The sequence below is a fragment of the uncultured Bradyrhizobium sp. genome (assembly GCF_947648125.1).
Taxonomy (GTDB): Bacteria; Pseudomonadota; Alphaproteobacteria; order Rhizobiales; family Xanthobacteraceae; genus Bradyrhizobium.
The window spans coordinates 1-55,635 of the sequence record NZ_CANSMR010000027.1 but is presented as its reverse complement, the minus strand read 5'-3'; the positions used below and the strand labels follow the sequence as shown (position 1 = coordinate 55,635).

Sequence of the window (55,635 nt, the reverse complement as noted above, 5' to 3'; positions counted from 1 at the left end):
CTCGCCGCTTCTCGGCGTGGCGGCCGGCGTATTGGTCGCGATGGCGGTTGCCGCGGTCCAGGCCGTGTTGAGCGTGACATTACGCGCAAATCAATTGGTGGTGGGGATCGGGTTCAACATCCTGGCGCTGGGAACAACCACGTTTCTCTACCGTGAGATCTTCGGGCCGCTGTCGCGCGATCCGATTCCCGGCTTCGCGCAGCTCAATCTGCCTTGGCTCGCTCAGATCCCGGTGATCGGGCCGGCGTTGGCGAACCAGACCGGCCTTGCCTATGTCAGCATCCTAATGGTCGTCGTGACGTGGCTGATCCTGAAGTACACGTCGTTCGGACTGGCGGTGCGGGCGGTCGGCGAGGACCCGCGCGCCGCGGACAAGGCCGGCATCAGCGTGGCCAGGACGCGCTATCTCGGCGTGCTCTACGCCGGCATCCTGGCCGGCCTCGGCGGCGCGTTCATGTCGGTCGCGGACAGCAATACGTTCACCGAGAACATGACCAAGGGAGCAGGCTACCTCGCGATCACGGCCGTGATCTTCGGCGGCTGGAACCCCTGGTACACGCTGGCGGCGTGCCTGCTGTTCGGCTTTGCGACCGCGCTGCAATTCCTGGTGCCGGCGCTGCAGCTCGATGTGCCGGTCGCGCTGCTGTTGCTGCTGCCATATCTGCTGGCGCTGGTCGCCATCGCGGGCTTCGTCGGAAAGAGCAGGCAGCCCTCGGCCCTGACGATTCCGTTCGAACGCGGCGGCTGATCGCAACAGACTTCAAGAAAACATAGGCAAGGGAGGAAAGTCCGATGACGAGTTCCACTTTAGCAAAGGCCGCGGAATCTACCGCGCCCAGCACCGCCAATCCTCTTGGGTCTGCTCCCGGCTACAAATGGCTGGTCGACGACACCAACGTCAACATGGCGATGGCGCCGCCGCCGCCCAGGGCGGTCACGATCGACGCGCAGCCCCAAACGGTGACGGTCGATCTGCATCGCACCGCTCTCATCGTCGTCGACATGCAGAACGACTTCTGCGCGAAGGGGGGATGGGTCGACCATCTCGGCCTCGACCACACGCCGGATCGGGCGCCGATCGAGCCGCTGCAGAAACTTCTCCCGGTGTTGCGGAAGGCGGGCGTGCACGTCATCTGGCTGAACTGGGGCAATCGGCCCGATCTGAAGAACATGGCGCCGAACCAGCTCCATCTCTACAAGCCGAAGGGCGTCGGCATCGGCCTTGGCGAGCCGTTGCCGGGCAGTGGCGCGCGCGTGCTGCAGAAGGACAGCTGGGCCGCGGCCGTTGTCGATGAATTGAAGCAGGAGCCCGAGGACATTCACGTCGACAAATACCGGATCAGCGGCTTCTGGGACACGCCGCTGGACAGCATTCTGCGCAATCTCGGAACCAAGACGATCCTGTTTGCCGGCGTCAACACCGATCAATGCGTGCTGCATTCGCTCACCGACGCGAACTTCCTGGGCTACGGTTGCCTTCTGGTCGAAGACTGCTGCGCAACGACCTCGCCGGGCTACTGCGTTGAAGCAACCCTGTTCAACGTCAAGAAATGCTTCGGCTTTGTGACGCATTCGTCAAACGTCATCGAGGCGATTTCAGGGGCACACCCAACGGCGTGAGCACGATGCTTGCGACGTCGGTCGCATATAGATCGCACACGTTAGCCTTGTGAAGCGGCTTTCGATTCGTGAGCACTTGATCCCACGCGCGGCTCGGTCCCGGCCAGCAGCCGCTGGATGTTGGCACGATGGCGCGCGATCACATAAAGGCCGCCTGCAATGACCAGCAGCCGATAGGGCATCGGCTGCTCCATGGTGCAGACCAGTGCGATCGCAGTGAGCGCCGCCAGCATCGAACCAAGCGACACCATCCGTGAAACAGCCAGCACAACGCCAAAGGCTGCGGCAGCGCCTAAGCCGACCGGCCAGGACAGCGCCAGCAACACGCCGAGCCCTGCTGCGGCGGATTTGCCGCCGGTAAAATTCAGCCAGATCGAGCGGCTGTGCCCCAACAATACGGCAAGTCCGGCCAGGCAGACCGCCCAAGGCAGCAAGGTTTGCAGATCGATCGCTGTCGGTGGCGTGACCGACGGTAATGTCCCGAGCCAGGGATAAAACCAGCGGGCAAACGCGATCGCCGCCGCGCCCTTCAGCACGTCGACCAAGAGGACCGCCAACGCGGGCCACTTGCCCAGGGTTCGCAAGACGTTTGTCGCCCCGGTGGACCTGGAGCCGTGCTCCCGGATGTCGATACCCCTCAGCAGTTTCCCGGCCAGATAGCCCGCAGGTATCGAGCCGAAAAGATAAGCGGTCGCCAATCCAGCCGTACTCGCGATCCAAAAAACCACAGGCTTCTCCCCGATGCGCCAGTTTCAGCCAAGCGTCATCTGAAGTCTAGCTCTGTGCGACGGCCGATATCGTGGATACCAGGGGCGACTCCCTTACCCGCTCCATTCCGCTTTGGAATAGGCTGGCGGCGCGATAGATATTGCGATCGACATGCCGATCGATCGGCCATGCTGCGGCGACGGAGACAGGACACGGAATGACGACGCAATCAATCGAGATTCGCCGCCTCCTGCCTGCGGACGCTGCGCTTTATCGCGACGTCCGTCTCGAGGCGCTGCGCTTGAGCCCCGAAGCGTTCGGCAGCGCGTATGAGACGGAGAGTGTTCATCCGGTCGGCTGGTTCGCCGAGAGGCTCGCGCACGGGGCGGTGATACTTGGTGCGTTTCGGGGCGGTGAACTCGCCGGCATTGTCGGCTTCGTTCGCGAAGTCGGGCCGAAACGGCAGCATAAGGGCATGCTGGTCGGGATGTATGTGCGGCAGGCGGCGCGGGGCGCCGGAGTCGGCCGTCTCCTGATCGAAGCCGCGCTCGCGCTCGCCGCACAATCGGTCGAGCTGGTGCAGCTCGTCGTGGTGAAGGGCAACGAGCCTGCCTGCCGGCTCTACCGGCGCGCGGGGTTTGTCGAGTACGGGCTGGAGAAGCACGCCCTGAAGATCGACGGCCGCTACTACGACGACATCCTGATGGCAAAGGACCTGGTCGGGCGCGCCTGACGTCGCACAGGGTCGAGCGTCACAATTCCGGCGGCCCGTTGCGATAGCCGCACGTCCACGCTTAACGTCACGCATTCGTTTGCTGTCATCGCCCCGGGGACGCTGCCATGCCGAAGATCGATCTGACAACAGTGCCGGAACGCAAGGGGAGCGGCTATCCGGCCGAATTCGCCGCACCGTGCGCGGAACGAATCCGGCGTCGTCTCGGCGACGCCGGCGGGCTCGCCGATTTCGGCGTCAATCTGATGCGGCTGCCGCCGGGCAACTGGTCGAGCCAGCGCCATTGGCATTCGGACGAGGACGAGTTCGTCTATGTGCTTGCGGGCGAGGTGGTGCTGATTGAGGACGGCGGCGAGACGGTGCTGCGTGCCGGCGATTGCGCGGCCTTCCCGAAAAATTCCGGCAACGGGCACCACATGATCAACCGGTCGCAGATGACGGCGACCTATCTCGAGGTCGGCTCGCGCTCGCGTGCCGACGTCATCACCTGTTCCGACATCGACATGATGAGCCCGAGCTCCGACGGCCGCTTCCTGCACAAGGACGGCCGGCCGTACGAATAGCTCCTGGTCCGCAGGCTAGCGAAAAATCCGGCGTTGCGGATTGGCCGGCGAAGGACCAATCTTCCGGAGAGGGAGCTTTGGTCGCGTGCCATGACGGAATGGTATTTCATCTGGATTGACGGTCCGCGCGGACCCGAGCCGCAGAAATGGTCGTCGGACGCGCTGTGGGGCCAGCTTGCGCGCCAGGACATCATCGTCCGCTTTCCCTTGAGCGATCGCGAAGCCGGGTTGTCGCTCGACCAGCTGGCGCGGTTGCACCCGGTGCCGCAGTGAGCTGCGCGCGGCGGCCTCACACCACCAGCCGTCCTTCGCGCTCCGCGACCGTGATCTGGGCTTCCGTTCCCGAGTTGAAGTCGAGCCGGTCAGCCTCGATGCCGTCGCTGAAGATGACGCCGTTCTCGGGCATCAGCGAACGGACGCTGAGGCGCTCGGCGCGTTCGAGGCTGCCGCAGACGAGCGTGACCTGCGAGGTGCGGCTAGGAAACGGCTCGCGCACCGCAAAGCGCAGCGCGCCGGCGTCCCAGGCCTGCGGCAGGTAAGGCGGGCTGCCGGCGCCACCGCCGAAGCTGCCTGCGATCGCGAGCGAACCGGTGACGATGCTCTTGAACCAGGCGGTCGAGCCGAGACCGGTCGCGACAATCAGGCCGCTCGAGGACTGACGCTCCTTCTGGTCGGCGAGAGCGATCTCGTAGACGGCTGATGTATGCGTGCGCGCGCCGATGAAGAGGTCGTTGACGGCGTACAGCATCTGGCCGTCCGTGAGCGCGGCCTTGGCCATCGTCACCGCCTTGTGGCCGCGTCTGTCGCCTGCGACCTCGCGCAGCAGGGCAGGGAGATCGCGCGACACGAACGGCAGCAGGATGCCGTCATAGCGCCTGGCATCCGGATTGAGTCCGATCAGCGGATGACCGTCGAGATATTTCATCGTGTTGGCGACGAGGCCGTCCTGGCCGAGCGCCACCACGATGTCGGAGGGGCCGAAGATGAAGTTCGGCAGAAAGGCCCGGTCGATGATCTGGTAGCGGCCCCATTGCTCCAGCGCCTGCACGGTGACATGGCGCTCGGCATGGTAGACATCGTGCTCGCGCTGGTAGTCGGAGAAGTCGGCGCCGAGATGCTCGACATAGAAGCGTGCCTGCGCCGCTGTCAGGTATTTTGCGATCAGCTCCTCGAGCCGCGTCTTGCGGGTGACGAGGACGATCTTGCGGTCATTGTCGGCGGGCACGGGGAGCCTCCACCACGGGCTTGTCCAGCAGCGTGTTGAGCAGATCGGGCGAGACGTTGAGCTGGCCGATCTTCTCGGCCTTCTCGGCGATGCCGCTGAAGGCCTGCGCGATCAGCTGTCCCGGCTGCATGCCGGCTGCGGCCAGCGCCTGGATCACGCGGGTGTCGACGCCCTCGAAGATCTTCATCAGCGCGCCGACCCGATAGGCCTCGACATCCGCCAGCGTGCGGGTGTTCTCGGCGTTGAGGCCGACGAAATCCTTGCGCTTGCTCTCCAGAGTGATGTCGGCGACCATGCCGGCCTCGCGCAGCTCGGCCTGCTTGGCCGCAACGCTCGCTTCGGCGTCCATCTGGGTCTCCCGGATCGAGCGCTTCTTCTGTTCGACCGCGATCTCGGTGTCGAGCTCACTCTCGCGGATAGCGCGTTCCTGCTCCACGGCGAAGTTGCGCCGCGCGAAGATCGCCTCGTCCGCGCTCTTGAGGATCGCCTCGCGCGCCTCGGCCTCCAGCGCCTTGGCGGTGTCCGGCGTTGGCTTCACGCCGCGGATCGAGACGCCGAGGATTTCGAGCCCGAGGGCGGCGATATCGGCGCGGGTGCGCAGTCCGCCTTCGATCAGGCCGGCAATGCGATCGGCCGCCTGCAGCGCGTCCTTCAGGGTCAGTTCCTTCACCGCCTGCTGCGCCAGCACCTCGACGGTCGCGAGAATCCGCTGCGGCAGCTGCTCCGGGTCGTCGGACTCGTAGGTCTTGCCGTCGGCCTTGAGGGTGAAGTTGAGCATCGCGGCGGCCTTCTGCGGCTCGCTGATCCGGTAGGTGACATGGCCCTGAATGGTCAGCGCCTGGAAGTCGCGTGCGATCTGCTGGAAGATGAAGGCGGCGTCGCGGCTGCCGATCGGCACCGCGACCAACGAGGTGACCGGGCCATAATAGAAGCCGGACAGGCCGGCGCCCTGTTGGGTCACCGCGCCGCGGCGGTACTTCATGAGATAGGTGGTCGGCTGGGCCTTGATGAAGCGGAGACCGAACATGGCGTGCACTCCTGAGTAAGTGTGTCTAGGCAACTAAGTTAGTTGTACTGTACAACTAAGTATGCTATTGTCAAGGCCAGCAGCGAAAAGGTTCACGCCGCATGGCAGAGGGGCAGGACAGCATGGCGGGCACGCCGGAACTCGACTTTCCGAGGCCGCTGACGACGGTCGACGTCGTCATTTTCGCCATACGGTCAGACGCGCTTCAGGTTCTGCTGGTTCAACGCCCAAAAGCGGAAACCGAACCGTTTCCAGGGTCTTGGGCCTTGCCCGGCGGCTTCGTCGATATCGCCGGCGATCGCGACCTCGAAGCCTGCGCGGCGCGCAAGCTGAAGGACAAGACCGGCGTGGTCAGTCCGTATTTGGAGCAGCTCGGCAGCTGGGGCAGCGCGTCAAGGGATCCGCGTGGTTGGTCTGCGACGCATGCCTACTTCGCATTGCTGCCGGAGCACGCCGCGAGCGGCGCGCTGGCCGCGGACGCGCAATGGTTCGCGGTCGAGGGAGAGAAGGTGAGGCCGAAGCTTGCCTTCGACCACGCCGAGATCCTGCAGGCGGCGGTGCAGCGTTTGCGCAGCAAGGTCGAGTACACCTCGCTGCCCGCCTATCTGATGCCGCTGGAATTCACGCTGCCGGAATTGCAGCGGACCTACGAGATCGTGCTCGACCGCCCGCTGGAGAAGAGCGCCTTCCGCACCCGCATGCTCGCCGCTGACTTGATCGAACCGGTCGCGAAGATGCGCAAGGGGCCGAACCGGCCGGCGCAGCTCTACCGGTTGAAGAAGGCCAGAGCGCCGGTGTTCTTTGCGCGGACGTTCAATCCGCCGGGCTGACCGTTAAACCGAAAGATCGAAGCCGGGTGTCGCGACGTCGGTCAGGAACGAGGCCAGGAACATCTTGCCGAACACGTGCTTGGCCGCCGGCGTGTCGATCCTGAGCCGGCCGGCGCTTGTGGCTGCTGCGAGCTCGGCAAGCGTCGGCGCCGCGATGCGCATGTCGGGTGCGGCGCGCGGCGCTGTCGCGGATGCGCTGAACAGCACGCCGGCGTAGTAAAGGCGGGTAAGGGCGCGAACCAATCGGAGCCGGTCGCGCAGCGCCTCGTCGAGCGGGCGGCCGAGCCAGGCGCGATGCAAAATCTCCTCCAGCTCCGGCGTTCGCGCGAAGCTGTCGCCGACAACAGCGAGATCGACCAGCGGATCGGTGCGATAGGCGGATTCCCAGTCGATCAGCCAGAGCCTGTTGCCGTCGAACAGGATGTTGGCGGGAAGCGAGTCGTTGTGGCTCGAGACCGAGTTCGCCTCATCCCAGATATAGGCCGCGCGGATGCGCTCGAGATGGTCGTTGCACCGGTCTAGCACGCCGGGCGCAAACAGGCCGGTGCGGCAGACATGGGCCCAGAGGCGCGCGACGATGTCGGGATAGCGCACGAAAGCCGGAAAGGTCGGCGTCGCCTGCAACCGCGCCAGCAATTCGCCGAGCGCCTTTGTCAACGCCGGCAGGCCGCCGGGATAGCGATCGAGCGGCTGCCGTTGCACAAAATCCATCACCGCGACGCGCGACGCTTCGTCGACATAATAGAGTCGTGGCGCGATGCCGGCCTCGGCCGCGATGCGCAGCGAAACGTACTGATGCGGATTGCGCAGCGGGGTGGGCACGCCTTCGATCCGTAGCAAATAATTCTTGCCGCCTGCATCGATCCGAAACAATCGCGCCGACGTGGCGCCGCCTGAGATCGGCGTCACGGCGTCGGCCGTTGTCCTGCCGATCACCTCACGCAACGCAGCATGCGCTGCGTCACGCTCTGCCGGCTGAAGTGTATCGAGGTCGCTCATGCACAAAAAGTTAGCATGACGGCCATGCGTGCCGAAATCGCATTGATGTTGGGTTCCCTATCTTCAATTGCTGGTCGCGCGCGACGAAGCATGAAACAATGCCGCAAAAATCACGTCGGGAGAAAACTTGATGTCGTTCGAGCGGGGGTTGCATTGCGCCGTTGCGTGCAGGACCGTCAAGCGCAGATCGTGGATCGCGTTGCCATTATTCTGCCTGATCAGCACGTTCGGAGTGATGCACAACGCCGTCGCGAACGAATCCCTGGAGATTGTGGATGCGCGTGTACCGGCGGCCGACAAAGCGGGCGGGGACCTTCCCTTGACGATGACGATCAAGAACGAGGCCGACAGCGCCGATGCGCTGCTCCGTGTGCGCTGCCCGGTCGCGAATTTTTCCGAGCGCCACATCGTCGATCGCGGCGAAGGCGCCCCCGCCATGCGCTCGATATCCAATATACCAGTCCCGGCCAAGACAACGCTCGAACTGAAGCGCGACGGTTATCACGTCATGCTGCTGCAGTTGCGTCAGGCGGTCGCGCCGGGCGAGACCTTCAAGTGCGCGGTCGTTTTTCAGAAAGCAGGCACCATCGAGACGGAGGTACAGGTCCAGAAGTGACCCAAGACAAGTGAAGACAAGTGAAGACAAGTGAAGACAAGTGAAGACAAGTGAAGACAAGTGACTAGGAAGGCGGCGGGCGGCACAGCCGATCGCCGGGACTCAAGGCTTCTCGCGCGATCGCCCGTATGTGACGGGCGGCTCGATCAATGAAGAATGCTAGATCCGGAGGAAATGAACTCATGACAAGGTTGAATTGGGTTAAATCGCACATGCTTGCGGCGGCAGTAGCATCCGCAGCGACCTTCGCGGGCTCTTTCGCGCTCGCCGACGATGTCAACCAGGATCGCCTGCTCAATGCTGACAAGGAAGCAGGCAACTGGCTGCACCATCACAAGAACTATTCGGCGACCCGCTTCTCGTCGCTGGCGGATATCAACAAGGACAACGTCAAGAACCTGAAGGTCGCCTGGACCATGCATCTCGGCGGCGTCGAGGGCGGCGGAATCTGGGGGCACGGCGGCCTGGAGGGAACTCCGATCGTCGAGAACGGATTCATGTACGTCACCGACGGCTGGGGCTCGGTCTACAAGATCGACGCGCACGGCGGCAAAGGCGTGCTGCTCTGGAAGATGGATCCCAAGACCGACCACGACTGGGCCGGCGCAGTCGCCTGCTGCGGCGTCGACAACCGCGGCGTCGCGCTGTGGGACAACCTCGTGATCTCGCACACGCTCGACGGCCGCCTGATCGCGACCAACAAGGAGACCGGGCAGGTCGCCTGGCAGCGTCAGGTCGCCGATCCCGACAAGGGTGAGGTGATCACCGGCGCGCCACTGATCGTCAAGGGCATGGCGATCACGGGCGTCGCTGGCGCCGAATACGGCATTCGCGGCTGGATCGCCGCGACCGACCTGAAGAGCCAGAAGGAAGTGTGGCGTACCCACACCATCCCGGGCAAGGACGAACCCGGTTCCGAGACCTGGAAGGACGACAAGAACGCCAAGGCGAGCGGCGGCGGATCGACCTGGGTCACCGGTAGCTACGACCCGTCGACCAACACCATCGTCTGGGGCGTCGGCAATCCCGGACCGGACTGGGACAACGAATACCGGCCCGGCGACAACCTCTACACCGACTCGTCGCTCGGTCTCGATGCCGACACCGGCAAGATCAAGTGGCACTACCAGCATACGCCGAACGATCCCTACGACTATGACAGCGTGGCGGAGAACGTGCTGGTCGACGTCCCCGGCCCCAACAACACGACGCTGAAGCTCGCGCTTGAGGCCGACCGCAACGGCTTTGCCTATGCGGTCGATCGCAACAGCGGCAAGTTCATCTGGGGTCTGCCCTTCGTCAAGAAGGTGACCTGGACCAAGGGGCTCGATCCCGAGTCCGGCAAGCCGGTGGAGTATGATCCGAAGCAGGGTGTGCAGAAGTACAACGCGTCGGTGACGCCGAGCCGCACCAACAAGGAGACGGACATCTGCCCCGGCAACATGGGCGGAAAGAACTGGCCGCCGACCGCGTATAATCCGAACCTGAAGCTCTGGTACATTCCGGTGATCGAGAGCTGCAACCACATCAAGGTCGAGGAGATGACGCCGGACAAGGTGAAGGCGCGCGAGTTCTTCACCGGCGGCGGGCCGAGCCAGAACGTCAAGATCACCGGCAGCGTGACCGCGATCGACGTCACCACCGGCAAGGTGGCAGGGAAGGCGGAGACGCAATTCCCGAACCTCGGCGGCATCCTGGCGACGCCCGACCTCGTGTTCTCTGGACAGCCGTCCGGCGAGGTGATCGCCTATGACGCGAAGTCGCTGCAGCAGCTCTGGCAGTTCAACACCGGCGGTGGCGTCAATGCGCCTCCGATGACGTTCTCGGTGGACGGCAAGCAGTATGTCGCGATCCTGGTCGGCCTCGGCGGTGCCTGGGACAAGTGGTTCATCGATGCCACGCCCGAGCTGAAGCGGATGCAGCCGGGCTCGATGCTCTACGTGTTCGCCCTTTGATGTCGTAGGCGCGGGAGGCTTCGGTAAGAGGCCTCCCGCGTCGATCTGGCCAAGAGAAACAGAACAAATGAAACAAACATGGCTGGTTGGCGCGTGGCTCGGCTGCGCGCTCGTGATGGGATTTGTGAGTGCGGTGCAGGCACAGTCGGCGAGCGATCCTACAGACGCCGGCAAGGCGGTGTTCAAGCGCGGCAATTGTGTCGGCTGCCACAAATGGCACGGCAATGGCGGCGGCGGTTATGGCGGCGACGCGCTATCGCTGCGCAAGACCGAGCTGACGCGCGAGCAGATCATCGAGACCGTGACGTGCGGGCGGCCGGGCACCGGCATGCCGTTCTTCGTGCGCGGCTCCTATGACACCACGAAATGCTACGAGATGACCCGACAGGATGTCGCCGACCGCATGCCGCCCGAGGCGAATGTGTTCCTGCGGCCGAACGAGATCGAGGCCGTCGCCGATTACGTGCTCGCCCACGTCAAGGGCAAGGGTGAGCCGAGCTATGACGAATGCATCGCCTTCTTCGGCGACGGCTCGCGCGTCTGTAACATCTATAAGGAGGCCGGCCACGCTGCCGCGTCGTCCGACCAGAGCGAGAAGGCAAAGCCATGAGCAAGCAGCGATCGGCAATCCGCGGGCTCGTCTTCGCCGCGTCGGTCACCGTGGCCGTGCCGGCGATGGCGACGGCAGGTGACCTGCGCGACATCAATGTCGGCATGGACATCGGCAAGGTTCCCGACGCGGGATACATCAACCTGACCTGCGTCGGAGAGAAGACGCACCGATTGGCGGAATGGGCGCAGTGGGCGGCTTGCCCGGCCGGGCCAGACCAGCTGCGCGGCATCCGCTTCGAGTATGACCGCGAGACCGCGCGGGAAGGCACCATGGTCGGCGGCCATCCGGCGATCCTGACCGTGATGATCGACAAGGACGCCAGGATCGCGGCGCTGACGATCGAGACCGATCCGAAGGCGCGGCTCTATCTGCGCAAGAAGGCGTTCCTGCTCGGCCTGCAGGCGAAGTCGCGCTACGGCGAGGACGGCTGGACCTGCGCGGAGGCGAAGCCGGGCGCCGACAAGCAGGAGGTCGGCGGCGTATTCGTCGACGAGACCTGCAGCAAGACCACCGACGGCCGGACCGTCCAGATCGAGCGTCACCTCTATCGTGAGCCGAACAAGGAGCTCAAGGACATGACCGACGAGACCCGGATCACGATCCGCCGCGCGGGGTCGTAGAGTTTGACTGAAGATGCGGTCAACGAAAATCAGGCTCTTTTGGTTTGCTCGTCATGCCCGGCCTTGTGCCGGGCATCCACGTCTTTGCTCCAATCAGGCACGAAGACGTGGATGGCCGGGACAAGCCCGGCCATGACGGATGAGGAATCGCAGGTGCTAAGCCGCCCGATCTCAGGTCTCGATCGGTGGCGCGTCGATGTCGATCTGCGGCAGCAGGCCGGGCGACTGCCGTTCGACCAGCTCGCGCATCTTTCCGATGATCGCCTTGCCTTCCGCCGAGACGATCGAGCTCGGGCCTGCAACGGTGATGACAAGCGGCGGCGTCTGGTCGGCCTCGGTCAGCCGCATCGCAATCGCGCTCAGGCCGGGCGTGCCCATGTCGCGCGTGTAGGCAAATCCTTGGCGCCGGATTGTCGCCAGCGCATGCTGGATATCGCCGAAGCGGACGGCGGATGACGGCGCCTCCTCGGCATTGATCCGCTGCACGATCCGCCGCGCATCCTCGTCGTTCATCAGGCTGAGAAACACCCGGCCCGGGGTCGAGTGGGTCAGGAGCCGCCGTGCGCCGGGCTCGAGATAGTAGCGCACAGGCGTGGTTCCCTGCAGCACGCGGATATACTGGCTGTAGAGCTGGTTGCGCGCCACCACGAAGGTCGTCAGCCGCGTCGCTTCATGCAGCTCGCGCGTGATCGCATCGAGCGTCGCCCCCGGCAGCGTCTGGCTCGTGAGCCAGCCGCCGAGCAGGGCGACGCGGACCGTCGGCCGGTAGCTGCGCGCCTGCCGGTCATGGTCGAGATAGCCGAGCTCGACGAGGCTCTTCAGCAGCGCCGACGTGCTGGACGGTGGATAGTTCAGCCGGCGCGCGATCTCGGTCATGGCCGCGGGCCGTTCGATCTCGGCAAAATACTCGAAGATGGGGAGCACGCGATGCGCCGACTTGACGACGGATGGATCGGGACGGCCGTCGGCGGCGCGAAACAACTCGTCATGCCTGTTAGCCTCGATCACCATCGCCGCGGGATCGTCCGCTTGCAGGCGTACGCGGTCGGCGACGATGCGCCTGCGGCCCCGCCGGGACGGGGGCTGGGTATCGGTGCGAACGCCCTTCATCTTGCCGTTCGTGTCCTTGGACGCAGCGCAAGTCTGGTGCGCTGCAACATTCATTGTCGCCTTCTGCTGTCGAATGTGCAGCGAAACCAGTGGAGGTCAAGGCTCCGCGGTGCAGCAGGACTTGGCGTGCGATCCCCGAGCAGACGGCATTTCCTCCACGTATCTGAAATTATTCTCGCAAGTGGCTCCGCCGGTAGACATCGCCGCGATCGTTCCCGATGTTGCAGACGAAGTTTGAACACCGAGCGATGACATCGCGCGCACCGGCAAGGCTGCTGCGACGTCATCCCGAACAAGGAGATCCTCGATGCAGATGAGCGCGCGCGACCTTCGCAGCTCCAACGATGCCGCCGATCCGGCCCGCCACATCTCGCGTGATTGCGCAGGCCTCAACTTCTATGATCTCGATCGCGGACTTTGCGGCCTTCTGGGGCTCTATCTGGCGCGCGAGGATCGCGAGCGGCTGGAGCCGCACTTCAAGCGACTCGGCGAACTGGCGGGCGGCAGGCTCGACCAATTGGCACGGATCGCCGACAAGCACGCACCGGTGCTCAATCCGAGGGACGCCTACGGCCGCGACGAGGACTGGATCGACTATCATCCGGCCTACCGGGAGATGGAGGCGATCGCCTTCGGCGATTTTCAGTTTCACGCCATGAGCCATCGCGCCGGCGTGCTCGGCATGGACCGGCCGCTGCCGGCGGTGGCCAAATACGTGTTTCAGTATCTGTTCGTGCAGTCCGAGTTCGGGCTGATGTGCCCGATCAGCGTCACCGACACCTCGACGCACCTGGTCCGCAAGTTCGGCTCGGATGAGCTCAAGGCCTATCTGCTGCCGAAGATGCTGTCGGACGACATGGCGAGCCTGTGGAAGGGCACCCAGTTCATGACCGAGCGCGCCGGCGGCTCCGACGTCGGCGCCGTCGAGACCATTGCGCGCCGGGATGGCGACGTCTGGCGCCTGACCGGCGACAAATGGTTCTGCTCCCACGCCGATGCCGACGTCGCGCTGATGCTGGCGCGGCCGGAGGGCGCGCCCGACGGCACCAGGGGGCTCGCGCTGTTCGCGCTGCCGCGCCGCCTGAAAGACGGCCGGCGCAACAGCTACCGGATCGTCCGTCTCAAGGACAAGCTCGGCACCAAATCGATGGCGTCAGGCGAGATCCGGCTCGACAACGCGGTTGCCTATCTGGTCGGCGATCCCATGCAGGGTCTCAAGCAGATGATGGAGCAGGTCAACCTCTCGCGCCTGTCGCACGGCGTGCGTGCTGCGGCGATGATGCGGCGCTGTGTCAACGAAGCTGTCGTCAGCGCCTCGTCGCGCGTGGCGTTCGGCCAGCGCGTCATGGATTTCCCGCTGCTGCGCCGTCAGCTGATGAAGCTGATCGTGCCGACCGAGCAGGCGCTGTCGATGATGCTGGTGGCCGCGCGCGCGATGGACGATGCCAATGCCGGCTCGGCGCAGGCGAAGGAGCTGCTGCGCATCCTGACGCCGCTCTTGAAGTACCGCGCCTGCCGCGACAACATTCCGGTCGCCACCGGCGCGATGGAAGTGCGCGGCGGCAACGGCTACATCGAGGAATGGGTGCAGCCGCGGCTGGTGCGCGACGCCCATGTCGGCGTGCTCTGGGAGGGCACCAGCAACATCAACGCGCTCGACATCATTTCGCGCGCCGTTGGCAAGAGCGGCGCGCACCGGGCGCTTGCCTCGGCGCTGCAGGCGCGCCTCGAGGAGGCGAAGGTATTGCCCGAGCCGTTCCGCGAGCGGCTCCGGGTCGCGCTCGATCGCTCGATTGCCTTTGCCGGGCGGGTGGCAGCCGATCGCCAGTCGGAGCACTCGGCACGTCTTGCGGCTGGCGCGCTCTACCATGTGGCATCGGCCATCGTTCTGGCCTGGGAAGGGTGCCAGCCGGAGGTCGATCCGCGGCGCCTGCTGCTATCGCGCTTTGTGCTCGAGCATCGCCTGTCGACGAAGGATCCGCTGGCCCCGGCCGATGACGCGTGGGAGCGCGAAGCCATCGATCTGATGCTGAGCGAGGAGCCGGTCACATTCGGTCAAGCGGTCGGATCCCTGACGGCCTGACCATAAGAAAACGAAAGACATCGAGGGGAGGTTCCATGCGATCGATTGCGGCCGCGCTCGCGGCGGTCTTGTGCCTGGCTGCGGTCGGGTCCGGGCGCGCGCAGGTGTCCGGCGACGTGGTGCGGATCGGCGTCATCAACGACATGTCGGGCCTTTATTCCGATCTTGGGGGCGAGGGCTCGGTGGAAGCGGCCCGCCTCGCGATCGAGGATTTCGGCCCGACCGTGCTCGGAAAGAAGATCGAGCTGATGTCAGCCGATCATCAGAACAAGCCGGATATCGCCTCCGGCATCGCGCGTCGTTGGATCGACGAGAACGGCGTCGATCTGATTGCCGATGGCGGCAATTCCGCGACGGCGCTGGCCATTCAGGGCATCACCCGCGAGAAGAAGCGCATCTTTGTGATTTCCGGGCCTGGCAGCTCCGATCTTACCGGAAAGCAGTGCTCGCCGTATGGGTTTCATTTCACCTACAGCACCTACGCTGAAGCCTCCGCCGTCACCAAGGCCATGCTCAAGAAGGGCTCGGATACGTGGTTCTTCCTGACCGCGGACTATGCCTTCGGTCATGCGCTGGAGCGTGACGCATCGAGCTTCATCACGACCGCGGGAAGCAAGGTCGTCGGCTCGGTTCGCCATCCGCTCGGCGCGTCGGACCTCTCGTCGTTCCTGCTTCAGGCACAGAACTCTAAGGCGAAAGTTATCGCATTGGCGAACGCGGGCGGCGATACGGTCAACAGCCTGAAGCAGGCTGCGGAGTTCGGCATCGGAAAATCTGCCGACCAGAACATCGTCGCTCTTCTGATGTTGATCACGGACGTGCATTCGCTCGGCCTCGAGGCGGCGCAGGGCATCATCTACGCGACGTCGTTTTCGTGGACCCAGAACGAGGCAACCCGGACCTTCGGTCATCGCTTTATGGCGCGTCGGCACGGGCAGGCACCGACCATGATCCAGGCCGGCGTCTACAGTGGAGTGATGCACTATCTGAAGGCAGTGCAGGCGGCCGGAACCGACGATCCCGGCGCCGTTGCCGCCGCCATGCGCAAGCTTCCGGTCAACGATTTCATGACACAGAATGCACAGATCCGCGAGGACGGGCAGGTGATGCGTTCGATGTATTTGGTCCAGGCCAAATCGCCATCCGAATCGCGCGAGCCTTGGGACTATGAAAAGGTGATCGCCACGATTTCGCCGGACGAAGCCTGGCGGCCGCTCGCGGAAGGCGGTTGTCCGTTTGTAACGAAAGCTCAGTAACGTTTGCGTTCGCGCCATTGGCAGGAAGTTGAAGAAGTTTCCCGGTGAAGTCAGCTTCGTCGCCGCCATTGAAGACCTCTTCAATAGCCCGCTAATGTCGCGCCAGCAGCACCACGATGATCAGGGCCAGGATCGCGCACAGCACCTTCCAGAAGGTCACGGGATCGCGGTCGTGCAGCGATTTGCGGGTCGTGACGGCGGGGCCGGCCCAGGTCGCGCCGTTTTCCAGTTCGTGCGCGAACTCGATGGCGTCGCCGAAGCGTTGCGCGGGCTCGACGCTGAGCGCCTTGCCGATCACGGCATCGAGCCAGGCCGGCAGGTCCGGCCGGTAACGTGACAACGGCGCCGGCTTGCCGAACCGTGGCCGCGAGAACGGCTCGATCTCGCCGAACGGATAGTTCGCGGTGAACATGCGGTAGACGGTGACGCCGAGCGCGAACAGGTCGGAGGCCTCATCGCCGGCCTTGCCGCCGAAAAGTTCGGGCGCCATGTAGCTCGCGGTGCCCGGAATATCCTCGGCGGGAAAATCCTCCAGCAGCGGCACGCGCGCGACGCCGAGGTCGACCAGGCGCAATCCGCCGTCTTTCAGCAGGATCACGTTGTCGGGCTTGATGTCGCGATGGATGATGCCGGCGCGGTGCAGCGCCGTGACCGCGCGCACCAGCTTGGTGGCGATCGCGATGCCCTCGGTGAGCGACAGCCGCGGCGCGTGGTTGAGCCGCTGCTCCAGCGTTTCGCCCTCGTAGAGCGGCATCGCCGAATAGAGCCTGGTCTGCCGCTCCGCCGGCACCTCGATGATCTCGCCGATCCAGAGGCTTCGCACGCGCGCGGCGACCCAGGCCTCGCGCACGAAGGCGAGGCGGTAGGAGCCTTCGCTGGCGACCCGCGGATGCGGAAACTTCAGCACGACTTCGCGGCCGGCACGCTTGTCGACGGCCTTGAACAGGCGGCTGTAGCGTCCGTCGGACAGCACGTCGTGGAGCGCGAAATCGTCGATCGTGTCGCCGCTCTCCGGCAAGTCCAAAATCGGCAAGGTCGCGATCGCGTGGGTCAGGTCGTCGCGATCCGCCGGCGGCAGGTCGACGACGTCGAGCACCAGCGCGGTCGTGTTGTCGCTGCTGCCCGCCGCGAGCGCGGCATCGACGATGCTGCGCGCCGATTCGTCGGGCGGCGTGCGTTCCTCCAGCAGTTGCTGGAGGCGGGAATCGCCGAGCGCGCCGTGAACCCCGTCGCTGCAGATCACGAGACGATCATGCTGCCGGAGCCCGACGGAGGTGTAATCGAAGCGGGCGAACTCCTCGAAACCGATGGCGCGGTTGAGCATGTGGGCGAGGTCGCCGCGGCCGGCGATATGGTCCTGCGTCAACCGCTCCAACCGTCCGTCGCTCAGGCGGTAGGCGCGGGTGTCGCCGATATGGATCACATGGCATTGCCGCCGCGACAGGATGATGGAGGAGAACGCGCAGGCCATGCCGCTGCGCGCGGCATCGACGCGGCCCTGGCCATGGATCCAGCTGTTGGCGGCTTCCAGCGCCCGCGCGGCGCGGCGGCGGACGCCGAGCGTCTCGGGCAACGAATAATAGGCGTCGATGAAGCTGCGGACCGCGACTTCCGCGGCTTCGCGCCCGCCTTTGTGGCCGCCGACGCCGTCGGCGACCGCGGCCACGACATCGCGGTGCAGCGTGCCCGGCTGGCCCAGGCAGGCCGCGACATAGTCCTCATTGGCGGCGCGCTTGCCGGTCTCGCTGGCGAAGCCGACACGAACGCCGAGATCCCTTTGCAGGTCTCGTTGCAAATGTCGTTGCGCGCCGTTCGCCACGTCCGAACCCGTCCTTTTCGGAGCGGGCCGTTAGACACGCGCTCCCGACACCGCGCCCCAGGTGGTGCGCCAGCGGACCTTGACCATGGCAAGTCCGATGAAGCCAAGCAACGCCAGCGCGCCGAAGAACAGGAAGCCGGCGCCGAAACCGCCGGTCATGCCCTTGGCGAAGCCAAGCGTCTGGGCGAGGAAGAAGCCGCCGATGCCGCCGGCGCAGCCGACCAGCCCGGTCATCAGGCCGATCTCGTGGCGGAAGCGCAGCGGGATCAGCTGGAACACCGCGCCATTGCCCATGCCGAGCGCCAGCACGCCGATCGAGAACAGCAGCACCGAGATCCAGGCGATGCGCGGCAGCTCGGTCAACGCCCAGCCGCCCGCGGCCGGCGCGGTCGGGCCCTCCGGCATGAAGGCGATGACGAGATAGGCGGCGACGACCACGCCGAACAGGATCGACAGCGAACGAATGCCGCCGATGCGGTCGGCGATCATGCCGCCGACCGGGCGGAAGCCCGAACCGAACGCGACGATCAGCGCGACCAGCATGCCGGCTGCCACGCCCGAGACGTGATACTGCACGGTGAAATAGAGTGGCAGCGCGTTGGCGAGGCCGACGAAGCCGCCGAAGGTGATGAAGTAGAAGAACATGAACCAGCGGCTGTCGGAATCCTTCAGCAGCGCGCCGTAGGCCTGCAGCGAGATCTTCTTGCGCTCGCCCGGCGCGTCCTTGGCCGCGACGGCATAATAGGCGAGCACCATCAGCATCGGAACCAAGAGGCAGCCGAACACGGCCTGCCAGCCCCAATGTTCGGCGATCGACGGCGCCAGCAGCGTGTCGAGCACGACGCCCATGTTGCCGGCTCCGGCGATCCCCATGACCACGCCCTGGTATTGCGGCGGGTACCAGCGGCTGGCCTGGGGCAGGGCGACCGCGAACGAGGCGCCGCCGACGCCGAGCGCAAGCCCGAACAGCTCGATTGCGAGCTTGCTGGTCAGCCCGAAATGCCACACCGATGCGGTTGCGGCGATCACGACGAGCTGGGCGATGATGCCGGTGCGCTTGGCGCCGATGATGTCGGCGAGAATGCCCATCGGCACGCGCAACAGCGCGCCGGCGAGCACGGGAATGGCGACCAGGGTGAACTTCTCGTTGACCGCCAGATTCATGTCGCGCGCGATGTAGACGATCAGCGGTCCGAGCGCGACCCACGCCATGAAACTGATGTCGAAGTACAGGAACGCGGCGAGCAGGGTCGGCCAGTGACCTGCCTTCTTGAACTCGGCTAGCTTCATCGCAAGCGTCTCGCGGTGATGCGGCGGAGATGGCCGCTGACGTGCGACTCTCTCGGGCGCAGATAAATCGAATGTGGGTGAATGCGTAAGCGCGCTCGCCGTTGAGACGCACTCCGTCAAGAGTTCAGGTCAGCAATTTGCGTGCCATCGAATCGATCGCGTCGCTTTGCCTTGCAGTCGCAAGACGTTGCCGCGAGATCGCGAACCAAGTTCGGCGATCGGAATTGGCGTGGCTTGCAGCAAGCGCCGCCGCGTAAACGCGCACGCTGATGCTTTCTTGTGCGATGCGTCACGAGCGCGCGATGGCGTATCCGCGGCGGGTTCGCGAGCGCCGTCGCCGCTGCTGATGCTGTGATGCACAAGAGATCATCGGCGTGGCTAAAAATTCGGCCAGCCGGCCGCGCGGCGCGTCATCAGGCACATGCGAGGTCGCAGAAAAGCCGTTGATTCTGCAGAAAAATTCGTCCGCACCGAGTTGGCACGCGTTTTGAATATCAGTCAATAACGGAACATCGGTCGTCATCGAAGACGGTCTGCGCCCGCGGCTGGGCTTCCTACAACTCCAAACCTTTATCGGTGCCCATCAACGACGCACACCGCGTCGCTGCGTAGCGCCGTCGGAATTGAAAGGCAGACCATGCTCGACAAAGTGACCAAGCAGAAGCTCGTGGTGATCGGCAACGGGATGGCCGGCATCCGCACGGTTGAGGCGCTGCTCGAGCGCGCCCCCGATCTCTACGACATCACGGTGTTCGGCTCCGAGCCTTACGGCAATTACAACCGCATCCTGCTGTCGCCGGTGCTCGCCGGCGAGAAGACCGTCGACGACATCATGCTCAACACCGTCGATTGGTACGAGGACAACAACATCACGCTGCGCAAGGGCGAGACGATCAGCATGATCGATCGCCGCACGTGTGAAGTGGTCACCGAGACCGGCGAGCGCGTTCCCTATGACCGCCTTTTGATCGCGACCGGCTCAAATCCGATCATGCTGCCGCTGCCGGGCAAGGACCTGCCGGGCGTGATCGGCTTCCGCGACATCTATGATGTCGATCGCATGATCAAGGCCTCGACCGACTATCGCAACGCAGTCGTGATCGGCGGCGGCCTCTTGGGCCTCGAAGCCGCCAACGGGCTGATGAAGCGCGGCATGAACGTCACGGTGGTGCATCTGCTCGACACCCTGATGGAGCGCCAGCTCGATCCGGTGGCCGGCGGACTGCTGCGCAAGTCGCTGGAAGAGCGCGGCATGGTGTTCAAGATGCCGGCGCAGACCCAGGCGATCCTGGGCGAGGACCGCGTCACCGGCGTGCGCTTCGGCGACGGCACCGAGCTGGCGGCCGATCTCGTGGTGATGGCGGTCGGCATCCGCCCGAACTTCGAGCTCGCCAAGAAGGCCGGGCTTTACTGCGAGCGCGGCATCGTCGTCTCCGACACCATGCAGACCTATGACGGCCGCATCTATGCGGTGGGCGAATGCGTGCAGCATCGCCGCCAGACCTATGGTCTCGTCGCGCCGCTGTTCGACCAGGCCAAGGTCTGCGCCAACCACCTCGCGATGAAGGGCTTTGCCACCTATGACGGCTCGGTCACCTCGACCAAGCTGAAGGTCACCGGCATCGACCTGTTCTCGGCCGGCGACTTCGCGCCAGGCCCGGACAAGGAGGAGATCGTGCTGCAGGACGCCAATCGCGGCGTCTACAAGCGCATCATCCTGAAGGACAAGAAGATCGTCGGCGCGGTGCTCTATGGCGACACCATCGACGGTCCCTGGTACTTCCAGCATTTGCGGGACGGCACCGACGTCTCGCATATGCGCGAGCGCCTGGTGTTCGGCGCCGCCAATCTCGGCGAGGGCGGCGTCAGCGGCCAGAACTCGGTTGCCGCGATGAGCGACGAGACCGAGATCTGCGGCTGCAACGGCGTCTGCAAGGGCACGATCGTCAAGGCAATCTCCGAGAAGAAGTTGTTCACGCTCGACGACGTCCGCGCCCATACCAAGGCGTCGTCGTCCTGCGGCTCCTGCACCGGCCTGGTCGAGCAGGTGTTGGCGTTCACGCTCGGCGGCGACTATTCGGCGGCGCCGAAGGTCAAGCCGCTGTGCAAGTGCACCGATCACAGCCACGACGACGTCCGCCGCGTCATCGTCGAGCAGCAGCTCAAGACCATTCCCGCCGTCATGCGCTTCATGGAGTGGAAGACGCTCAACGGCTGCCATTCCTGCCGTCCGGCGCTCAATTACTATCTGCTCGCGACCTGGCCGGGCGAGTATCGCGACGACCAGCAGTCGCGCTTCATCAATGAGCGCGTCCACGCCAATATCCAGAAGGACGGCACCTATTCGGTGGTGCCGCGGATGTGGGGCGGCGTCACCACGCCGAGCGAGCTGCGCGCCATCGCCGATGTCGCCGAGAAGTTCAACATCCCGACGGTGAAGGTCACCGGCGGCCAGCGCATCGACCTGCTCGGCGTCAAGAAAGAGGACCTTCCGGCGGTGTGGGCCGATCTCAACGACGCCGGCATGGTGTCGGGCCATGCCTACGCCAAGGGCTTGCGCACGGTGAAGACCTGCGTCGGCTCGGAATGGTGCCGCTTCGGCACCCAGGACTCAACCGGTCTCGGCGTCAAGCTCGAGAAGTTCATGTGGGGCTCGTGGACGCCGGCCAAGGTCAAGCTCGGCGTCTCGGGCTGCCCGCGCAACTGCGCGGAAGCGACCTGCAAGGACGTCGGCGTGGTCTGCGTCGATTCCGGCTACGAGATCCATTTTGCCGGCGCCGCGGGCTTGCACATCAAGGGCACCGAGTTCCTGACCAAGGTCGAGACCGAGGACGAGACGCTCGAGGTGATCGTGGCGCTGACCCAGCTTTACCGCGAGGAGGGCTGGTATCTCGAGCGCATGTACAAATGGTGCGATCGCGTCGGTCTCGAGCAGATCAGGAAGCGGGTGGTCGACGACATTACCAACCGCAAGGCGCTGTTCGCCCGCTTTGCCCATTCGCAGCAGTTCGCGCAGACCGATCCGTGGGCCGAGCGCGCCAGCCGCGGCGTCGACCGCAACGAGTTCGCACCTCTCGCCGAATTGGAGCTCGCATGACCAGCTGGATCGAAATCGGCGCGCTCGACGACATTCCGCGGCTCGGCTCGCGCGTGGTGCGCACCCCAAGCGGCAACATCGCGGTGTTCCGAACCGAGAGCGACGAGGTGTTCGCGCTCGACGACCGCTGCCCGCACAAAGGCGGTCCGCTGTCGCAGGGCATCGTGCACAACAAGCGCGTGACCTGTCCGCTGCATAATTTCGTCATTGAGCTGGCGAGCGGGCAGGCGGTCGCGCCCGACGAGGGCTGCACGCATACCCATCCGGCCAAGGTTGAGAACGGAATTGTCTGGCTGTCGGTGCGGCAGTCGGCTGCGGTGAGCTGAGCGGGCAAGGATCGGCCAGCCATGTCCGTCAAGACCACGTGTCCCTATTGCGGTGTCGGTTGTGGCGTCATTGCGTCGAGGGACGCGGCGGGCGCCGTCCGGGTCGAAGGAGACAAGCAGCATCCGGCCAATTTCGGCCGGCTCTGCAGCAAGGGCTCGGCGCTCGCCGAGACCATCGATCTCGACGGGCGTCTGCTCGAGCCTGTCGTCGATGGCCTGCCCGCGGCGTGGGACGACGCGCTCGATCGTGTCGCCGACGGCTTTAACAAGGTTATCCGCGAGCACGGGCCCGACGCGGTCGCGTTCTATGTCTCCGGCCAGCTGCTGACCGAGGACTATTACGTCATCAACAAGCTCGCCAAGGGCTTTGTCGGCACCGCCAATATCGACACCAATTCGCGGCTGTGCATGGCCTCCAGCGTCGCCGGGCACAAGCGCGCCTTCGGCAGCGACACCGTGCCGGGCTGCTACGAGGATCTCGAGCAGGCGGACTTGCTGGTACTGGTCGGCTCCAACGCCGCCTGGTGCCATCCGATCCTGCACCAGCGCATGCTGGCGGCGAAGGAGAAGAACCCGGCGTGCAAGATCGTGGTGATCGATCCGCGCCGCACCGCGACCTGCGAGGGCGCCGATCTGCATCTGCCGCTGCGCTCCGGCAGCGACTCGGTGCTGTTCAACGGGCTGTTCGCGTTCATGGCCGGCAGCAATGCAGTCGATCGCAGCTTTGTCGGCAATTGCACGACGGGGATCGTCGACGCCCTCAAGCAGGTGGCCGGCCAGACCCTGGCGCAGACGGCTGCGACCTGTGGGCTGAGCGAAGGCGCGGTCGGGCTGTTCTTCGACTGGTTCACGAAGACCGAGCGCGTCGTCACGCTGTATTCGCAAGGCATCAACCAGTCGTCGAGCGGCGTCGACAAGGTCAACGCCATCATCAACTGCCATCTCGTGACCGGGCGCATCGGCCGTCCCGGCATGGGGCCGTTCTCGCTGACCGGGCAACCCAACGCAATGGGCGGCCGCGAGGTCGGCGGGCTGGCCAACCAGCTGGCCGCGCATATGGAGATCGAGAACCCGGCGCATCGCGAGCTGGTGCAGCGGTTCTGGCGCGCGCCGGTCATCGCGGAGAAGGGCGGGCTGAAGGCGGTCGACATGTTCGATGCGATCGCCGACGGCCGCATCAAGGCGGTGTGGGTCATCTCGACCAACCCGGTGGTGAGCCTGCCCGATGCCGACCGCGCGCGCGCCGCGCTCGACGCCTGCGAACTCGTCGTGGTGACCGATTGCATGCGCGACACCGACACCACGCGGCATGCCGATGTGCTGCTGCCGGCGCTGGCGTGGGGCGAGAAGGACGGCACCGTCACCAATTCCGAGCGCCGGATCTCGCGGCAGCGACCGTTCCTCGCCGCGCCCGGCGAAGCGCGCGCCGACTGGCGCATCATCTGCGACGTCGCCGCCCGCATGGGATATCCGGGCTTCGACTACGCCTCGGCGGCGGACGTGTTCCGCGAGCATGCCGAATTGTCGGGCTTCGAGAATAACGGCCAGCGCGATTTCGACATCTCGGCGCTCGCCGCGCTCGATGACGGCGCCTATGACGCGTTGGCGCCGGTGCAGTGGCCGGTGACATCGGACCATCCGGCCGGCACGCCGCGGATGTTCGAGAGCCAAAAGTTTTTCACGCCCGACCGCAAGGCGCGCTTCGTGCCGGTCGCGCCGCGCGCGGCGCGGCATGCGACCAGCCGCGACTTTCCGCTGGTGCTCAACACTGGCCGTGTCCGCGATCAGTGGCACACCATGACCCGGACCGGGAAAACCGGACGGCTGCTGTCGCATATCTTCGAGCCCTATGCCGAGTTTCATCCCGAGGATGCGCGGCAGGCCGGGCTGCAAAACGAAGGACTGGTGCGGCTGACCAGCAGCTGGGGCGAGATGATCGCGCGCGTCGTGGTCAGCGCCGACCAGCGCCGCGGCTGCGTGTTCGTGCCGATGCACTGGAACGAGGAATTCGCCGGCGCGGGCCGCGTCAACGCGCTGGTCAATCCGGCGGTCGATCCGTTGTCCGGCCAGCCGGAGTCGAAGCATACGCCGATCAAGGCCGATCCTTACGCGCCGAAATGGCACGCCTTCATCCTGAGCCGCGATGCGATCAAACGTCCGGCGAGCGGATACTGGGTTTACGGCAAGGCCGGCGATTGCACGCGGCTGGAGCTTGCGCTCGACGTCCGCCCGGAGAGCTGGCGCGACTGGGCGCGGGCACAGCTCGGTCTCGAAGGCGTCGAGATCGAATGGATTGCTTATCGCGATCCGGCCGCGGGCCGCTTCCGCTATGCAGCGGTGCGCGAGGGCCGGCTCGAGGGCTGCGTATTCATCGCGCCCGATCACGTGCTGCCGTCGCGGGCCTGGCTGACCGGGTTGTTCGCGGAGCAACAATTGTCGGCCAATGCGCGGATGGCGCTGCTGGCCGGGCGGCCGTTCGGCGCGGGCGAGGATGTTGGTCCGATCGTCTGCTCCTGCTTCAGCGTCGGACGGCACCAAATCACCGCCGAGATCAGGAAGGGCGCCGACAGCGTCGAGGCGATCGGCCGATGCCTGAAGGCCGGTACCAATTGCGGCGGCTGCAAGCCCGAGATCGGCAAGCTGATCGGCGCCACCGCGCAGCCGCGGCAGGCGATCGCGTCCTGATTAGCAGTCCCGACAGATGCTCTTCAGCTTGCTGTGAGCAGGCGGTCTTCACCTCGTCGCTTCCCACGAGGTGGTCTCGACCATTAGATGGATTCTAGCTGAGGCATATTGTCTCGGACCAGCATTGCAGCTTAATTCCACTTCGAGCCGGATGACTACTTAGCTGTCGCCTGGCGTGCTCCGCAGGGGACGAATTGGCGGGGCTCTAACTTTGAATTTCGAGCGGACAAGTCTGCCGGAGGTCATGGCTATGACCTCGGCGGAGATGGATGTGTGCTGTAGCGGGCGTTTGGGAAAGCGATGGTGGACAAATCGGCTCACGTCAGCAGATCGGTTATTGCGCAGTCCTCGCAGACTGCGCCGCGTGCGGTGAACAGCCGAGATCTCCTCGGAGGCGAGCGGCTGCTGCTTATCAAGCATGAAGAGGAGTTCTATCGGCTGCAATTGACAGCCGCGGGCAAGCTTATCTTGACGAAGTAGCGAAGAGAGCGCCGGCGTCGAATCGGGGATTCTCGTGCGGCGCGTTAAGCATTCACGTTCCTAGCCAGCCACCTTTGCGAAGAGCGGAGGAAGCCAGCCAAAGAACTCATCTTGGCATGAGCCCAATGGGGGTGGCGATGGTTGGAAGATCTGGTCTGGGTTCATCTCGGTTGCCGACGGTGCGATCGAGCGAGAAACGAAGCGGCCGCGAGCGAGCGGGCGCGAGACGACTATCGATATACGCTGGTCATTTGGCGTATGCCGTCCTGCTCGCGGTGATATTGTCGCTGGTTGCTTCTTCCGCCTTCGCCGAAGAGTCCATGTTTGCCTTTGTCTACACGACCGATCTGCTGCCTCAAGGCGGTAAGGAGGTCGAGCAATGGCTAACTTGGCGGCATCAGAAGAACGGCGGCACCTACGATCAGATCGAAGGCCGGACCGAGTTCGAATATGGTCTGTCCAGCAATCTTCAGGCGGCCATCTATCTCAACTACGCTTGGACGCAGGCCTATCACAATGGCCCCTTTAATGCGACGACCCCGCCCGAGCAGTTCGCCGACTACGCTGCCGGTCCGGACGATTACTTCAACGCGAAGCGTTTCACCGGCGTTTCGGGCGAGCTGATCTACCGGATTCTCAGCCCCTACACCGACGGTATCGGTCTTGCGCTCTACACCGAGCCGACGATCGGGAAAAATTTCTTCGAGCTGGAGAACAAGGTCATCGTGCAGAAGAACTTTCTGGACGATCTGTTGACCGTCGCGTTCAATTTCACCTATGCGCCCGAATTCCGCAACCTGCCCAGCGATGACAACCCAACTGTCTTCAACTGGCAGGAGGAAACCGACGTCAATTTCGCGCTCGCCGTCTCCTACCGCTTCATCGAGAATTGGTCGGCAGGAGTCGAGCTTGTTAACGAGCTCGAGTACAACAGCTTCAACTTCACGCACCTCTCGAACAGCGGCTACTATCTCGGCCCCACTATTCATTTCGGCGGCGAGCGTTTCTTCTTCACTGCGACCGCGCTCTGGCAGATGCCCTGGGCGACGGTGCACACCGACACGGTGCCGGGCTCGCTGGTGAATCATCTCGTGCTCGACAATGATTTCGAGCGCTTCCGTTTCCGGCTCAAAGCCGGCTACACCTTCTGAAGGACCTTACGATGAAGGCAAGTCATTGGATCTGGCTCCCGGTCGCCGCGATTTCCACTCCGGCCTATGCGACGACTTATTTCTCCGTCGAGCAGGCACAGCGCACTATTTTTCCCGGTGCGACATTCACCGGTACGGGGCAATCGAATACGTGGCGGACGTCGAACGGCGGCTATTTCGTCGTTGAGCGCGTGGTCGGCAAGCACGAATATATTACGGTCGCGATCGGCATCAATCCAAACGGGACGGTCAAGCAGATCGAGATCATGGACTACCGGGAGTCCTATGGCTACGAGGTGCGCGATGCCTCCTGGCGCTCGCAATTTGTCGGCAAGAGCGCGAGCTCGCCACTGCAGCTTGGCGCCGACATCAAGAACATCAGCGGTGCCACGTTGTCGTCGAAGCACGTCACTGACGGCGTCAAACGGGTCCTGCAAAATTTGAAGGTGCGGGGATGAGACGTGCACGCCCGCTGCTGGGAACTTTCGTCGAAATCAGCGCGGTTGGCCTTGCCGAGCTGGCCCTGGTGCGGGCGGTCGACGCCGCCTTCGCGGCGGTCGCGCGAGTGCATCGCCTGATGAGCTTTCGTGATCCCGACAGCGATTTGTCACGTCTCAACCGCCAAGCCGCATCTCGGCCCGTAGTCGTTGACCCCTGGACGGCGAGTGTGCTGCGCAGGGCACGTTCGCTGTTCGATGCAACGGACGGCCTGTTCGATTGTGCTGTCGGTCATGAGGCAATGCAGCGCGGCTCGTTGCCGTCGCAGGGCCTCGGGCATGTCAGAGGAGGAACGTTCGCGGCGGTTGAGCTCATGTCCGACGACCGGGTCAGGTTCTCGGCGAATATCGCCCTCGACTTTGGCGGCATCGCCAAGGGCTTTGCAGTCGATCGCGCCATCGGCGTCTTGCGGGCCCACGGGGTGCGCGAAGCCCTGGTCAATGCCGGCGGCGACATGCGCGTGATCGGCGAAACGGCCCAGCCCGTCTACATCCGCTGTCCCGGTGAAGATCGCCAGATCGTACAGGCAGGGCTCCTGCGCAACGCGGCGATTGCGACCTCCGCGGCCGTCCTGACCGTGTGCAAGGGGGCGGCGGAAGGAACGCTCCGTTCAATTCAGCCTCCAGACTCGGCTTATTCGGTCATTGCTCCGACCTGCCTGTTGGCCGACGCGCTTACGAAGGTCCTGGTGCAGATCGGGCGGGCGGACGTTGGCTACTTTGCGCGGTTCGGCGTGCAGGCGTTTATCACGTCCGCCGCCGCGAACACGGAGAAGGTGGCCTGAGAGATGCGTCTTGGGGTCCGGCAGAAGACAGCTGTGTTCGCGACTGTCGCGGTGGTGGGGCTGTCGGGTCTGCTCTGGTTTGTTCTGCACGACGTCGTCGCGGACGAGCTCGGCGATACGACGCATCTGTTGCTATCGCTGCATGGTGTCTCGGCCTACGCTCTGCTCGTCGCCGTCGGCTCGCTGCTGCCGCTTCACGTCCGGGCGGGATGGCGGAGCGGGCGCAACACGATCACGGGTGTCATGGCGACCGCGGCCATGGCCGTTCTGAGCGTCACCGCGCTCATGCTGTATTACGGCGGAGAAGAGACGCAAGCGGCTGCAAAATGGATTCATCTCGCGTTCGGCTTCGCCTTGCTTGCGGTGTTTCCGGCACATGCCTTTTCCAGAATGACTCGCGTCATCCCGGACGACGAGGCGTTGCGTGCGAAGGCTGGCTTGGTTACCCCGAGCGCGAAGCGGCCGCTCAACGAAGACAAGACGCTACGCGATCGGCAGGGGGACTTTCACTCGACAATCACCGGATCAAATAGGCCACAATAGGCGGCAGGCGACGCCCGGGTGACGTCACTCGTTGGCCTTCCGCGACCTCAGGCGACATTCGCGATTGCACTGCAGTTGGACAAACCGGCGCCCCAGGGGCTGTGACCCAGGCCCGATCTGTGAGGACGAGGCCTAGCAGCCGCGGCAGATGCTCTTCAGCTTGTTGTTGAGCAGGCGGTCCTCTTCCTCGGAGGCCGCCTTGGTGTAGGGGTCGTCGGCGTGGCGCTTGTCGGCGGCGAATCCGCCGCCGCGACTGGCGCCGCCGGCATGCATGCCGTGCAAGCCGCCGCCATGGCCATGGCCGCCACGCGCATCCGCCGGCGGCATCGCGGCCGCAACCAGCGTCAGCAGCAGCCCGGCCGTCGTGAATGTCCGCATGATGTCCTCCTCGTCGCGGTAAAATACCGCAGACGCTGCGGCAAATCGGTGTCGGCCAGCTTCACAATTTCGCGTGGCGGCAATCGGCCCGATCCTCGCGCCCGGTTCCCAAACGACCCCCGCCGCTGCGCCACACGGGGATGGCTTCATGCCGACAATGCAGTGCTCGCGGCAGCAAAATGGTGTATCGGCAAGCTCTGGCGCGCCCAAGACAGGGCAGGACACGGTCCGGCGCCGGATAATCAAGATTTAGCAAGATTTCGGAGGAACGTTCATGTCGGCTCTGCCACTTTCGGGCATCAAGATTCTCGACCTGACGCGGGTGCTCGCGGGCCCGCTGTCGGCCCAGATGCTGGCGGATCTCGGCGCCGAGGTGATCAAGATCGAGCGGCCCGGCGGCGGCGACGACGCCCGCGCCTTTGGCCCACCCTATCTCGCCGATCCCGAAGGCAAGGCGAATAACAACAACTCGTTCTACCTCTGCGCCAACCGCAACAAGAAGTCCGTCACCGTCAATATCGCCAAGCCCGAAGGGCAGGCGATCATCCGCGAACTCGCCAAGTCGGTCGACGTGATGATGGAGAATTACAAGGTCGGCGACCTCAAGCGCTACGGCCTCGACTACGACACCATCAAGCAGCTCAACCCCGGCATCATCTACTGTTCGGTGACCGGCTTCGGCCAGACCGGCCCCTACGCCACGCGCGCCGGCTATGATGCGATCCTGCAGGCGATGGGCGGCCTGATGAGCGTCACCGGCCATATCGATGGCGAGCCCGGCGCCGGCCCGATGAAGGTCGGCCCCTCGATCGTCGACTACATGACCGGCATGAACACCTCGATCGGTATTCTGTCGGCGCTCTACCATCGCGACGCCAACAACGGCGAAGGGCAGCATGTCGACGTCTGCCTGTTCGACACGGTGATCGCCTCGCTGTCGCACTGGCTGCAGATCTACCTCGTCAACGGCAACATGCCGCCGCGCCGCGGCACCTGGGGCAATGGCGGCATGCCGGCCGGCGTGTTCCGCTGCACCGACGGCGAATTGATGCTGGTGGTCGGCAATGATGGCCAGTTCCAGCGCACCTGTGCCGTGCTCGGCGAACCCGAGCTCGCGAGCGACAAGCGCTTCGTCAAGAACAACGACCGCGTCGTGCACGGCAAGGAGATCATGGCGATCTTCGCCGGCCTGTTCCTGAAACATCCGGTGGCCTACTGGCTGGAGAAGCTCGAGGAGGCAGGCGTGCCGTCGGGCCCGATCAACAATTTCGAGCAGGTGTTCAGCGATCCGCATGTGCAGTCGCGCGGCATGCGGGTGAAGGTCGATCACCCCTTCGAGCCGAACCTGTCGCTGATCCGCAACGCGCTGACCTTCTCGGGCACGCCGATCACCGACTACCGCGCCCCGCCGCTGCTCGGGGCCGACACCAAGGACGTGCTGGCGACCATCGGCTATGACGACGCCAAGGTCGAAGGATTGAAGGCGCAGGGGATTCTGTAGGCCCGCGCGGCTTCGGTCCACCGTTCCGTCATCCGGAGGAGCGGCCTCTTGGCCGCGTCTCGAAGGATGCACGGCCCGGTTGGTGGCCGTCGATCCTTCGAGACGGCCGCTGTGCGGCCTCCTCAGGATGACGGTTCGACAGCGGCGTCGCGCCTGATACACTTCGATCTGCATCGAAGCATCATTGACACGGGCCTGCTAGATTGGCGCCATCGATCCCTTATCGAAGGTGCCAATCATGAAACGGGAAGTGGTTCGCGTCGAACCGATCTCAAGTTGGCTGGAGCGCTGGAAGGCGCCGGCGTCGGCGGTCACCCGCGCCGGCAACATGGTCTTCGTCTCCGGCCTGCCGCCGTTCGATCCGGCAACCGGCGAGATCGCCGCAGGCGCCTCGATCGAGCGGCAGAGCGAGCTGGTGATGGAGCAGCTCAAGCAGTGTCTCGAGGCGGCCGGCGCGTCGTTCGACAACGTGATGAAGTGCAATATCTTCTGCACTTCGGCAAAACACTTCGCGACCTTCAACGCGATCTACCGGAGATATTTCGCGGATGATCTGCCGGCGCGGATCTTCGTCTGCATCCCGGAATGGACCGGGCCGTTCGACATCGAGATCGATTGCATCGCGATGGTGTAGGGCGGAAAGTCTTACAGATCCTGCCGCGTCAGCCGGCCGTGCACCACGACCGGCCGCAGCGCCGGCTTGCTCGGCACATCGCCCATCGTCAGCGCCATCACCGAGACCGTGACCACGCGATCGATGATGGCGCGGACGTCGTCGAGATCGCATTTGCCTTCCGACAGCCGCAGCAGGCGTTCCTTCTCGCGGATGGTGTGATGCGCCATCGCCAGCGCGAAGTGCAGGCCCCAATACAGTTCGGTGTCGTCACGGCCCGGCATCGCGCGGCGCATTGCCGCGGCGAATTTGCGCAAATGATCGACCTCGCGGTTCTTGATGCGGCGGATCGGCGGCACCGATTCGATCGAGGCGCGGATCATGAAGCGCGCCGCGGTCGAGCCCTCGCGATCGGGCCCGAGGCAGCCGCGCAAAGTGGGGCCGACGAGGGCGCGCATGATGTCCTCGATCGAGGCGCGACCGCCGCCATTTTCCTCCGCCGCCTTCAATTCATTGAGACGTTCGCGGTTGGTCTGGATGCTGCGGGTGACGAACAGCTCCGCGATCAATTCGTCCTTGGAGCCGAAATGATAGTTCACCGCCGCGAGGTTGACGTTCGCTTCCGCGACGATGTCGCGCAGCGTGACGTCGCCGAAGCCGCGGTCGGCATAGAGCCGCTCGGCGGCGGCGAGAATGGCGGATCGGGTCTGGTCGCTGGCCATGGCTGAGAGCCTTTCCGTTATTCCGCGGTGCGCCGGGGAATGACGAAGACGACGGGGAGTTGCATTTCAAACATTTGTATGAAACTATCGTTTGAAGAGCCGGAAATGTCAATCCGCTGATCGCGGGGCAGCGTTCTGGCACACCACCGCCGCCGTTTTCGCGAACGCCCTTGCGGGCCGCGGAGGCGGGGTCAACAATGTTGCCCAAACGGCCAAGACCCGAGTTCACGGCCCAGGTCCGCGGCCCAAGTCTAGGAAACGAGGAGCGTCCCATGGATTTCACGATGTCGGCCAGGCAGAAGGAATGGCTTGAGCGCGTTCAGGCTTTCATGAAAACGCATGTCCGTCCCGCCGTGCCGGTCTACGACAAGCAGGACGCCGAAGGCCCGCGCTGGAAGGTGATCCCGATCCTCGAGGATCTGAAGAAGAAGGCGAAGGCCGAAGGCCTCTGGAACATGTTCATGCCGCCGTCCTCGCATGAGGATGACGAATTCCACGGCGCGGGATTGAGCAACCTCGAATACGCGCTGCTGTCGGAAGAGATGGGCCGCATCTCCTGGGCCTCGGAAGTGTTCAACTGCTCCGCCCCCGATACCGGCAACATGGAAGTGTTCATCCGCTACGGCACCAAGGAGCAGAAGCGCAAATGGTTGCGCCCGCTGATGGACGGCGAGATCCGCTCCGCCTTCCTGATGACCGAGCCGGCGGTTGCTTCCTCTGACGCCACCAACATCGAGACCCGCATCGAGAAGGACGGCGATCACTACGTCATCAACGGCCGCAAATGGTGGTCGTCGGGCGTCGGCGATCCGCGCTGCAAGGTCGCGATCCTGATGGGCAAGACCGATTTCAACGCCGCCAAGCATCAGCAGCAGTCGCAGATCCTGGTGCCGCTCGACACGCCCGGCATCAAGGTCGAGAAGATGCTGCCGGTGTTCGGCTTCGACGACGCGCCGCACGGCCACGCCCAGGTGCTGCTCGAAAACGTCCGCGTGCCGAAGGAAAACATCCTGCTCGGCGAAGGCCGCGGGTTCGAGATCGCGCAGGGTCGGCTCGGCCCGGGCCGCATCCATCACTGCATGCGCACCATCGGCAAGGCCGAGGAGTCGCTGGAGAAGATGGTGAGGCGGCTCGCCTCGCGCACCGCGTTCGGCAAGAAGATCATCGAGCAATCGGTCTGGGAGCAGCGCATCGGCGAGGCCCGCACCGACATCGAGATGACCCGCCTCTTATGCCTCAAGGCCGCCGACATGATGGACAAGGTCGGCAACAAGACCGCGCAGGCCGAGATCGCGATGATCAAGGTCGCAGCTCCGAACATGGCGCTGAAGATCATCGACCAGGCGATCCAGGCTTACGGCGGCGCCGGCGTCTCCGACGAAGCCGGGCTTGCCAAGGACTATGCCCACATCCGCACGCTGCGGCTGGCGGATGGTCCGGACGAGGTGCACAATCGCGCCATTGCCAGACTTGAACTTCGGAAGTATGCAAACACGTCGCACTGAGCATGATGCGGAACGCATGGCGTTCGCGCTGACATCGTGCTCAGAATGAAAAAGAGAAATCAGGCTGGCGTGCCAGCCTGATTGAAGGAGCGTCCGACGGCGCTCCCCAAAAACTGAATTGAGGGAGCGTCATCGTGGTGGACGGCGTCAGGAAAGACGAAGAATTTTCCGGCACAAGGGAAGTCGAGGAGCGCCATCGCATCAACGAGGCGAACCTCGCGGCCTGGATGCAGGAACACGTCGAGGGCTATCAGGGCCCGCTCAAGGTCCTGCAGTTCAAGGGTGGCCAGTCCAACCCGACCTACAAGCTCGAAACCCCCGGCCGCAATTACGTGATGCGCCGCCGTCCGTTCGGTAAATTGTTGCCGTCGGCCCATGCGGTGGATCGCGAGTTCCGCGTCATCGCGGCGCTCGGCAAGCAGAATTTCCCGGTCGCCAAGGCCTATGCGCTGTGCACCGACGATGCGGTGATCGGCTCGGCCTTCTACATCATGTCGATGGAGGAGGGGCGGGTGTTCTGGGATCCGACGCTGCCGAGCCAGGAGCCCGACGCGCGCCACAAGATCTTCACCAGCAAGATCGAGACGCTGGCGAAGCTGCACATGCTCGATCCCGAAAAGATCGGCCTCGTCGATTTCGGCAAGCCCGGCAATTATTTTGCGCGCCAGGTCGACCGCTGGACCAAGCAGTACCGTGCGTCCGAGACGCAGCACATTCCCGAGTTCGAGAAGCTCGCGGAGTGGCTGCCGAAGACGGTGCCGGAGCAGAAGCGCGTCTCGGTCGTGCATGGCGACTATCGCCTCGACAACATGATCTTCCACGCCACCGAACCGCGGGTGCAGGCGGTGCTCGATTGGGAATTGTCGACGCTCGGCGATCCCATGGCCGACTTCACCTATCTGTTGATGCAGTGGACCATGCCTGGCCTCGCCAATGCCGACCTCAAGGCGCTGAACATTCCGAGCCAGGACGAGGCCGCGCAGATCTACTGCGACGTCACCGGCATGGCTGTGCCGGATCTGAACTGGTACTTCTCCTACAATCTGTTCCGTCTCGCCGGCATCACGCAGGGCATTGCGGGCCGCGTTCGCGACGGCACCGCCGCGAATGCCAAGGCCCTCGAGTCGGCCAAGCGCACCGTGCCGCTGTCGCAGGCGTCATGGGAATACGCGCAGAAGGCCGGCGCAACCTGATCCGAATACGCGGCGCGATCCCTCAGGGCTCGCGCCGCTGCTGCGAGCTGCGGCATGTTTCCGCATTGTAGCCATCTGTGACTTGAGTTCGCTGCGCCGCTTTGGCAAGTCAGTCCGGTCAACGCCCGCCCTGGTCCTGATCGGACACTTTCACTTTGCCCCTTTCCCCGAATCTTCGCGGCAGCCTGTTCATGGCGGCCGCCATGGCCAGCTTCACGGCCAACGACACCATCACCAAGGCGGTGTCGGCGGAACTCAACATCGGCGAGATCCTGCTGGTCCGCGGCCTGGTCGCGATGGTGCTGGTCGCAGCGCTCGCCTGGTACCGCGACGCGCTGCGCAGTTTTGGTGCGCTGCTGATCTGGCCGGTCGGATTGCGCGTCCTTGGCGAGATCGGCGGCACGCTGACCTATCTGTCGGCGATCGCGCAGATCCCGCTCGCCAATGCGTCGGCGATCTTCCAGGCGCTGCCGCTCGTGATCACGCTGGGTGCGGCGCTGGTGTTCGGCGAGCCGGTCGGCTGGCGGCGCTGGCTCGCTATCGCCGCCGGCTTCATCGGTGTGCTGGTCATCGTCCGGCCCGGCGCCGAAGGCTTCAGCCAGGCTTCGCTTCTGGCGCTGGCCTCAGTCGGCTTCTGCGCGGTGCGCGATCTCGCCACCCGCCGCATCCCGAAGCACTTGCCGACCGTGTTCATCACGCTGCTCACCACCGTGACGGTGACGACGGCAGGCGCTGCGGTTCTTGTCCCGCTTGGCGGCTGGCGGCCGCCGTCGGGCCACGCCCTCGGCCTGCTGGTGTTGGCCGCGATGCTGATCCTGATCGGCTATCAATGCATCATCGTGTCGCTGCGCACCGGCGACATCTCGGCGGTGGCGCCGTTCCGCTATACGGCATTGCCGTGGGCGATGCTGACGGGCTATCTCGCCTTCGGCCACAAGCCCGATGGCGCGATGCTCGCGGGCGCTGCGATCATCGTCGCCTCCGGCCTCTATGCCTTCTACCGCGAGCGCATGCGCGACAAACTCCGTCCGGCCGCGACGGGGCCAGGCCTGCCGCCGGACGGTTTGTGAGGACGCTGGTCCGGCGGGGCTGCAATCGGATACGATGACACCCATGATCATCAAAGTTCCAGCCGACCAGATCAAGGATTGGGACAGCTTTCACACCGTCTTCCAGTCGACGCTTGGCCTTGCGGAGTTCTACGGCCGCAACATGAACGCGTGGATCGACTGCATAACATATGTCGATGATCCGGCAAGCGGAATGACGGGTGTATCGGTCGCGGAGGGAGAGATTCTCACCCTCTGCATTGACGACGCCCCTGATTTTCGGCGGCGTTGCCCCGAGCAGTATGAAACGTTGATCGAGTGCTGCGCATTTGTGAACTATCGGCGGATGGAGCGGGGCGCTGCTCCGGTGCTCGCGCTGATGCTGAACGGTTGGTACGAAAGAACGTAGGCCGTAGCGCGGGTGAGCGACTTGTCCGCCGTTGCTCGAAGGGCGAAGGCGGAAGCGATACCCGCATGTCGCTTCGCTCGTGGGCGCTACCCAATTGGCAAGGCGCGCAGGGTGGATTCGCGTCGCGCGATCCGCCCTGCGACCTGTCGCAAGTTCACCGCCGGATACCCGGGCATGGCGAAAACAACCGCCTCAGCGAAGACCGCCCGTCACGTGCAACGTTTCGCCGGTGACGTAGGAGGCATCGTTCGAGGCGAAGAAGGCCACGGCCGCCGCGATCTCCTCGACCTTGCCGATCCGCGCCAGCGGCGTGACGGACTCGATCCACTTGCGCATGTCACCCTCGGAAAGGCCGGCGGAAACGACACCTTCGGTAGCGATCATGCCGGGGTTGACGGTGTTGACGCGGATCTTGCGCGGCGCCAGTTCCTTTGACAGCACCGAGGAGATCGCGTCCACCGAGGCTTTGGTCGCGGTATAGACGGCGGTGTTCGGCGGCGCGATCGTCGATACGCCGGAGCTGATATTGATGATGCTGCCGCCTGCCGTATTGAAGTGCCGCGCGGCTTCCTGCGAAACCAGCAGCAGGCCCAGCACATTGAGATCGAAATGCTTATGGAAGTGCTCGGCAGTGATGCCATCCAGCGGCGCGAACTCGTAGATGCCGGCATTGTTGACCAGGATATCGATCGGACCAAACGCCTTGACGGTCTCGGCCACCACCGACTTCACGTGGCCGGCGTCAGTGAGATTGCCGTGGACGGCGACGGCTTTGCCGCCCTTGCCGGTGATCGCATCCACAACACGCTCGGCTGCCTGTTTGCTGGCGCTGTAGTTGACGCCAACCGCGGCACCCTCCGCGGCGAGGCGGATCGCGATCTCGGCGCCGATCCCCTTTGACGCGCCGGTTACCAGCGCCACTTTGCCCTCGAGTCTTTTGCTCATCTTGTTTGTTCTCCATTGCCCGCGCGGATGCGCAAATTGTTCAATAGTTCAGTAATAGTGAACTATTGAAGCTGTTCAAGGGCAGCGCTATATATTTCGTGATGGTGCAGTTCGTTCACCCGTCGCGTGAGGACATCACATTGGCCGGAGTGCTGGCAGCACTCGCGGACCCGATGCGGTTGAAGATTGTCAGGGGCCTGCTCGAGCAGGGCGATTGCATGTCGTGCACGGCAGCGGCGCCGTGCCCTGGCATGGCCAAGTCGACGCTGTCGAACCACTTCCGCGTCCTGCGAGAAGCCGGCTTGATTCAAACCTCGAAAAAGGGCGTCGAGCATCGCAATGTGGTGCGCGAAGCCGATATCAATGCGCGCTTTCCCAAATTGCTAAAGACGATCCTGGGGTATCCGGAATAGCGCACAGAGCTGATCAACGAAGCCTAATCCGCCGTCTGTTCAGCGCAGTTGCAATGGCGGATTGCCTTTCGCGCATATCGCTTCGCTCTTACGGGCTACGTCTTGATCCGCGTCGCAGTTGCCATGTTCGATCTTCCGGTGGCCGACTCGCTCATCAGTGAATGCCGGTGAACAGCCGGTTCCAGCGCACCGAGGACGGCCAGCGCCACACTTGCCATGCCGGCGCTTCATTGCCGATCGAGAAGAAGATCACCTCGGCTTGCCCGATGAGGTTCTCGAACGGCACGTAACCGACCCCGCCGCGCGCCGGCGGCACGCGGCTGTCGGCCGAGTTGTCGCGGTTGTCGCCCATCGCGAAGAAATGCCCCGGCGGCACCACGTAGACCTGTGTGTTGTCGTATTCGGACCGCTCGATGCGATCGAGCGTGTCGTAGCTGACCCCGTTCGGCAGGGTCTCGCGCCAGCGCTTGACGCGGACCGGGCGCGGCCCCTCGTCACGATCGACATAATCATCGACCCGCTCGCGCTTGACCGCGGTGCCGTTGATGTACAACTGCCCGTCGATCATTTGAATGCGATCGCCCGGCAGGCCGATCACGCGCTTGATGAAGTCAACCGAGTCGTCGCTCGGCAGCCGGAACACCACGACGTCACCGGGTTTGGGTTCAGAGCCGAAGATGCGGCCCGAGAACAGCGGCGGCGAGAACGGCAGGGAGTAGTGGGTGTATCCGTAGCTGTATTTCGAGAGAAACAGGTAATCGCCGACCAGCAGCGTCGATTCCATCGATTCGGACGGAATGTTGAAGGACTGGAACAGGAAGGTCCGGATCACCAGCGCGATGATCAGCGCCTGGAAAGCCACGCGGAGGGTTTCCGATACGCCGCCTTGCTGAGGGTCCTTCTCGCTCGACATGCTCATAGACCTCGTTACGCTTCGCTAACCTGGCCGTACACGACTCTCCGTCAGTTATTTTCGCTTGACCGCCTGCGCAGCCGTCGCTTGACGACTTCGCGCAGCGGGCGATCAGGTGACTTACGAAATGCCTTCAGCTTCTTCGTTCGACCTTTGCTGAGAGCCTGCGATTGCGCCTCGTCGGCGACCTGGTCAGCAACACTCCCCTGTGCGGCAATCAGAACCTGTCGTACCGAGCGGCGCTCTTCCTGATGCGAGAGCTGCTTGCTGCGCGGAATGTTCTTGCGACTGCTCTTCTGATTTTCGCCGTAGACGTTACGTCGATCGTGTTGGTAGCTTTGGCGCTTCTTTTCCTGGGGAGTCTTGACCTTGCTCACGAATGATCTCCCGATTCGACCACTGATGCCACGTTGCGGATAAGCGCATCATTTCGCGCAATGCGCGATCAGCCGCGCGACGAAATCGCCGCAAGCTTCGAGCTGCGACATCTCGACGAACTCATCCGGCGTATGCGCCTGTGCGATCGAGCCAGGGCCGACCACCACGGATGGCACATCCGCCATGCTGACGAATAGGCCGGCCTCGGTGCCGAATGCGACCTTGGCGTGGTCATTGCGGCCGGCGAGCTGCTTGGCGAGCGTGACGATGGCGGCGTCTGCCTGGGTGTCGAGCGCAGGATAATCGAGGATCTCCTCGAAATCGATGCCGCACTCCGGATGCCGCTTGCGCATGTCAGGCTCGATCTCGGCCTTGGCCCAGGCGATGATTGCGTCCGTCACCTTCCGGGACTCGGTGATGCCGATGCCACGGCATTCGAATTCCACCACGCAACTGTCGGGCACGATGTTCAGCGCGGCGCCGCCATGCACGATGCTGGTGAGCAGGGTCGAGTGCGGGACGTCGTAGAGGCTGTCTCGCTCGGCAGCCGCGGCCAGCAACGTGGCGCGGCGGCGGATCTCCGTGATCAGGTCGGCCGCATATTCGATGGCGTTGACGCCGTCGGGCGCGATCGAGGAGTGGCGGGCGAGCCCGCGGAACGTGGCGCGCACGCCGTGCTTGCCCTTGTGGCCGATGATCACCTGCATCCGGGTCGGCTCGCCGACGAAACAGCCGAGTGGCCTGATCGGCTTGCGTGCGACCTCGCGCAGCATCGGGCGCACGCCGACGCAACCGATTTCCTCGTCATAGGAGATTGCAAGGTTGATCGGCGTCTTCAGATCGGCCGCGAGCATTTCCGGGACCATCGCGAGACAAACCGCGACGAAGCCTTTCATGTCGGTGGTGCCGCGGCCGTACAGCCGCCCGTCACGCTCGACGAGCTCGAACGGGTTGTGGCTCCAGTCCTGTCCCGCGACCGGCACGACATCGGTATGCCCCGACAGCACCAGCCCGGGCTTGTCCTCGGGGCCGACCGTGACCCACAACGAGGACTTCTGCCCGGTGTCGTCGACGATGCGCTGTCCGCTGACGCCAAGCGAGCCGAGGTAGCGCTCGATGTAATCGATCAGCGGCAGGTTGCTGCGGTCGCTGACGGTGTCGAACGCGACGAGGTCGGCCAAGAGCTTGCGGATGCGGTCGGGGCGTTGATTTTGCATGGCCTGTTCGGGTGCGAGGGATTGTGCAGGGAATTGCTGATGTGCCGGCGATCCTGCCAGTAAAGTATAACAGTTGGTTTGCCTGCCGGGGCCAAGCAATATTCGGACCGCTACCGGACGTTATTGCCGGTCCACGTCCGTCGCCCCATGTAACGACGGGGAGATGGCCATGATCCAGCAGCTGCGCATCTACGAGATTTTCGAGAAGAACAAGGCCGCGTTCCACACCCGGTTCCGCGATCACGCGGCGCGGATCATGACGGGACGCTACGGCTTCAAATTCGCGAGCATGTGGGAAACGAAAATCGGTGACCGCATCGAGTTCGTGTATTTGCTCGAATGGCCCGACGAGGCGACCAAGATCGCGCAATGGGCGGCCTTCATGGCCGATTCCGAATGGAGCGAGATCAAGCGGGTCACCCATGCCGAGCACGGCCTGATGGTCGGGCAGATCGAGGATCGGTTGCTGGCACAGGTGGATTATTCGCCGGCACGGGAGCGGAGCTTGTTGCCGGGGTAGGGCGCGCACCGTTGCGCTGATCGGTGTTGCCCATTCGATACGACGGGCAACTCAGCGAAACCCGTCAATCCTGCACGTCGGATGTTCGATGTCGTCCTGGCGAAAGCCAGGACCCATTACCCCAAATGGCAATTGTTATGCGACGCTGGGGCCGCGATCTCGTTTACAATCAAATTTGGTGGTTATGGGCTCCTGGCTTTCGCCAGGACGACGATATTAGCGCCGATAGTACAACACACTCGCTGTCGTCCCGGCGCAGGCCGGGACCCATAACCACGAATGGTCATTGTTGCACGTTGCTGGAACGACGAGTCCCCCTCACAACATCGGCTGCGGCGTATGGGTCCCTGCTTTCGCAGGGACGACAGTGGTGGATGTGGCGTCGTTATCGCGCCATTCGGGCTTGCGCCGCGAACGGAGAATGCCGTTGCTAAATCGGCTTGCCCGTATACGGCATCGACGCGGTGAGGCCGCCGTCGACCGGGATGGCCTGGCCGTTGACGTAGGACGCCTCGTCGCTTGCCAGGAACAATCCCATCGCGGCGAGTTCGTGCGGCTGGCCGGGGCGTTTCAGCGGATTGAGCTGGCCGATCTTGTCCTGGGTGCCGCGCTCCTTGGCGCGATCGAACACCGGCTTGGTCATGCCGGTCTCGATCAGGCCCGGGCAGACCGCGTTGATGCGCACGCCGGTGCCGGAGAGCGAGTAGGCGGTGGTCTGCACCAGGCTGATGACGCCGGCCTTGCTCGCGGCGTAGGGATGTCCGCTGGCGCCGGACTTCAGGCCTGCAACGGAGGCGGTGCAGACGATCGAGCCGGAACCCTGCTTGGTCATGTGCGGGATCGAATGCTTGATGGCGAGGAACGGGCCGATCAGGTTGACGCGCAGCACCTCCTGCCAATGTTCGACGGTCTGGTCGGCGAGCGGAACGAGGCCGCCGCTGACGCCGGCATTGGCCCAGATCGCATCGAGCTTGCCGTACTTCGACAGCGCCTTGTCGATGAAGGCCTTCACGTCGCTCTCCGAGCCGGCATCGGCGGTGACGGCTTCGACGGTGCCGCCGGCATCGCGCACCAGCTTGGCGGTCTCGTTCACACCCTCGGTGCGATCGACCGCGATCAGCTTAGCGCCTTCCCTGGTGAACAGCAGCGAGGCGGCGCGGCCGATGCCGCTTCCAGCGCCGGTGATGATGACGGATTTGCCTTCGAGGCGGCCCATGGTTTTTCTCCCTGTTCACATGGTCCATGGCGCGTCTGCCGCGCGACGGAATTCAAACAAAATTTCAAACGTCCGAAGCACTTGAGACGATGTGCGGCGTGACGTACAGCGACGGGGGACACTATTGAAGGGCTCATCCGATGTCCAATCCAGACAAGCCTAACGTGACGGTGACGCGGTGGTGGTGGGTTCGCCACGCGCCGGTGCGCAGCGACGGTGGCAACATCTACGGTCAAGAAGATATCGACTGCGACACCGGCGACGTCGAAGTGTTCGAGGCCGTCGCGAAAATGCTGCCGCGCGATGCGGTCTGGTATTCGAGCAATCTGAAGCGCACGCACAAGACCGCGGAAGCGATCTGGGCCGCAGGTTTTCCGAAGCCCGCCAACATGACGCAGGAGCGCGACTTCGCCGAGCAGCATCTCGGCCAGTGGCAGGGCATGAACCGCGCAGCACTGCTCGCGAGCCAGCCCCCCGGCAGAAGCTGGTTTGCCGACGTCAACGAGCCGGCGCCCGGCGGCGAGAGCTTCATGGATCTCTACACGCGGGTCTGCCGCACGATCGTGCGGATCACGGCGGCGGAGCCGGGCAAGAATATCATCGCGGTTGGCCATGGCGGCGTGATCCGGGCCGCAGTCGGTCTCGCGCTCGGCGGCCAGCCCGACCGGGGCCTGTCCTTTGACATCGACAATGTCTCGGTGACGCGGCTCGATCACATCGCAGGCATCGGCCTGTCGACCTGGCGGTTGCCGATGGTGAACCAACAGCCCTGGATCGCCGATCCGCGCCACGCCGCGATGCATCAGCCGTCCGGACCCGAAGTCCGGCCGGCGAGCAAGCTTGCGTGATTGCTGCTATCGCAACACGACAACGCTGCCTAAGCTCAACGCAGAATTCAAACGCCTTACATCAGGGAGAGAAACATGACCTTGTTCGACATGAAGGGAAAAGTCGCCGTCATCACCGGTTCGACGCGCGGCATTGGACGGGCGATCGCCGAGCGCATGGCCGAGCACGGCGCCAAGGTCGTGATCTCCTCGCGCAAGGCCGACGTCTGCGAGGAGGTGGCGACGGAGATCAACGACAGCTACGGCAAGGGCACCGCGGTTGCGATCGCGGCCAACATCTCGTCGAAGGAAAACCTGCAAAACCTGGTCGACGAGAGCAACCGCGCCTTCGGCAAGATCGACGTGCTGGTCTGCAACGCGGCGTCGAACCCGTATTACGGCCCGCTCGCCGGCATTTCCGACGATCAGTTCCGCAAGATCCTCGACAACAACATCGTCGCCAACAACTGGCTGATCTCGATGGTGGTGCCGCAGATGATTGAGCGCAAGGACGGTTCGATCATCATCGTGTCCTCGATCGGCGGCCTCAAGGGCTCGACCATCCTCGGCGCCTACGCGATCTCGAAGGCGGCCGACATGCAGCTCGCGCGCAACCTCGCCTGCGAATACGGCAAGCACAATATCCGCGTGAACTGCATCGCGCCCGGCCTGATCAAGACCGACTTCGCCAAGGCGCTGTGGGACAATCCGGACAATCTGAAGGCCTCGACCGCGCGCTCGCCGCTGCTGCGGATCGGCGTGCCCGACGAGATCGCAGGTGCCGCCGTGATGATGGGCTCGCGCGCCGGCGACTTCATGACCGGCCAGACTATCGTGATCGACGGCGGCGCGACGATCAGCTGACGCCGATCTCGCGTCCCGGACGCGGTGCGGCGCGAAGTGCCGCTCCGCAGCGCCGGGACCCACGAGGACGTGCACGGTTGGATCGAGGTAGGCCCCGGCTCAGCAACGCACCGCTCGCGCGCTGCGTTGCATCCGGGGCACGAGACTTATTCAACCGCCGCGTACACGCCGTTGCGTACCAGCGAGCGGGTATATTCGCGCTGGCCCGGGCCCTGCATCATGAAGACCGCGATCAGGTCTTCGCGCGGATCGATCCAGAAGAACGTGCCGGCCATGCCGCTCCAGAAGTACTGGCCGACCGAGCCGGAGAACGGCGCGATGCCCTGCTGCATGCGCACGGCGAAGCCGAGGCCGAAGCTGTGGCCGGGCGACACCAGCGTGCCCTGAACCTTGACGCCGGCGCCGAGGTGATCGGAGGCCATGAATTCGAGCGTCTTGCGGCCGATGATCCTGGTGCCGTCGAGCGCGCCGCCGCCCAGCAGCATCTGCGCGAACCGCGCATAGTCCATCGTGGTCGAAACCAGTCCGCCGCCGCCGGATTCCATCGCCGGCTTCTCCAGCATGTTGAACAGCTTCACCTTCTCGTTGGTCCAGGGATCGTTGGCAAACGCCTCGGCGAGACGGCCGGCATTGGCTTCCGGCGTGTGGAAGGCGGTCTCGTTCATCTGCAGCGGCGAGAGGATGCGCTCAGTGAGGAATTCGCCGAGCGTCTGGCCGCTGACGATTTCGATAATGCGGCCGAGGATGTCGGTGGAGCGGCTGTAGTTCCACTCGGCGCCGGGCTGGCAGACCAGCGGCATGCCGGCGAGCATGGTGGCGTGCTCGGCATTGGTGATCTTGCGGCTGCGCAGCCGCGACTGCTGGTAGAGCTGCTGCACCGGGCCGTTGCCGGTGTGGTCATACGTCAGGCCCGAGGTGTGGCGCAGCAGGTCCTGGATCGTCATCTGCCGCTGGACCGGGACCAGCTCGAGCTTGCCGTTGTGCTCGACGCCGACCTTGGTCTCGGCGAATTCGGGAATGAATTTCGCGACGGGGTCGTTGAGCAGGAAGTGGCCGTCCTCCAGCAGCATCATGATGCCGACCGAGACGATCGGCTTGGTCATCGAGAAGATGCGGAAGATCGTGTCATGCGTCATCGGCGCAGCGGCCGCCGGGCTTTGCCGCCCGATCGCGTCGAACCAGCCAATCTGGCCGCGCCGCGCCACCAGCACCGTGAAGCCGGGCGCGGTTCCCTTGTCGACCTCGCGCTTGAAGGTGTCGGACAGGGCCTGCAGCCGCGCGCTCGACAGTCCGATCGATTCGGGTTTGGCGAGGGGGAGGGACGGGGTGGTTGGGCTGGCGGCGTGCTTGGTGGCGGTTTGGGCGTTCATGGTCTCTCCCGGGTTCTTGATTCTTGCGGCGAGGTGCCGACGTGGAGTGATGGCCGAAGTCTGGCGCAGAAGTTTTGCAATGAACAGAAGCTTCACCGCTTCGCCCTTGCAAACCGGCCATGCCCTGTGCTTGAAACGGCGCGAACCGGCGGCGACGCAGGTTCCCTGCAGGAGTGTAGCTCAATTGGTAGAGCACCGGTCTCCAAAACCGGGGGTCGCAGGTTCGAGCCCTGCCACTCCTGCCAGCTTTTCACCAATCATTTGAATGTGTTGGCCGAGGTCCTGGACCCCGGCCATGATTGCATTCACTCACTTGATGAGCGGGCAGCCGCCGTCCTTCAGCGGCCGGAACGCCTGGTCGCCGGGCACCTCGGCGAGCACCTTGTAGTAATCCCATGGCGCCTTCGATTCCTCAGGCTTCTTGACCTCGAACAGGAACATCGAGTGCACCATGCGGCCGTCCTCGCGCACCACGCCGTTGTCGGTGAAGGCGTCGCGGACCGGGGTCGCGCGCATCTTCGCCAGCACCGGCTTGGTCTCCTTGGTGCCGGCGGCCTTCACCGCGTTGAGGTAGTGCAGGGGGGCGCTGTAGGTCGCGGCCTGGTTCATGGTCGGCATCCGCTTCATGCGCTCGAAGAAGCGCTTGCCGAAGGCGCGGGTGCGGTCGTTGAGATCCCAGTAGTAGGCCTCAGTGATGATCAGGCCCTGGGCGAGCTTCAGGCCGAGGCTGTGGATGTCAGAGATGAACATCACGATACCAGCCAAATTCTGCCCGCCCGCGACGATGCCGAATTCGGCGGCCTGCTTGATCGCATTGATGGTGTCGCCGCCGCCATTGGCGAGGCCGACGATCTTGGCCTTCGACGATTGCGCCTGCAGCAGGAAGGAGGAGAAGTCCGGCGTGTTGAGCGGATGCCGGGCGCTGCCGAGCACCTTGCCGCCGGCGGCACGGACCACGTCGCCCGTGTCGCGCTCGATCGAGTGGCCGAAGACGTAGTCGGCGGTGATGAAGAACCAGGTGTCGCCGCCGTTCTTCACGATCGCGCTGCCCACGGTGTGGGCGTTGGCGTAGGTGTCATAGGTCCAGTGCAGCGTGTAGGGCGAGCAGGACTTGCCGGTGATGTCGGAGCTCGCCGCATCCGTCACGATCATGATCTTCTCGAACTGCTTCGACATCTCCATGCCGGCGAGCGCGGTCGCCGAGGTCGGCATGTCGATGATCATGTCGACATTCTCAGCCTCGTACCATTTGCGGGTGATGGTGGCGGCGACGTCGGCCTTGTTGAGGGGATCGGCGGTGACGAGCTCGATCGGCTTGCCGAACATCGAGCCGCCGAACTCTTCGATCGCCATCTTGGTGGCTTCGACATTCCCGGCGCCGCCGATGTCCGAATAGACCGACTGGAAATCGGTCAGCACGCCGATCTTGAGCGGCGTCTGTTGTGCGAGCGCGGGCCCCGCCAGCGCGGCGGCGATCAGGCCGGCGGCGGACAGACTCGTGACGATGGATTTCATGATGATGGACCTCCCCGGGGATGTTCTTATCTGTTTGTCCGACAAAGCTAGGTTTGCCCGGTTCCGCTGTCAATTCTGGCCGGCCGGGTGCGACAATCCGGCCAAGACAGGCCAGTTTGACGCTTCAAAAAGCTTCGCCTATGCTTTGTCCGACAAACGACAATCAGAGGCCCCGGGGAGCTGAAGATGGCCACCACGCCGCTGTTCCGGCGCATCGACGTCGCGCCGGCCTATCAGAAGGTCGCGGACGCGATCGAACGCGAGATTATCAACGGCCGGATCAAGCCGGGCGAGCCGATCGGCACCGAGCAGCAGCTGGTCGCGCAGTTCGGCGTCAACCGCTCGACAGTGCGCGAAGGCATTCGCGTGCTCGAGGAGGGCGGGCTGATCCGCCGCGATTCCAGCCGCCGGCTGCAGGCCTGCCTGCCGCGCTACAACAAGCTCGCCACGCGGCTGTCCCGCGCGCTGATCCTGCACGAGGTGACGTTCCGCGAATTGTTCGAGACCTCGATGACGCTGGAGGTCGCGAGCGTCGAGGGCGCAGTCGAGCGCGCGACCGATGACAACATCGCCGAGCTCGCCCGCAATCTCGAGCGCAGCGCTGCGGTGGTCGGCAATCCCGCCGATCTCGCCGAGCTCGATGCGGAATTCCACGTGCTGATGGCCAAGGCCTCGCAGAACCGCGTGTTGCAGCTCGCCCGCGAGCCTGCCGCGCAGCTGTTCTTTCCGACCACCGAGATGATCGTCGGCGGCGTGCCGGAAGGCGGCGCGCGCCTGGTCGAGGCGCACCGCCACATCCTCGATGCGATCAAAGAGCGCGACAAGGAGGCCGGCGTGCTGTGGACTCGGCGGCACTTGCAGGACTGGCGGCGCGGCTTCGAGAAGATCGCCTCGCTCGATCGCTCGGTCGAGCACACCTACATGGAACACGCCTACGCCGCCCGGCAATAGCGACGGCTCGGCCAAGAGCGACAAAGACAAGACAACGACAAAAAGCACATTCGGGAGGGACAAATGAGCGGAGACATCGCAGCAACCATCCAGCGCGCCCGCGAGCACAGCATCGGCGATTTGTTGCGTCGGTCGGCCAAGCGCTACCCCGACAAGACCGCGCTGATCTGCGGCGAGGTGAGCTGGACCTTCGCGGAGATGGACGCGATCTGCAATCGGCTCGGGCGCGGCTTGCTCGCGCTTGGCATTGCGAAGGGCGACCGTGTCGCGGTGCTGTCGCGCAACTCGCATGGCTTCGCCGCGCTGCGCTTCGCGGTGGCGCGGATCGGCGCGATCCTGGTGCCGATCAACTTCATGCTCAATCCCGACGAGATCAATTTCATCCTCGCCAATTCCGGCGCAAAGCTGCTCGCGGTCGGTCCCGATTTCGTGGAGACCGCGCACGCGGCCGCCGCCAAGGGCTCGGCGGTCGAAACTCTGATCTGGCTGCCCGGCGAGGATCCGGCCACCGCGCCCGACGGCATCACGACCTTCGACAGCCTGCTGCATGGCGACGCCTCGGCGCCGGACGTATCGGTGGACAGCCGCGATCCCGCGCAGATCATCTACACCAGCGGCACCGAGTCGCTGCCGAAGGGCGCGATCCTCACCCATGAAGCCGTGATGTGGCAGTACGTCAGCTGCATCATCGACGGCGGCATGGCGACCGACGACACCGTGCTGCACGCGCTGCCGCTGTATCACTGCGCGCAGCTCGACGTTTTCCTGGGGCCCGCGATCTATCTCGGCGCCACCAGTCTCATTACCGGCAAGCCGGTGCCCGACAACGTCCTGGCGCTGATCGCGGCCCACAAGATCAATGCGTTCTTCGCGCCGCCGACGATCTGGATCGCGATGCTGCGCTCGGGCGCGTTCGATCGCACCAATCTCTCGACCCTGCGCAAAGGCTATTACGGCGCCTCGATCATGCCGGTCGAAGTGCTGCTCGAATTGCAGCGGCGTCTGCCCGACGTAAAATTCTGGAATTTCTACGGCCAGACCGAGATCGCGCCGCTCGCAACCGTGCTAGCGCCGGAGCACCAGCTGCCGAAGGCGGGCTCGGCCGGCAAGCCGGCGATCAATGTCGAGACGCGGGTGGTCCGGCCGGACATGACCGACGTCAAGGTGGGCGAGGTCGGGGAGATCGTGCACCGCTCGCCGCATCTCTTGTCCGGCTACTACAACGATCCGGTCAAGACGGCGGCGGCGTTTGCCGGCGGCTGGTTTCATTCCGGCGATCTCGCGACCGTCGATGCCGACGGCTACATCACCGTGGTCGATCGCGTGAAGGACATGATCAAGAGCGGTGGCGAGAATGTCGCGAGCCGCGAGGTCGAGGAGATGATCTACCGGCTGCCCGGGGTGTCGGAGGTCGCGGTGGTCGGGCTGCCCGATCCGCGCTGGATCGAGGCGGTGACCGCGATCGTCGTGGTCAAGGCGGGCGAGAGCCTCGATGCCGAGGCCGTGATCAAGCATTGCGCGGCGTCGATGGCCCATTTCAAGGTGCCGAAACAAGTCATCTTCGTTGACAGCCTGCCGAAGAACCCGAGCGGCAAGCTGCTAAAGCGCGAGCTGCGCCAGCGCTATGTCGGTGGCGCCACGCTGGATCAGGCGGTCCAGAAGAGCTTTGCCGGCTGATCCACCCGGCCTCCGCGGTGGACGGCCCGGGCTATGGACCTCGTACCATCAGCCTAAGTGCTTGATTCGAGAGGCCCCGTTCCGGCCTGCCGCGACCCCGGCCGGGGCGGGGCACGACCCCGCCGACCTTGACCTTTGGCCGGTCTCGCAGTAGATACCCGGCACTCGCAGCCGGCCCGCTTTGATGGCGGATATCCGGCGCGGCCTAATTCCCCGAACATTCGAGCTCGTTTATCGGCTCAACCTTCCAAACGAGGGCTGGGTCCGCAAGGTCGGCTGTTCGGATTCCTTAAACGTTGCAAATCGTCCGGAGACGGACGCGGATCTCACGATGGCTTTCAGCCCGTTCAAATTCCTGCAGGAAGTGCGCTCGGAGACCGCCAAGGTCACCTGGCCGACGCGCCGCGAGACGACCATCACCACCATCATGGTGTTCGTGATGGTGGCGCTGGCCTCGATCTTCTTCTTCGCCGCAGATCAGATCATCCGCTATCTGATTACCCTGATACTGGGCATCCACTGATGAGCATGGGAACTCAATTGATGGACAAGCGCTGGTACATCGTTCACGCCTATTCGAACTTCGAGAAGAAGGTTCAGGAATCGATCCGCGAGCAGGCTAAGCAGCGCGGGCTGGAAGAGCTGTTCGAGCAGATTCTTGTTCCGACCGAGAAGGTCACCGAGGTGCGGCGCGGCCGCAAGATCGACGCCGAGCGCAAGTTCTTCCCGGGCTATGTGCTGGTGAAGATGAAGCTGACCGACGAGGCGTTCCATCTGATCAAGAACACCCCGAAGGTGACCGGCTTCCTCGGCGCGGAAAACAAGCCGATGCCGATCTCGGAAGCGGAGGCGATGCGGATCCTGCACCAGGTGCAGGAGGGCGTGGAGCGTCCGAAGGCGTCGGTGTCGTTCGAAATCGGCGAGAACGTGCGCGTGGCCGACGGCCCGTTCGCCTCGTTCTCCGGCGTGGTGGAAGAAATCGACGAGGCGCGCTCGCGCGTGAAGGTCGCGGTGTCGATCTTCGGCCGCGCGACCCCCGTGGAACTGGAATTCGGTCAGGTCGAAAAGGTGGTCTGACCGGACGGCGTGGGGTATATGCCCCGCGTCAAGTGAGAGGCCGTGGGAGGGAGGAGGCGGTCGCCAGCCCCTTCAACCGAACCACGGAACCTGAAACCGTCGGCACCGTCCGGCACAACAGGAGTGATAAATGGCAAAGAAAGTGACCGGATACCTGAAGCTTCAGGTCCCGGCCGGTGCGGCGAATCCTTCGCCCCCGATCGGTCCCGCGCTTGGTCAGCGCGGTCTCAACATCATGGAGTTCTGCAAGGCGTTCAACGCGCAGACCCAGAAGGAAGAGAAGAATACCCCAATCCCGGTGGTGATCACGATCTACGCCGATCGTTCCTTCACCTTCGAGATGAAGACGCCCCCGATGTCGTTCTTCCTCAAGCAGGCTGCCAAGATCCAGTCCGGCTCGAAGGCGCCGGGCCGTGACAAGGCCGGCAAGGTGACCAAGGCGCAGGTGCGCGAGATCGCCGAGAAGAAGATGAAGGACTTGAATTGCGACACCATCGAATCGGCCATGAAGATGGTCGAGGGCTCTGCCCGTTCGATGGGTCTGGAAGTTGCGGGGTAACGGGCCATGGCAATCGGAAAGCGTTTGAAGAAGGCCCGCGAGGGTGTCGATCGCGAGAAGCTCTACCCGCTCGCGGACGCCATCAAGATGGTCAAGGAGCGCGCCAAGTCGAAGTTCGACGAGACGATCGAGATCGCGATCAATCTCGGCGTCGACCCGCGCCACGCCGACCAGATGGTCCGCGGCGTCGTCAACCTGCCGAACGGAACCGGCCGTACGCTCCGCGTCGGCGTGTTCGCACGCGGCGCCAAGGCTGAGGAAGCCAAGGCCGCCGGTGCCGACGTCGTCGGTGCCGAAGACCTGGTCGAGAAGGTGCAGGGCGGTGCGATCGATTTCGATCGTTGTATCGCCACTCCCGACATGATGCCGCTGGTCGGCCGCCTCGGTAAGGTGCTCGGTCCGCGCGGCATGATGCCGAACCCGAAGATCGGCACCGTGACCATGGACGTCACCAACGCCGTGAAGGGCGCCAAGGGCGGCTCGGTCGAGTTCCGCGTCGAGAAGGCCGGCATCGTGCAGGCCGGCATCGGCAAGGCCTCGTTCTCCGAGGACAAGCTGGTCGAGAACGTCAAGGCGCTCGCGGATGCGGTCTCCAAGGCGAAGCCGGCGGGTTCCAAGGGCACCTACATCCAGCGCGTGGCGGTTTCCTCCACCATGGGCCCGGGCGTGAAGGTCGAGCCGGGTACGATCCTCGGCTGAGGTCTCTGGCCGTGACGAGATAAAGAGGGGCGGGATCGGGCAACCGGTTCCGCCCTTTGTTTTGCTGGAGCGTTTCGCGCGAGGTGGCTACCGGCTTCGCGTGAAGAAAGCGCGCCAAGATGAGATTCGAGAGCCTCGTTCCGATTCAACCGGAACGGAAAAGGCTCCAGGTGAAGCCGCTCGCAGGAAACAACAACAATGCCCGATAAGGTCCTGGTCTATTCGCGCTTTCCCAGAAACGAACTGGTGCGCTTCGGCGAGCGTTACGAGCTGCTGAATGCCGCGGGCAAGCCGCCGACCGAGATGTTTCCGGCGGCGGAGCTTGGCGAGATCCGCGCGATGATCACGGCGGGCGGGACCCCGCTTGGCGGCGAGGCGATGGACATGCTGCCGAAGCTTGGCGCGATCATCTGCTACGGCACTGGATACGAGGGGATCGATCTCACTGCCGCCGCCAAGCGTGGCATTGCGGTCGGCCACAGCCCCGGCGCCAATGCCGCATCGGTTGCCGACATCGCGGTGACGCTGATGCTGGCGGCGGTCCGCCGCCTGCCGGTCGTCGACAATTATGTCCGCAGCGGCGACTGGATCGCCGCCAAGCCGTCGCCGATGATGCGCCCGCAGGCCGGCATGCGCGGCCGCAAGGTCGGTGTCTACGGTCTCGGCGAGATCGGCCGCAAGATTGCAGCGCGGGTTGCCGCGTTCGAGACTGAGGTCGGCTATTTCAGCCGGTCACGGCAGGAGGTGCCGTATCAGCACTTTCCGAGCCTCGAGGCGCTTGCCGACTGGTGCAGCGTGCTGATGGTCGCGGTGCGCGCCAGCGCGGACACGGTTCACGCCGTCAACGCCGATATCCTGCGCCGGCTCGGCAGCAGCGGGATCGTCGTCAATATCTCGCGCGGCTCCGTCATCGACCAGCAGGCGCTGGTCGCGGCACTGACCGACGGCGCGATCGCCGGCGCCGGCCTCGACGTGTTCGCCAGGGAGCCGCACGCGCCGGACGAACTGACGGCGCTGCCGAACGTCGTGCTGTCGCCGCATATCGGCGGCCACACCCTGGAATCGCACGTGGCGATGCAGGATTGCGTGCTCGCCAATCTCGGCGCATTCTTCGCCGGCAAGCCGCTGCCATATGAGGTGAGGGGCGCCTGAGCGGCCGGCGGTTCCGCCTCGGAACCGGTTCCCCGGCCGCAATATGAAACTGGTCTGAAATTTGCTCTTGGCAAGCAGGGCGGGACCGGTTACATAGCGGCTTCCGGGCGTGCTGGCACTTGCTGGCATGTCCGTGCTCGCATTCCGAAAACCTGAGATGATAGGAGATCATTCCTTTCCGCATGCCCGCAAGGATGCTCGAAAGGAAGGAAACCCGTCGCCTCCAACGGAATGAGAGCAGGGCGTTCGGCCCCGGCCGATAGCCCGATCCTGTCCAAGACTGCAGGCGCCCGCGAGAACTTCGTGTTTTCAACGGCTTAATCGCATGGCCTGCATAGACGGGTGAAGACCGGATTTTGTGCTCCATGTCGCGGCCTGTTCGCGGCTGGGAGACTGGTTTGGTTCGAACCTCGACAGCCCATGGCCGCAAGGCTTTGGGAGGGCAGGCTTCTAGATGTCGTCTTGCCCGGCATGTCCGAAGGGTCTTTGCGCCCCAAGGATCAGGTTTAGGGTAGGGCGATGGGTGCAACCCGGCGGTCCTGCCTTCGCGGAAAGGCCGCCAACCGGAAAGAGCTTGCTGTGGAACGAGCGGCAAAAAAAGAGTCGGTCGAACAACTCAACGAGGTCTTCAAGACCACGTCGGTTGCGATCGTTGCTCATTATTCCGGCCTCACCGTGGCCCAGATGCAGAAGCTGCGCATGCAGATGAAGCAGGCGGGCGCGTCGGTGAAGGTCTCGAAGAACCGTCTCGCCAAAATTGCTCTTGAAGGCACTGACGTCGCTGCCATCGGTTCCCTGCTGAAGGGGCCGACCGTGATCGCTACTTCGAACGATCCGGTTGCGGCGCCAAAGGTTGCCATCGAATTCGCCAAGGCGAACGAGAAGTTCGTCATCCTCGGCGGCTCGATGGGTAAAACCGTCCTGAATGTCGACAGCGTGAAGGCTCTCGCCTCACTGCCGTCGCTCGACGAACTGCGCGGCAAGATCGTTGGCCTCCTCGTGGCGCCGGCGACCAAGCTTGCTCAGCTGTCCAACGCGCCCGCGGCCAAGCTCGCACGCGTCATTCAGGCTCATGCCTCAAAGAGCGAAGCGGCCTGACCCCTTCGCTAATCTCAAACCTGGTTCGAACCAAACGTTTAAGGAAACAGATCAATGGCTGACTTGCAGAAAATCGTCGACGACCTCTCGAGCCTCACCGTGCTCGAAGCCGCCGAACTCGCCAAGCTCCTCGAAGAAAAGTGGGGCGTGTCCGCCGCTGCCGCCGTCGCGGTTGCTGGCCCGGCTGCCGGCGGCGCTGCCGCTGCTCCGGCTGAAGAAAAGACCGACTTCACCGTCGTGCTGGCTGCCGCCGGCGACAAGAAGATCGAAGTCATCAAGGAAGTCCGCGCCATCACCGGCCTGGGCCTGAAGGAAGCCAAGGACCTCGTCGAAGGCGCTCCGAAGCCCGTCAAGGAAGGCGTCAACAAGGACGAAGCCGACAAGATCAAGGCCCAGCTCGAGAAGGCTGGCGCCAAGGTCGAACTCAAGTAATGCGCGATCCGGGAGCGCCGCAGGGCGCTCCCGGGCCTGCAAACGGCGTGCGCGTGGCGCGCCGGACACAAGAAAGTGTGGGGATCCGTGGACTTAACCCTCGAATCTCCTTTATTGCCATCCCATATCGGGTTGGCAGCGGAAAAACACGGTAGGCGGCGGGGGCGGCAGGGCACCCGGCGGAAGCCGTTGGGAGACAGTCAGATTTCGGGCTTTTTCAGTCCGTAAAGCGGAGCGTTTGGACGAGCGGGTGCAGTGATGTGCCTCGCGCGTCGTTTTGCGTTTTGGAGGTGATGGGGGCTGGGCCGGGGATTTAATTCCTGACTTTGCGCTTCGTTCCTTCGGGACGATTCGAAATTCAACCCGGGGCCGATGGCAGTCGCTCCCGGAAGGTTCGCCCCACAAAGGCGACGAAAATGAGAGGCCACGATGGCGCAGCAGACATTCACCGGTCGCAAACGCGTACGCAAGTTTTTCGGTCACATCAAGGAAGTCGCCGAGATGCCGAACCTCATCGAGGTTCAGAAGGCGTCCTATGACCAGTTCCTGATGGTTGACGAGCCGGCCGGCGGCCGCCTCGATGAGGGGCTGCAGGCGGTGTTCCGCTCGGTGTTCCCGATCTCGGATTTCTCCGGCACCTCGATGCTCGAATTCGTCCGCTACGAGTTCGAACAGCCGAAGTATGACGTCGACGAGTGCCGCCAGCGCGGCATGACCTTCGCTGCGCCGCTCAAGGTGACGCTGCGCCTCATCGTGTTCGATATCGATGAGGAAACCGGCGCCAAGTCGGTGAAGGACATCAAGGAGCAGGACGTCTACATGGGCGACATCCCGCTCATGACGATGAACGGCACCTTCGTCGTCAACGGCACCGAGCGCGTCATCGTCTCGCAGATGCACCGTTCGCCCGGCGTGTTCTTCGACCACGACAAGGGCAAGACCCATTCGTCCGGCAAGCTGTTGTTTGCCGCGCGCGTGATTCCGTATCGCGGTTCCTGGCTCGACATCGAGTTCGACGCCAAGGACATCGTGTTCGCGCGCATCGACCGCCGCCGCAAGCTGCCCGTGACCTCGCTGATGTACGCGCTCGGTCTCGACGGCGAGCAGATCCTGTCGACCTTCTACAAGAAGATCACCTACAAGCGGACCAAGGACGGATGGCGCGTGCCGTTCGACGCCAACCGTTTCCGCGGCTACTCGACCATCAACGACCTGATCGACGCCGACACCGGCAAGGTGGTGCTCGAGGCCGGCAAGAAGCTGACCGTGCGCAGCGCGCGCCTGATGCAGGAAAAGGGCCTCAAAGCGCTGCGGATGTCGGACGAGGAGCTCGTCGGCAACTATCTCGCCGAGGATCTCGTCAACCCGAAGACCGGTGAAATCTACGCCGAAGCCGGCGAGGAGATCACCGAGAAGTCGCTCAAGGTGCTCAACGAGCAGGGCTACAAGGACCTGCCGCTGCTCGACATCGACCACGTCAATGTCGGCGCCTACATCCGCAACACGCTCTCGGCCGACAAGAACATGACGCGTGAGGACGCGCTGTTCGACATCTACCGCGTGATGCGTCCGGGCGAGCCGCCGACGCTGGATTCGGCGCAGGCGATGTTCCAGTCGCTGTTCTTCGATGCCGAGCGTTACGACCTCTCCGCGGTCGGCCGCGTCAAGATGAACATGCGCCTCGAGCTCGATGCGCCCGACACCCATCGCACGCTGCGCAAGGAAGACATCCTGGCGGTCATCAAGACGCTGGTCGACCTGCGCGACGGCAAGGGCGAGATCGATGACATCGACCACCTCGGCAACCGCCG

At 64.1% G+C, this 55,635-nt stretch carries 56 protein-coding genes, 1 tRNA gene and 1 pseudogene (1 of these 58 only partly in view); 41 read left to right on the top strand and 17 right to left on the bottom strand.

Going from position 1 to position 55,635, the window contains the following annotated elements:
• Both Q0030_RS32485 and Q0030_RS32480 read left to right on the top strand, forming a co-directional pair.
• Positions 1 to 748 carry the 3' portion of an ABC transporter permease gene (locus Q0030_RS32485; RefSeq protein ID WP_298376644.1) on the top strand. The gene continues 176 nt to the left of window position 1, outside the view, so the window shows 748 of its 924 coding nt (coding positions 177-924); its start codon lies off the left edge, out of view; its stop codon occupies positions 746 to 748.
• Positions 749 to 792: 44 nt separating this feature from the next.
• Positions 793 to 1,620 carry a cysteine hydrolase family protein gene (locus Q0030_RS32480; protein WP_298376642.1) on the top strand — a complete coding sequence of 276 codons (828 nt, stop codon included), beginning with the start codon at positions 793 to 795 and terminating at the stop codon, positions 1,618 to 1,620.
• A 41-nt stretch (positions 1,621 to 1,661) separates the two neighbouring features.
• On the opposite strand, the gene plsY is transcribed toward Q0030_RS32480, so the two are convergent.
• Positions 1,662 to 2,348 carry a glycerol-3-phosphate 1-O-acyltransferase PlsY gene (gene plsY / locus Q0030_RS32475; protein WP_298376640.1) on the bottom strand — a complete coding sequence of 229 codons (687 nt, stop codon included), beginning with the start codon at positions 2,346 to 2,348 and terminating at the stop codon, positions 1,662 to 1,664.
• A 197-nt stretch (positions 2,349 to 2,545) separates the two neighbouring features.
• Here plsY and Q0030_RS32470 point away from each other — a divergent pair, with 197 nt between their 5' ends.
• The 3 genes from Q0030_RS32470 to Q0030_RS32460 all read left to right on the top strand — a co-directional run bounded on the left by Q0030_RS32470 (position 2,546) and on the right by Q0030_RS32460 (position 3,897).
• On the top strand, positions 2,546 to 3,061 hold the full coding sequence (locus Q0030_RS32470; RefSeq protein WP_298376637.1) for a GNAT family protein: 516 nt from the start codon (positions 2,546 to 2,548) through the stop codon (positions 3,059 to 3,061).
• 107 nt (positions 3,062 to 3,168) lie between these two features.
• On the top strand, positions 3,169 to 3,624 hold the full coding sequence (locus Q0030_RS32465) for a cupin domain-containing protein (RefSeq protein ID WP_298376634.1): 456 nt from the start codon (positions 3,169 to 3,171) through the stop codon (positions 3,622 to 3,624).
• Positions 3,625 to 3,714: 90 nt separating this feature from the next.
• Positions 3,715 to 3,897, top strand: a complete 183-nt coding sequence (locus tag Q0030_RS32460; RefSeq protein WP_050420832.1) for a hypothetical protein — start codon at positions 3,715 to 3,717, stop codon at positions 3,895 to 3,897.
• Positions 3,898 to 3,913: 16 nt separating this feature from the next.
• Here Q0030_RS32460 and Q0030_RS32455 read toward each other — a convergent pair whose 3' ends face one another.
• Both Q0030_RS32455 and Q0030_RS32450 read right to left on the bottom strand, forming a co-directional pair.
• Complete coding sequence (locus Q0030_RS32455; RefSeq protein ID WP_298376628.1) at positions 3,914 to 4,849, bottom strand: sugar kinase; 936 nt, start codon at positions 4,847 to 4,849, stop codon at positions 3,914 to 3,916.
• Positions 4,833 to 5,876, bottom strand: coding sequence for an SPFH domain-containing protein (locus Q0030_RS32450; protein ID WP_298376625.1), 1,044 nt, complete (start codon positions 5,874 to 5,876; stop codon positions 4,833 to 4,835). The genes Q0030_RS32455 and Q0030_RS32450 overlap by 17 nt, the downstream gene beginning before the upstream one ends.
• A 101-nt stretch (positions 5,877 to 5,977) precedes the next feature.
• Here Q0030_RS32450 and Q0030_RS32445 point away from each other — a divergent pair, with 101 nt between their 5' ends.
• Positions 5,978 to 6,706, top strand: coding sequence for an NUDIX domain-containing protein (locus Q0030_RS32445; protein WP_298376623.1), 729 nt, complete (start codon positions 5,978 to 5,980; stop codon positions 6,704 to 6,706).
• Between the two features lie 3 nt (positions 6,707 to 6,709).
• Here the strand turns inward: Q0030_RS32445 and Q0030_RS32440 are convergent, their stop codons facing one another.
• Positions 6,710 to 7,705: a phosphotransferase gene (locus Q0030_RS32440; protein WP_298376620.1), complete on the bottom strand. Its 996-nt coding sequence runs from the start codon at positions 7,703 to 7,705 to the stop codon at positions 6,710 to 6,712.
• A gap of 130 nt (positions 7,706 to 7,835) precedes the next feature.
• Between Q0030_RS32440 and Q0030_RS32435 the strand changes: the two genes are divergently transcribed.
• From Q0030_RS32435 to Q0030_RS32420, 4 genes are all read left to right on the top strand, one after another.
• Complete coding sequence (locus tag Q0030_RS32435; protein WP_298376617.1) at positions 7,836 to 8,321, top strand: copper chaperone PCu(A)C; 486 nt, start codon at positions 7,836 to 7,838, stop codon at positions 8,319 to 8,321.
• 182 nt (positions 8,322 to 8,503) lie between these two features.
• Entirely contained in the window at positions 8,504 to 10,276 is a 1,773-nt protein-coding gene (locus Q0030_RS32430) for a PQQ-dependent dehydrogenase, methanol/ethanol family (protein ID WP_298376614.1), read from the top strand.
• A gap of 67 nt (positions 10,277 to 10,343) precedes the next feature.
• Positions 10,344 to 10,886 (top strand): c-type cytochrome, encoded by a 543-nt coding sequence (locus Q0030_RS32425; protein ID WP_298376611.1) that lies wholly within the window; start codon positions 10,344 to 10,346, stop codon positions 10,884 to 10,886.
• The gene (locus Q0030_RS32420; RefSeq protein WP_298376608.1) at positions 10,883 to 11,509 is read left to right on the top strand and encodes a hypothetical protein; all 627 of its coding nucleotides are present in this window, start codon (positions 10,883 to 10,885) and stop codon (positions 11,507 to 11,509) included. Before Q0030_RS32425 ends, Q0030_RS32420 begins: the two co-directional genes overlap by 4 nt.
• Before the next feature lie 171 nt (positions 11,510 to 11,680).
• Here Q0030_RS32420 and Q0030_RS32415 read toward each other — a convergent pair whose 3' ends face one another.
• Positions 11,681 to 12,673, bottom strand: a complete 993-nt coding sequence (locus Q0030_RS32415; protein WP_298376605.1) for a helix-turn-helix domain-containing protein — start codon at positions 12,671 to 12,673, stop codon at positions 11,681 to 11,683.
• 253 nt (positions 12,674 to 12,926) lie between these two features.
• Here Q0030_RS32415 and Q0030_RS32410 point away from each other — a divergent pair, with 253 nt between their 5' ends.
• The gene (locus tag Q0030_RS32410) at positions 12,927 to 14,702 is read left to right on the top strand and encodes an acyl-CoA dehydrogenase family protein (protein WP_298376603.1); all 1,776 of its coding nucleotides are present in this window, start codon (positions 12,927 to 12,929) and stop codon (positions 14,700 to 14,702) included.
• Between the two features lie 35 nt (positions 14,703 to 14,737).
• The gene (locus Q0030_RS32405; protein ID WP_298376600.1) at positions 14,738 to 15,958 is read left to right on the top strand and encodes an ABC transporter substrate-binding protein; all 1,221 of its coding nucleotides are present in this window, start codon (positions 14,738 to 14,740) and stop codon (positions 15,956 to 15,958) included.
• 91 nt (positions 15,959 to 16,049) lie between these two features.
• Here the strand turns inward: Q0030_RS32405 and Q0030_RS32400 are convergent, their stop codons facing one another.
• From Q0030_RS32400 to Q0030_RS32390, 3 genes are all read right to left on the bottom strand, one after another.
• On the bottom strand, positions 16,050 to 17,777 hold the full coding sequence (locus Q0030_RS32400; RefSeq protein WP_298376598.1) for a bifunctional protein-serine/threonine kinase/phosphatase: 1,728 nt from the start codon (positions 17,775 to 17,777) through the stop codon (positions 16,050 to 16,052).
• Between the two features lie 30 nt (positions 17,778 to 17,807).
• Positions 17,808 to 19,067, bottom strand: coding sequence for an MFS transporter (locus Q0030_RS32395; RefSeq protein ID WP_298376595.1), 1,260 nt, complete (start codon positions 19,065 to 19,067; stop codon positions 17,808 to 17,810).
• Between the two features lie 289 nt (positions 19,068 to 19,356).
• A complete protein-coding gene (locus tag Q0030_RS32390; RefSeq protein ID WP_298376594.1) occupies positions 19,357 to 19,590 on the bottom strand; it encodes a hypothetical protein in 234 nt (77 codons plus the stop codon).
• Positions 19,591 to 19,704: 114 nt separating this feature from the next.
• Here Q0030_RS32390 and nirB point away from each other — a divergent pair, with 114 nt between their 5' ends.
• From nirB to Q0030_RS32350, 8 genes are all read left to right on the top strand, one after another.
• Positions 19,705 to 22,164, top strand: coding sequence for a nitrite reductase large subunit NirB (nirB, locus tag Q0030_RS32385; RefSeq protein WP_298376591.1), 2,460 nt, complete (start codon positions 19,705 to 19,707; stop codon positions 22,162 to 22,164).
• Positions 22,161 to 22,490, top strand: a complete 330-nt coding sequence (nirD, locus tag Q0030_RS32380) for a nitrite reductase small subunit NirD (protein ID WP_298376588.1) — start codon at positions 22,161 to 22,163, stop codon at positions 22,488 to 22,490. The genes nirB and nirD overlap by 4 nt, the downstream gene beginning before the upstream one ends.
• 21 nt (positions 22,491 to 22,511) lie before the next feature.
• Positions 22,512 to 25,175 (top strand): nitrate reductase, encoded by a 2,664-nt coding sequence (locus tag Q0030_RS32375; protein WP_298376585.1) that lies wholly within the window; start codon positions 22,512 to 22,514, stop codon positions 25,173 to 25,175.
• A 300-nt stretch (positions 25,176 to 25,475) separates the two neighbouring features.
• Entirely contained in the window at positions 25,476 to 25,655 is a 180-nt protein-coding gene (locus tag Q0030_RS32370; protein ID WP_298376582.1) for a hemin uptake protein HemP, read from the top strand.
• Positions 25,656 to 25,936: 281 nt separating this feature from the next.
• Positions 25,937 to 26,806 (top strand): DUF6662 family protein, encoded by an 870-nt coding sequence (locus Q0030_RS32365; RefSeq protein WP_298376579.1) that lies wholly within the window; start codon positions 25,937 to 25,939, stop codon positions 26,804 to 26,806.
• 11 nt (positions 26,807 to 26,817) lie between these two features.
• Entirely contained in the window at positions 26,818 to 27,264 is a 447-nt protein-coding gene (locus Q0030_RS32360) for an FMN-binding protein (protein WP_298376576.1), read from the top strand.
• Complete coding sequence (locus tag Q0030_RS32355) at positions 27,261 to 28,088, top strand: FAD:protein FMN transferase (protein ID WP_298376574.1); 828 nt, start codon at positions 27,261 to 27,263, stop codon at positions 28,086 to 28,088. Before Q0030_RS32360 ends, Q0030_RS32355 begins: the two co-directional genes overlap by 4 nt.
• Positions 28,089 to 28,121: 33 nt before the next feature.
• The gene (locus Q0030_RS32350) at positions 28,122 to 28,631 is read left to right on the top strand and encodes a hypothetical protein (RefSeq protein ID WP_298376571.1); all 510 of its coding nucleotides are present in this window, start codon (positions 28,122 to 28,124) and stop codon (positions 28,629 to 28,631) included.
• 132 nt (positions 28,632 to 28,763) lie between these two features.
• Here Q0030_RS32350 and Q0030_RS32345 read toward each other — a convergent pair whose 3' ends face one another.
• Positions 28,764 to 29,009, bottom strand: coding sequence for a hypothetical protein (locus tag Q0030_RS32345; RefSeq protein WP_298376567.1), 246 nt, complete (start codon positions 29,007 to 29,009; stop codon positions 28,764 to 28,766).
• 274 nt (positions 29,010 to 29,283) lie between these two features.
• Between Q0030_RS32345 and Q0030_RS32340 the strand changes: the two genes are divergently transcribed.
• Positions 29,284 to 30,510, top strand: coding sequence for a CaiB/BaiF CoA-transferase family protein (locus tag Q0030_RS32340; RefSeq protein WP_298376564.1), 1,227 nt, complete (start codon positions 29,284 to 29,286; stop codon positions 30,508 to 30,510).
• A gap of 238 nt (positions 30,511 to 30,748) precedes the next feature.
• On the top strand, positions 30,749 to 31,144 hold the full coding sequence (locus Q0030_RS32335; protein WP_298376561.1) for a Rid family hydrolase: 396 nt from the start codon (positions 30,749 to 30,751) through the stop codon (positions 31,142 to 31,144).
• Between the two features lie 11 nt (positions 31,145 to 31,155).
• Here Q0030_RS32335 and Q0030_RS32330 read toward each other — a convergent pair whose 3' ends face one another.
• On the bottom strand, positions 31,156 to 31,845 hold the full coding sequence (locus Q0030_RS32330) for a TetR/AcrR family transcriptional regulator (protein WP_092115017.1): 690 nt from the start codon (positions 31,843 to 31,845) through the stop codon (positions 31,156 to 31,158).
• A gap of 272 nt (positions 31,846 to 32,117) precedes the next feature.
• Here Q0030_RS32330 and Q0030_RS32325 point away from each other — a divergent pair, with 272 nt between their 5' ends.
• The 4 genes from Q0030_RS32325 to Q0030_RS32310 all read left to right on the top strand — a co-directional run bounded on the left by Q0030_RS32325 (position 32,118) and on the right by Q0030_RS32310 (position 36,001).
• Entirely contained in the window at positions 32,118 to 33,350 is a 1,233-nt protein-coding gene (locus Q0030_RS32325; protein WP_298376555.1) for an acyl-CoA dehydrogenase family protein, read from the top strand.
• 134 nt (positions 33,351 to 33,484) lie between these two features.
• Positions 33,485 to 34,543, top strand: coding sequence for a phosphotransferase family protein (locus tag Q0030_RS32320; protein WP_298376553.1), 1,059 nt, complete (start codon positions 33,485 to 33,487; stop codon positions 34,541 to 34,543).
• A gap of 155 nt (positions 34,544 to 34,698) precedes the next feature.
• A complete protein-coding gene (locus Q0030_RS32315) occupies positions 34,699 to 35,613 on the top strand; it encodes a DMT family transporter (RefSeq protein WP_298376550.1) in 915 nt (304 codons plus the stop codon).
• Between the two features lie 43 nt (positions 35,614 to 35,656).
• Positions 35,657 to 36,001, top strand: a complete 345-nt coding sequence (locus tag Q0030_RS32310; RefSeq protein ID WP_298376548.1) for a barstar family protein — start codon at positions 35,657 to 35,659, stop codon at positions 35,999 to 36,001.
• A gap of 192 nt (positions 36,002 to 36,193) precedes the next feature.
• Here Q0030_RS32310 and Q0030_RS32305 read toward each other — a convergent pair whose 3' ends face one another.
• Positions 36,194 to 36,946 (bottom strand): glucose 1-dehydrogenase, encoded by a 753-nt coding sequence (locus tag Q0030_RS32305; RefSeq protein ID WP_298376546.1) that lies wholly within the window; start codon positions 36,944 to 36,946, stop codon positions 36,194 to 36,196.
• A 101-nt stretch (positions 36,947 to 37,047) separates the two neighbouring features.
• Here Q0030_RS32305 and Q0030_RS32300 point away from each other — a divergent pair, with 101 nt between their 5' ends.
• On the top strand, positions 37,048 to 37,359 hold the full coding sequence (locus tag Q0030_RS32300) for a helix-turn-helix domain-containing protein (protein ID WP_298376717.1): 312 nt from the start codon (positions 37,048 to 37,050) through the stop codon (positions 37,357 to 37,359).
• A 154-nt stretch (positions 37,360 to 37,513) separates the two neighbouring features.
• On the opposite strand, the gene lepB is transcribed toward Q0030_RS32300, so the two are convergent.
• The 3 genes from lepB to argE are packed head-to-tail and all read right to left on the bottom strand — an operon-like array spanning position 37,514 to position 39,867.
• Positions 37,514 to 38,278, bottom strand: coding sequence for a signal peptidase I (gene lepB, locus Q0030_RS32295; protein ID WP_298376543.1), 765 nt, complete (start codon positions 38,276 to 38,278; stop codon positions 37,514 to 37,516).
• A gap of 44 nt (positions 38,279 to 38,322) precedes the next feature.
• A complete protein-coding gene (locus Q0030_RS32290; RefSeq protein WP_298376541.1) occupies positions 38,323 to 38,649 on the bottom strand; it encodes a hypothetical protein in 327 nt (108 codons plus the stop codon).
• A gap of 48 nt (positions 38,650 to 38,697) precedes the next feature.
• Complete coding sequence (gene argE / locus Q0030_RS32285; protein WP_298376539.1) at positions 38,698 to 39,867, bottom strand: acetylornithine deacetylase; 1,170 nt, start codon at positions 39,865 to 39,867, stop codon at positions 38,698 to 38,700.
• Positions 39,868 to 40,036: 169 nt separating this feature from the next.
• Here argE and Q0030_RS32280 point away from each other — a divergent pair, with 169 nt between their 5' ends.
• On the top strand, positions 40,037 to 40,387 hold the full coding sequence (locus Q0030_RS32280) for an NIPSNAP family protein (RefSeq protein ID WP_298376537.1): 351 nt from the start codon (positions 40,037 to 40,039) through the stop codon (positions 40,385 to 40,387).
• A gap of 430 nt (positions 40,388 to 40,817) precedes the next feature.
• On the opposite strand, the gene Q0030_RS32275 is transcribed toward Q0030_RS32280, so the two are convergent.
• Positions 40,818 to 41,603, bottom strand: a complete 786-nt coding sequence (locus tag Q0030_RS32275) for an SDR family oxidoreductase (protein ID WP_298376534.1) — start codon at positions 41,601 to 41,603, stop codon at positions 40,818 to 40,820.
• Positions 41,604 to 41,743: 140 nt separating this feature from the next.
• Between Q0030_RS32275 and Q0030_RS32270 the strand changes: the two genes are divergently transcribed.
• Both Q0030_RS32270 and Q0030_RS32265 read left to right on the top strand, forming a co-directional pair.
• Entirely contained in the window at positions 41,744 to 42,451 is a 708-nt protein-coding gene (locus Q0030_RS32270; RefSeq protein WP_223967321.1) for a histidine phosphatase family protein, read from the top strand.
• Positions 42,452 to 42,526: 75 nt separating this feature from the next.
• Positions 42,527 to 43,294, top strand: coding sequence for an SDR family oxidoreductase (locus Q0030_RS32265; protein WP_298376529.1), 768 nt, complete (start codon positions 42,527 to 42,529; stop codon positions 43,292 to 43,294).
• Positions 43,295 to 43,440: 146 nt separating this feature from the next.
• Here Q0030_RS32265 and Q0030_RS32260 read toward each other — a convergent pair whose 3' ends face one another.
• Positions 43,441 to 44,664 (bottom strand): serine hydrolase domain-containing protein, encoded by a 1,224-nt coding sequence (locus Q0030_RS32260; RefSeq protein WP_298376527.1) that lies wholly within the window; start codon positions 44,662 to 44,664, stop codon positions 43,441 to 43,443.
• Positions 44,665 to 44,833: 169 nt separating this feature from the next.
• Here Q0030_RS32260 and Q0030_RS32255 point away from each other — a divergent pair.
• Positions 44,834 to 44,909: transfer RNA gene (locus tag Q0030_RS32255), tRNA-Trp, on the top strand.
• Between the two features lie 64 nt (positions 44,910 to 44,973).
• On the opposite strand, the gene Q0030_RS32250 is transcribed toward Q0030_RS32255, so the two are convergent.
• Positions 44,974 to 46,179, bottom strand: coding sequence for an ABC transporter substrate-binding protein (locus Q0030_RS32250; RefSeq protein ID WP_298376525.1), 1,206 nt, complete (start codon positions 46,177 to 46,179; stop codon positions 44,974 to 44,976).
• Between the two features lie 186 nt (positions 46,180 to 46,365).
• On the opposite strand from Q0030_RS32250, the gene Q0030_RS32245 reads away from it, so the two are divergent.
• From Q0030_RS32245 to Q0030_RS32200, 10 genes and pseudogenes are all read left to right on the top strand, one after another.
• On the top strand, positions 46,366 to 47,130 hold the full coding sequence (locus tag Q0030_RS32245) for an FCD domain-containing protein (protein ID WP_298376523.1): 765 nt from the start codon (positions 46,366 to 46,368) through the stop codon (positions 47,128 to 47,130).
• A 63-nt stretch (positions 47,131 to 47,193) separates the two neighbouring features.
• Positions 47,194 to 48,807 carry an acyl-CoA synthetase gene (locus tag Q0030_RS32240; protein WP_298376520.1) on the top strand — a complete coding sequence of 538 codons (1,614 nt, stop codon included), beginning with the start codon at positions 47,194 to 47,196 and terminating at the stop codon, positions 48,805 to 48,807.
• 331 nt (positions 48,808 to 49,138) lie between these two features.
• Positions 49,139 to 49,330 carry a preprotein translocase subunit SecE gene (gene secE / locus Q0030_RS32235; protein ID WP_016840554.1) on the top strand — a complete coding sequence of 64 codons (192 nt, stop codon included), beginning with the start codon at positions 49,139 to 49,141 and terminating at the stop codon, positions 49,328 to 49,330.
• Between the two features lie 20 nt (positions 49,331 to 49,350).
• A complete protein-coding gene (gene nusG, locus Q0030_RS32230; protein ID WP_021081670.1) occupies positions 49,351 to 49,884 on the top strand; it encodes a transcription termination/antitermination protein NusG in 534 nt (177 codons plus the stop codon).
• 130 nt (positions 49,885 to 50,014) lie between these two features.
• A complete protein-coding gene (gene rplK / locus Q0030_RS32225; protein ID WP_008136439.1) occupies positions 50,015 to 50,443 on the top strand; it encodes a 50S ribosomal protein L11 in 429 nt (142 codons plus the stop codon).
• A 6-nt stretch (positions 50,444 to 50,449) separates the two neighbouring features.
• The gene (gene rplA, locus Q0030_RS32220) at positions 50,450 to 51,142 is read left to right on the top strand and encodes a 50S ribosomal protein L1 (RefSeq protein WP_029081784.1); all 693 of its coding nucleotides are present in this window, start codon (positions 50,450 to 50,452) and stop codon (positions 51,140 to 51,142) included.
• 198 nt (positions 51,143 to 51,340) lie between these two features.
• A complete protein-coding gene (locus Q0030_RS32215; protein WP_298376514.1) occupies positions 51,341 to 52,294 on the top strand; it encodes a 2-hydroxyacid dehydrogenase in 954 nt (317 codons plus the stop codon).
• Between the two features lie 579 nt (positions 52,295 to 52,873).
• Complete coding sequence (gene rplJ, locus Q0030_RS32210; RefSeq protein ID WP_050402242.1) at positions 52,874 to 53,392, top strand: 50S ribosomal protein L10; 519 nt, start codon at positions 52,874 to 52,876, stop codon at positions 53,390 to 53,392.
• Positions 53,393 to 53,446: 54 nt separating this feature from the next.
• A complete protein-coding gene (gene rplL / locus Q0030_RS32205; protein WP_050420389.1) occupies positions 53,447 to 53,824 on the top strand; it encodes a 50S ribosomal protein L7/L12 in 378 nt (125 codons plus the stop codon).
• A 429-nt stretch (positions 53,825 to 54,253) separates the two neighbouring features.
• A pseudogene (locus tag Q0030_RS32200) lies at positions 54,254 to 55,635 on the top strand (DNA-directed RNA polymerase subunit beta); the annotation flags it as partial.

Coding starts and splice junctions, on each gene's coding strand:
- Q0030_RS32480 (WP_298376642.1), top strand. CDS start 793: ATGACGAGTTCCACTTTAGCAAAGGCCGCGGAATCTACCGCGCCCAGC.
- Q0030_RS32470 (WP_298376637.1), top strand. CDS start 2,546: ATGACGACGCAATCAATCGAGATTCGCCGCCTCCTGCCTGCGGACGCT.
- Q0030_RS32465 (WP_298376634.1), top strand. CDS start 3,169: ATGCCGAAGATCGATCTGACAACAGTGCCGGAACGCAAGGGGAGCGGC.
- Q0030_RS32460 (WP_050420832.1), top strand. CDS start 3,715: ATGACGGAATGGTATTTCATCTGGATTGACGGTCCGCGCGGACCCGAG.
- Q0030_RS32450 (WP_298376625.1), bottom strand. CDS start 5,876: ATGTTCGGTCTCCGCTTCATCAAGGCCCAGCCGACCACCTATCTCATG.
- Q0030_RS32445 (WP_298376623.1), top strand. CDS start 5,978: ATGGCAGAGGGGCAGGACAGCATGGCGGGCACGCCGGAACTCGACTTT.
- Q0030_RS32440 (WP_298376620.1), bottom strand. CDS start 7,705: ATGAGCGACCTCGATACACTTCAGCCGGCAGAGCGTGACGCAGCGCAT.
- Q0030_RS32435 (WP_298376617.1), top strand. CDS start 7,836: ATGTCGTTCGAGCGGGGGTTGCATTGCGCCGTTGCGTGCAGGACCGTC.
- Q0030_RS32430 (WP_298376614.1), top strand. CDS start 8,504: ATGACAAGGTTGAATTGGGTTAAATCGCACATGCTTGCGGCGGCAGTA.
- Q0030_RS32425 (WP_298376611.1), top strand. CDS start 10,344: ATGAAACAAACATGGCTGGTTGGCGCGTGGCTCGGCTGCGCGCTCGTG.
- Q0030_RS32420 (WP_298376608.1), top strand. CDS start 10,883: ATGAGCAAGCAGCGATCGGCAATCCGCGGGCTCGTCTTCGCCGCGTCG.
- Q0030_RS32415 (WP_298376605.1), bottom strand. CDS start 12,673: ATGAATGTTGCAGCGCACCAGACTTGCGCTGCGTCCAAGGACACGAAC.
- Q0030_RS32410 (WP_298376603.1), top strand. CDS start 12,927: ATGCAGATGAGCGCGCGCGACCTTCGCAGCTCCAACGATGCCGCCGAT.
- Q0030_RS32405 (WP_298376600.1), top strand. CDS start 14,738: ATGCGATCGATTGCGGCCGCGCTCGCGGCGGTCTTGTGCCTGGCTGCG.
- Q0030_RS32395 (WP_298376595.1), bottom strand. CDS start 19,067: ATGAAGCTAGCCGAGTTCAAGAAGGCAGGTCACTGGCCGACCCTGCTC.
- Q0030_RS32390 (WP_298376594.1), bottom strand. CDS start 19,590: ATGACGACCGATGTTCCGTTATTGACTGATATTCAAAACGCGTGCCAA.
- nirB (WP_298376591.1), top strand. CDS start 19,705: ATGCTCGACAAAGTGACCAAGCAGAAGCTCGTGGTGATCGGCAACGGG.
- nirD (WP_298376588.1), top strand. CDS start 22,161: ATGACCAGCTGGATCGAAATCGGCGCGCTCGACGACATTCCGCGGCTC.
- Q0030_RS32375 (WP_298376585.1), top strand. CDS start 22,512: ATGTCCGTCAAGACCACGTGTCCCTATTGCGGTGTCGGTTGTGGCGTC.
- Q0030_RS32370 (WP_298376582.1), top strand. CDS start 25,476: ATGGTGGACAAATCGGCTCACGTCAGCAGATCGGTTATTGCGCAGTCC.
- Q0030_RS32360 (WP_298376576.1), top strand. CDS start 26,818: ATGAAGGCAAGTCATTGGATCTGGCTCCCGGTCGCCGCGATTTCCACT.
- Q0030_RS32355 (WP_298376574.1), top strand. CDS start 27,261: ATGAGACGTGCACGCCCGCTGCTGGGAACTTTCGTCGAAATCAGCGCG.
- Q0030_RS32345 (WP_298376567.1), bottom strand. CDS start 29,009: ATGCGGACATTCACGACGGCCGGGCTGCTGCTGACGCTGGTTGCGGCC.
- Q0030_RS32340 (WP_298376564.1), top strand. CDS start 29,284: ATGTCGGCTCTGCCACTTTCGGGCATCAAGATTCTCGACCTGACGCGG.
- Q0030_RS32335 (WP_298376561.1), top strand. CDS start 30,749: ATGAAACGGGAAGTGGTTCGCGTCGAACCGATCTCAAGTTGGCTGGAG.
- Q0030_RS32330 (WP_092115017.1), bottom strand. CDS start 31,845: ATGGCCAGCGACCAGACCCGATCCGCCATTCTCGCCGCCGCCGAGCGG.
- Q0030_RS32325 (WP_298376555.1), top strand. CDS start 32,118: ATGGATTTCACGATGTCGGCCAGGCAGAAGGAATGGCTTGAGCGCGTT.
- Q0030_RS32310 (WP_298376548.1), top strand. CDS start 35,657: ATGATCATCAAAGTTCCAGCCGACCAGATCAAGGATTGGGACAGCTTT.
- Q0030_RS32305 (WP_298376546.1), bottom strand. CDS start 36,946: ATGAGCAAAAGACTCGAGGGCAAAGTGGCGCTGGTAACCGGCGCGTCA.
- Q0030_RS32300 (WP_298376717.1), top strand. CDS start 37,048: ATGGTGCAGTTCGTTCACCCGTCGCGTGAGGACATCACATTGGCCGGA.
- lepB (WP_298376543.1), bottom strand. CDS start 38,278: ATGAGCATGTCGAGCGAGAAGGACCCTCAGCAAGGCGGCGTATCGGAA.
- argE (WP_298376539.1), bottom strand. CDS start 39,867: ATGCAAAATCAACGCCCCGACCGCATCCGCAAGCTCTTGGCCGACCTC.
- Q0030_RS32280 (WP_298376537.1), top strand. CDS start 40,037: ATGATCCAGCAGCTGCGCATCTACGAGATTTTCGAGAAGAACAAGGCC.
- Q0030_RS32275 (WP_298376534.1), bottom strand. CDS start 41,603: ATGGGCCGCCTCGAAGGCAAATCCGTCATCATCACCGGCGCTGGAAGC.
- Q0030_RS32270 (WP_223967321.1), top strand. CDS start 41,744: ATGTCCAATCCAGACAAGCCTAACGTGACGGTGACGCGGTGGTGGTGG.
- Q0030_RS32265 (WP_298376529.1), top strand. CDS start 42,527: ATGACCTTGTTCGACATGAAGGGAAAAGTCGCCGTCATCACCGGTTCG.
- Q0030_RS32260 (WP_298376527.1), bottom strand. CDS start 44,664: ATGAACGCCCAAACCGCCACCAAGCACGCCGCCAGCCCAACCACCCCG.
- Q0030_RS32250 (WP_298376525.1), bottom strand. CDS start 46,179: ATGAAATCCATCGTCACGAGTCTGTCCGCCGCCGGCCTGATCGCCGCC.
- Q0030_RS32245 (WP_298376523.1), top strand. CDS start 46,366: ATGGCCACCACGCCGCTGTTCCGGCGCATCGACGTCGCGCCGGCCTAT.
- Q0030_RS32240 (WP_298376520.1), top strand. CDS start 47,194: ATGAGCGGAGACATCGCAGCAACCATCCAGCGCGCCCGCGAGCACAGC.
- secE (WP_016840554.1), top strand. CDS start 49,139: ATGGCTTTCAGCCCGTTCAAATTCCTGCAGGAAGTGCGCTCGGAGACC.
- nusG (WP_021081670.1), top strand. CDS start 49,351: ATGGACAAGCGCTGGTACATCGTTCACGCCTATTCGAACTTCGAGAAG.
- rplK (WP_008136439.1), top strand. CDS start 50,015: ATGGCAAAGAAAGTGACCGGATACCTGAAGCTTCAGGTCCCGGCCGGT.
- rplA (WP_029081784.1), top strand. CDS start 50,450: ATGGCAATCGGAAAGCGTTTGAAGAAGGCCCGCGAGGGTGTCGATCGC.
- Q0030_RS32215 (WP_298376514.1), top strand. CDS start 51,341: ATGCCCGATAAGGTCCTGGTCTATTCGCGCTTTCCCAGAAACGAACTG.
- rplL (WP_050420389.1), top strand. CDS start 53,447: ATGGCTGACTTGCAGAAAATCGTCGACGACCTCTCGAGCCTCACCGTG.